At 63.9% G+C, this 46411-nt stretch carries 41 protein-coding genes, 1 tRNA gene and 1 pseudogene; 18 read left to right on the top strand and 25 right to left on the bottom strand.

Annotation, left to right across the window (positions count from 1 at the left end; genetic code table 11):
* The 3 genes from EOA49_RS08380 to EOA49_RS08370 all read right to left on the bottom strand — a co-directional run.
* On the bottom strand, positions 1 to 540 hold a 540-nt coding region (locus tag EOA49_RS08380; protein WP_164749201.1), incomplete at its 3' end, for a DUF1194 domain-containing protein.
* 51 nt (positions 541 to 591) lie between these two features.
* A complete protein-coding gene (locus EOA49_RS08375) occupies positions 592 to 2403 on the bottom strand; it encodes an ABC transporter ATP-binding protein/permease (protein WP_095823993.1) in 1812 nt (603 codons plus the stop codon).
* A 118-nt stretch (positions 2404 to 2521) separates the two neighbouring features.
* Entirely contained in the window at positions 2522 to 3292 is a 771-nt protein-coding gene (locus EOA49_RS08370) for a methyltransferase domain-containing protein (RefSeq protein WP_095824183.1), read from the bottom strand.
* 99 nt (positions 3293 to 3391) lie between these two features.
* Between EOA49_RS08370 and gloB the strand changes: the two genes are divergently transcribed.
* A complete protein-coding gene (gene gloB / locus EOA49_RS08365) occupies positions 3392 to 4159 on the top strand; it encodes a hydroxyacylglutathione hydrolase (RefSeq protein ID WP_095799983.1) in 768 nt (255 codons plus the stop codon).
* A 10-nt stretch (positions 4160 to 4169) separates the two neighbouring features.
* The gene (locus tag EOA49_RS08360) at positions 4170 to 4601 is read left to right on the top strand and encodes a cupin domain-containing protein (RefSeq protein WP_067319166.1); all 432 of its coding nucleotides are present in this window, start codon (positions 4170 to 4172) and stop codon (positions 4599 to 4601) included.
* Here EOA49_RS08360 and EOA49_RS08355 read toward each other — a convergent pair.
* Together EOA49_RS08355 and EOA49_RS08350 are read right to left on the bottom strand one after the other, a co-directional pair.
* Positions 4598 to 5269 carry a lysoplasmalogenase gene (locus EOA49_RS08355; protein WP_127241287.1) on the bottom strand — a complete coding sequence of 224 codons (672 nt, stop codon included), beginning with the start codon at positions 5267 to 5269 and terminating at the stop codon, positions 4598 to 4600. The genes EOA49_RS08360 and EOA49_RS08355 overlap by 4 nt on opposite strands.
* A 143-nt stretch (positions 5270 to 5412) precedes the next feature.
* A complete protein-coding gene (locus EOA49_RS08350; protein ID WP_067319170.1) occupies positions 5413 to 6204 on the bottom strand; it encodes a DUF3108 domain-containing protein in 792 nt (263 codons plus the stop codon).
* 253 nt (positions 6205 to 6457) lie between these two features.
* Between EOA49_RS08350 and rpmB the strand changes: the two genes are divergently transcribed.
* From rpmB to EOA49_RS08335, 3 genes are all read left to right on the top strand, one after another.
* Entirely contained in the window at positions 6458 to 6754 is a 297-nt protein-coding gene (gene rpmB / locus EOA49_RS08345) for a 50S ribosomal protein L28 (protein WP_066990317.1), read from the top strand.
* 112 nt (positions 6755 to 6866) lie between these two features.
* Complete coding sequence (locus EOA49_RS08340) at positions 6867 to 7544, top strand: queuosine precursor transporter (RefSeq protein ID WP_095782450.1); 678 nt, start codon at positions 6867 to 6869, stop codon at positions 7542 to 7544.
* 86 nt (positions 7545 to 7630) lie between these two features.
* Positions 7631 to 9409, top strand: coding sequence for a GtrA family protein (locus EOA49_RS08335; RefSeq protein ID WP_127241288.1), 1779 nt, complete (start codon positions 7631 to 7633; stop codon positions 9407 to 9409).
* A 67-nt stretch (positions 9410 to 9476) separates the two neighbouring features.
* Here EOA49_RS08335 and EOA49_RS08330 read toward each other — a convergent pair whose 3' ends face one another.
* From EOA49_RS08330 to EOA49_RS08315, 4 genes are all read right to left on the bottom strand, one after another.
* Positions 9477 to 10499 (bottom strand): esterase-like activity of phytase family protein, encoded by a 1023-nt coding sequence (locus tag EOA49_RS08330; RefSeq protein ID WP_127241289.1) that lies wholly within the window; start codon positions 10497 to 10499, stop codon positions 9477 to 9479.
* Positions 10496 to 12394, bottom strand: a complete 1899-nt coding sequence (gene cobT / locus EOA49_RS08325) for a cobaltochelatase subunit CobT (RefSeq protein WP_127241290.1) — start codon at positions 12392 to 12394, stop codon at positions 10496 to 10498. The genes EOA49_RS08330 and cobT overlap by 4 nt, the downstream gene beginning before the upstream one ends.
* A gap of 53 nt (positions 12395 to 12447) precedes the next feature.
* Entirely contained in the window at positions 12448 to 13434 is a 987-nt protein-coding gene (gene cobS, locus EOA49_RS08320; protein WP_066990333.1) for a cobaltochelatase subunit CobS, read from the bottom strand.
* Between the two features lie 123 nt (positions 13435 to 13557).
* Positions 13558 to 14172, bottom strand: coding sequence for a J domain-containing protein (locus EOA49_RS08315; RefSeq protein ID WP_066990335.1), 615 nt, complete (start codon positions 14170 to 14172; stop codon positions 13558 to 13560).
* A 145-nt stretch (positions 14173 to 14317) separates the two neighbouring features.
* On the opposite strand from EOA49_RS08315, the gene EOA49_RS08310 reads away from it, so the two are divergent.
* The gene (locus tag EOA49_RS08310) at positions 14318 to 14620 is read left to right on the top strand and encodes a BolA family protein (protein WP_127240906.1); all 303 of its coding nucleotides are present in this window, start codon (positions 14318 to 14320) and stop codon (positions 14618 to 14620) included.
* A 21-nt stretch (positions 14621 to 14641) separates the two neighbouring features.
* On the opposite strand, the pseudogene EOA49_RS08305 reads toward EOA49_RS08310, so the two are convergent.
* Positions 14642 to 16194: pseudogene (locus EOA49_RS08305) on the bottom strand (acetolactate synthase large subunit).
* Positions 16195 to 17214: 1020 nt separating this feature from the next.
* Here EOA49_RS08305 and EOA49_RS08300 point away from each other — a divergent pair.
* From EOA49_RS08300 to EOA49_RS08290, 3 genes are read left to right on the top strand one after another with little or no spacing between them, the layout of a single operon-like run.
* On the top strand, positions 17215 to 19164 hold the full coding sequence (locus EOA49_RS08300; protein WP_066990342.1) for a PrkA family serine protein kinase: 1950 nt from the start codon (positions 17215 to 17217) through the stop codon (positions 19162 to 19164).
* Positions 19165 to 19184: 20 nt separating this feature from the next.
* Positions 19185 to 20495 carry a YeaH/YhbH family protein gene (locus EOA49_RS08295; protein ID WP_066990345.1) on the top strand — a complete coding sequence of 437 codons (1311 nt, stop codon included), beginning with the start codon at positions 19185 to 19187 and terminating at the stop codon, positions 20493 to 20495.
* Positions 20496 to 20522: 27 nt separating this feature from the next.
* The gene (locus EOA49_RS08290; RefSeq protein WP_095824001.1) at positions 20523 to 22067 is read left to right on the top strand and encodes a SpoVR family protein; all 1545 of its coding nucleotides are present in this window, start codon (positions 20523 to 20525) and stop codon (positions 22065 to 22067) included.
* Positions 22068 to 22123: 56 nt separating this feature from the next.
* Here the strand turns inward: EOA49_RS08290 and EOA49_RS08285 are convergent, their stop codons facing one another.
* The 3 genes from EOA49_RS08285 to EOA49_RS08275 are packed head-to-tail and all read right to left on the bottom strand — an operon-like array spanning position 22124 to position 24743.
* Positions 22124 to 23014 carry a transporter associated domain-containing protein gene (locus tag EOA49_RS08285; protein WP_067319184.1) on the bottom strand — a complete coding sequence of 297 codons (891 nt, stop codon included), beginning with the start codon at positions 23012 to 23014 and terminating at the stop codon, positions 22124 to 22126.
* A complete protein-coding gene (gene aroB, locus EOA49_RS08280; RefSeq protein ID WP_067319186.1) occupies positions 23011 to 24132 on the bottom strand; it encodes a 3-dehydroquinate synthase in 1122 nt (373 codons plus the stop codon). Before aroB ends, EOA49_RS08285 begins: the two co-directional genes overlap by 4 nt.
* Positions 24129 to 24743: a shikimate kinase gene (locus EOA49_RS08275; RefSeq protein WP_127217381.1), complete on the bottom strand. Its 615-nt coding sequence runs from the start codon at positions 24741 to 24743 to the stop codon at positions 24129 to 24131. The genes aroB and EOA49_RS08275 overlap by 4 nt, the downstream gene beginning before the upstream one ends.
* 206 nt (positions 24744 to 24949) lie before the next feature.
* On the opposite strand from EOA49_RS08275, the gene EOA49_RS08270 reads away from it, so the two are divergent.
* The 5 genes from EOA49_RS08270 to EOA49_RS08250 all read left to right on the top strand — a co-directional run bounded on the left by EOA49_RS08270 (position 24950) and on the right by EOA49_RS08250 (position 28948).
* Positions 24950 to 25102 carry a histidine kinase gene (locus EOA49_RS08270; protein WP_066990358.1) on the top strand — a complete coding sequence of 51 codons (153 nt, stop codon included), beginning with the start codon at positions 24950 to 24952 and terminating at the stop codon, positions 25100 to 25102.
* Positions 25103 to 25111: 9 nt separating this feature from the next.
* Positions 25112 to 26026, top strand: coding sequence for a site-specific tyrosine recombinase XerD (locus EOA49_RS08265; protein WP_127240907.1), 915 nt, complete (start codon positions 25112 to 25114; stop codon positions 26024 to 26026).
* A 99-nt stretch (positions 26027 to 26125) separates the two neighbouring features.
* Entirely contained in the window at positions 26126 to 27076 is a 951-nt protein-coding gene (locus EOA49_RS08260) for an acetyl-CoA carboxylase carboxyltransferase subunit alpha (protein ID WP_067319192.1), read from the top strand.
* 300 nt (positions 27077 to 27376) lie between these two features.
* Positions 27377 to 28696, top strand: a complete 1320-nt coding sequence (locus EOA49_RS08255) for a murein L,D-transpeptidase family protein (RefSeq protein WP_127215955.1) — start codon at positions 27377 to 27379, stop codon at positions 28694 to 28696.
* Positions 28697 to 28708: 12 nt separating this feature from the next.
* Positions 28709 to 28948 (top strand): sulfurtransferase TusA family protein, encoded by a 240-nt coding sequence (locus tag EOA49_RS08250; RefSeq protein WP_067319197.1) that lies wholly within the window; start codon positions 28709 to 28711, stop codon positions 28946 to 28948.
* A gap of 19 nt (positions 28949 to 28967) precedes the next feature.
* On the opposite strand, the gene EOA49_RS08245 is transcribed toward EOA49_RS08250, so the two are convergent.
* Together EOA49_RS08245 and EOA49_RS08240 are read right to left on the bottom strand one after the other, a co-directional pair.
* On the bottom strand, positions 28968 to 30086 hold the full coding sequence (locus EOA49_RS08245; RefSeq protein WP_127241632.1) for a GTP-binding protein: 1119 nt from the start codon (positions 30084 to 30086) through the stop codon (positions 28968 to 28970).
* Positions 30083 to 31255, bottom strand: a complete 1173-nt coding sequence (locus tag EOA49_RS08240; RefSeq protein ID WP_127241631.1) for a D-alanyl-D-alanine carboxypeptidase family protein — start codon at positions 31253 to 31255, stop codon at positions 30083 to 30085. The genes EOA49_RS08245 and EOA49_RS08240 overlap by 4 nt, the downstream gene beginning before the upstream one ends.
* Before the next feature lie 215 nt (positions 31256 to 31470).
* On the opposite strand from EOA49_RS08240, the gene EOA49_RS08235 reads away from it, so the two are divergent.
* Together EOA49_RS08235 and EOA49_RS08230 are read left to right on the top strand one after the other, a co-directional pair.
* A complete protein-coding gene (locus EOA49_RS08235) occupies positions 31471 to 32634 on the top strand; it encodes a M20 aminoacylase family protein (RefSeq protein ID WP_127241630.1) in 1164 nt (387 codons plus the stop codon).
* Between the two features lie 99 nt (positions 32635 to 32733).
* Positions 32734 to 32810 (top strand) — tRNA-Arg (locus EOA49_RS08230).
* A gap of 134 nt (positions 32811 to 32944) precedes the next feature.
* Here the strand turns inward: EOA49_RS08230 and ugpC are convergent.
* The 10 genes from ugpC to EOA49_RS08180 form a co-directional block, all read right to left on the bottom strand.
* Complete coding sequence (ugpC, locus tag EOA49_RS08225) at positions 32945 to 34003, bottom strand: sn-glycerol-3-phosphate ABC transporter ATP-binding protein UgpC (protein ID WP_095799870.1); 1059 nt, start codon at positions 34001 to 34003, stop codon at positions 32945 to 32947.
* Positions 34004 to 34039: 36 nt separating this feature from the next.
* On the bottom strand, positions 34040 to 34861 hold the full coding sequence (locus tag EOA49_RS08220) for a carbohydrate ABC transporter permease (RefSeq protein WP_082953638.1): 822 nt from the start codon (positions 34859 to 34861) through the stop codon (positions 34040 to 34042).
* On the bottom strand, positions 34862 to 35800 hold the full coding sequence (locus EOA49_RS08215; RefSeq protein ID WP_095799868.1) for a sugar ABC transporter permease: 939 nt from the start codon (positions 35798 to 35800) through the stop codon (positions 34862 to 34864).
* Positions 35800 to 37137, bottom strand: a complete 1338-nt coding sequence (locus EOA49_RS08210; RefSeq protein ID WP_095799981.1) for a sugar ABC transporter substrate-binding protein — start codon at positions 37135 to 37137, stop codon at positions 35800 to 35802. Before EOA49_RS08210 ends, EOA49_RS08215 begins: the two co-directional genes overlap by 1 nt.
* Positions 37138 to 37198: 61 nt before the next feature.
* Positions 37199 to 37858, bottom strand: coding sequence for a GntR family transcriptional regulator (locus EOA49_RS08205; RefSeq protein WP_095831065.1), 660 nt, complete (start codon positions 37856 to 37858; stop codon positions 37199 to 37201).
* 22 nt (positions 37859 to 37880) lie between these two features.
* Positions 37881 to 38765, bottom strand: a complete 885-nt coding sequence (locus EOA49_RS08200; RefSeq protein ID WP_127241065.1) for a dihydrodipicolinate synthase family protein — start codon at positions 38763 to 38765, stop codon at positions 37881 to 37883.
* Between the two features lie 100 nt (positions 38766 to 38865).
* Complete coding sequence (gene chrA / locus EOA49_RS08195; protein WP_127241066.1) at positions 38866 to 40254, bottom strand: chromate efflux transporter; 1389 nt, start codon at positions 40252 to 40254, stop codon at positions 38866 to 38868.
* Complete coding sequence (locus tag EOA49_RS08190; protein ID WP_127241067.1) at positions 40251 to 41069, bottom strand: sulfurtransferase/chromate resistance protein; 819 nt, start codon at positions 41067 to 41069, stop codon at positions 40251 to 40253. Before EOA49_RS08190 ends, chrA begins: the two co-directional genes overlap by 4 nt.
* Before the next feature lie 165 nt (positions 41070 to 41234).
* Positions 41235 to 42023 carry a 3-hydroxybutyrate dehydrogenase gene (locus EOA49_RS08185; RefSeq protein WP_095799863.1) on the bottom strand — a complete coding sequence of 263 codons (789 nt, stop codon included), beginning with the start codon at positions 42021 to 42023 and terminating at the stop codon, positions 41235 to 41237.
* A gap of 173 nt (positions 42024 to 42196) precedes the next feature.
* Positions 42197 to 42730 carry a TetR/AcrR family transcriptional regulator gene (locus EOA49_RS08180; RefSeq protein ID WP_067319219.1) on the bottom strand — a complete coding sequence of 178 codons (534 nt, stop codon included), beginning with the start codon at positions 42728 to 42730 and terminating at the stop codon, positions 42197 to 42199.
* A gap of 147 nt (positions 42731 to 42877) precedes the next feature.
* Between EOA49_RS08180 and EOA49_RS08175 the strand changes: the two genes are divergently transcribed.
* Entirely contained in the window at positions 42878 to 44179 is a 1302-nt protein-coding gene (locus EOA49_RS08175) for an efflux RND transporter periplasmic adaptor subunit (RefSeq protein WP_127241068.1), read from the top strand.
* Positions 44176 to 46411: efflux RND transporter permease subunit (locus tag EOA49_RS08170; protein WP_164749200.1), on the top strand; the 2236-nt coding region annotated here is incomplete at its 3' end. The genes EOA49_RS08175 and EOA49_RS08170, both read left to right, overlap by 4 nt.

Raw genomic sequence — 46411 nt, 5'->3', positions numbered from 1 at the left:
GATCAGGATCGGCAGGCCGTTGACCACGATGCCTTTGGCCAAAGCCGCATCACGGATCATCGCGACGGGCAGCCCGGCATTGTTGGGCCCGTCCCCCGATATGTCGATGACCCGGCGCGGCGCCGAGTAGCTGTTTTTCTCCAGAAGTCCGGCGCCGAATCCGAGAGCGCCTGAAATCGACGTGCCGCGAAAGCTCCGGAACGGACGACCCGCGATGGTGTCGGCGAAGGCGTTGGCGCTGTCCGCGCCGTCGATCACTTGCCAGCCGATCACGCCGTCGTCGCGCACGACGCCCGCCCATTCGAAATAGGCGAGCGCGATGCGGCCCCTCGGGCCCGAGCGCGCGGCGCTGATGAAGTCGGGATGGCGCAGCGCCTCGACATAGCCGGCGCGCTGCAGGGCGAACTCTTCTTCGTCCATCGATTGCGAGATGTCGACGGCCAGCACGAGTTCCACATCGACGGCAGTGCCTCCGATGGCAGGCATTGGCGCTGCCTCGGCGCAGGCAAGGCATGCAAGCAGGCTGAACAGCTTGAGCATGGCAGGCTCCACCACGCCGGGATTCTTCCCGGCGATCGCGGCGAAATAAAGCTATTTCTTGGCGCGCGCGGCAACAGGCGGGGGTTCGATCGCCCCGGCGCGGAGACGGGCCGGCTTCAGCGCCGATCCGCTGCTGTCCTTGACGATGGTGAGCGCGCGCGGGAAGAACTGGTTGTTGTGCAGACCGCGCCCGATATTGAGGATAGCGGCGTGCGGCAGTCTGGCCTGCAGCATCGCCAGCACGCGCCGAAGCGTGGCGCCGTCGAACGTATCCAGCGCTTCGTCGATGATCACCCATTTCGGCTTCCTCAGCGCCAGCCGGGCGAAGGCGAGTAGCCGCTGCTCATCGTCGGCCAGCTCATGCTCCCAGCGCGCCGAGCGGTCGAGCTGGAACGAGAGGCGCTCGAGGCCGACTTCACCGAGCACGGCGGAAATCTCGTCGTCGTCGATCTTGGTGCCTTCGGCATGGTTGAGCACGTCGCGCAGCGTGCCGAGCGGGAAATAGGGGGTGCGCGGCACGAAGAACGGTGTCTCTCCGGCCGGCATGCCAATGCGGCCGCCGCCCCATGGCCAGAGGCCGGCGATCGCGCGGAAGAACAGCGTCTTGCCGGCGCGCGGATCGCCGGTGATCATGACGCGCTCGCCGGCCTTTATCTCGACCTCCGTCTCCGCAAGCCTGGTGCAGCCGTCGGGCGAGGCGACTTCGAGCTTGTCGAATGTCAGTGTGCCATTTGCGTTTTCGCCGAACGCGATGCGCTTTTCCTTGGCATGCAGGATGTCCGTTTCGCCGAGCGCGATGCGAAAGTCGGCAACGCGCATCAGCGTTGCCCGCCAATCGGCGATGGCGCCGATGTTGTTGATGAACCAGCGCAGCGAGGAATTCACCTGGTTGAAGGCGCCGACGGCCATCATCAAACCACCGAAGCTGATGTCGCCCGCGAAATAGACCGGTGCGGCGACCAGAATCGGCGCCACCACGGTGATCCAGCCATAGGCGTCGGTAACCCAGGACAGGTTGATCTGGGCGCTGTAGATGCGCCGCATGGCGTCGAGCACGCCGCCGAGGTCGAGCTCGAGCTGCCGCCTGGCGTCCGCCTCGCCATGGGCGAGCGCGATGGCGTCGACATTCTCGTTGACGCGGACCACGGAGGAGCGCAGCACGGCCTCGCGCGTGTAGCGATCGCTGTTAAAGCGGATCAGCGGCCGGCCTACCAGCCAGCTCAGCCAGGAGGCGATGCCGGCATAAAGGATCGCCGCCCAGACCATGTAGCCCGGTATTTCCAGCGAATGGCCGCCGACATGGAAGACGAAGCCGGAAGAGAGCTCCCACAGCACGCCGATGAAGGATACAAGCAGGATGAAGGATTGCAGCAGGCCGACGCCGAGATCGGTCGACAGGTCGGAGAGATGCCCCGCGTCCTGCTGCATGCGCTGATCGGGATTGACGCCGATCGCACCCGCATGGGTGAGCCGGAACGCACGCGCCGGCCGCATCCATTCATCGATCAGGTCGAGCGTCAGCGCCTCGCGCAACTTCAGCCGGATCGTCTGGTTGAGCCAGGTCTGGCCGACATTGAGCACCAGGAGGCTGCCGGCAATTGCGGCAAATACCATCAGCTGATGCAGGAAGCCCGGCAGGTCGCGCCGCGCCAGGGCATCATAGAAAGGCTGGTTCCAGCGATTGAGCAGCACTTGCCCGATCGAGGTCGCGACGATGACGCCGACAATGCCGATCGAGGCCCACAGGAGCCGCCTGCGGACCGGCGATGCCTTCAGCGCCAGCCTGATCGCCGCCAGCTGGTCTGAGAGGCGGCTCGTCTCGACTGAGAACGCGGCCTGTTCGATACTGGGCGTGTGGTCCATATGCGAGATCCCTGCTGCCAGGAACGGTCATTGGCGGCGATGCCGCACCCCGAACCCGGCTCTGAGATAGGGTGACGATTGCCGTATGACGCAAGGCTTGGCCCCGATCACGAACGCGTCATCCGCCCGCCCGCGGCACCGGGTCGTCGGCCCGACGTCCGAGCGTCGTTGCGCCCTGCGGCGAGAACACCGGCACGAAGACGCGGCGCGACGCGCGCTGCGCGACAGGCACGCCCTGGTAGAGCCGCTTCTGCGCCTCGACGACGATGACCCCGGAAAAGATCGGCCAGAGCCGCCGGCCGGCTCGCTCCAGCACGTTGTGGAACTGCATCATGGAGCGCCGCGGCGACGGCGGGAAGAACAGCGCGTCTGACCATGCGGCCGGCGTGAAATTGGCCTCGCGTAGCAATTCGGTGAGCTGGCCGCGCGAGAACGGCCGGCCGTTGCCGAAGGGCGTGTGCTCGAAACGCGCCCAGACGCCGCGCCGGTTGGGCACGACGATGACGACCCTGCCCGCCGGCGACAGCACGCGCCAGATCTCGTTCAGCGTCTCGCGCGGATTTTCGACATGTTCGAGCGAGTGGACGAGCAGCATGCGGTCGATGCAGGAATCGACCAGCGGCAGCTCCTCGTCGAAGACCAGCGCCGTCGCCGTCGGCCCCGTCGCCGGCCAGACCACCGCCCCTTGCGTCGCCGGCATGAAGGCAAAGACGCGCTCGGCATCGGCGCCGAACCGCTCCAGCCACGGCAGCGTGTAGCCGAGACCGACCAGGCGCTCGTTCGGAACGGGCGCCCATATCGACGACAGCGACATGGTGATCGCGCGCTCGGCGAGGCGCCCGAGCGTGGTCGAATAGAAGGACCGGAGATCGACGATATCGGAATGCATGCGCCGGACGGTAGCCGCGATATCCGGCGAGTTCAACAAAGGCGGATGACATCCGCGGCCGGGCGCCCTATGTCTGCGGCCATAACGGAGAGCGACGAGATGCCGGTCGAAATCGAACAGTTCATGTGCCGTACCGACAATTTCGGCGTTCTGGTGCATGACGCCAGAAGCGGGCAGACGGCGATCATCGACGCCCCGGAAGAAGCGCCGATCCTGGCTGCGATCAAGCGCACCGGCTGGACCCCGACGATGATCCTGACCACGCATCATCATGGCGACCATGTCGAGGCCAATCTGGCCCTGAAGGAGCGCTTCAAGCTCACCATCGTCGGACCGGAAGCGGAACAGGCGAAGATCCCCGGCATCGACGAGACGGTCAGCCAGGGTTCCGTCATCCGCCTCGGCGAGGAAAAGATCGAGGTCATCGAGACGCCCGGCCATACCGCCGGCCATGTCTCTTACCATTTGCCGGCCTCGAAAGTGGCCTTCACCGCCGACACGCTGTTTGCGCTGGGCTGCGGTCGGCTCTTCGAATGCAAGCCGCCGGTTATGCACGATTCGCTGAAGAAACTTGCCGCCCTTCCGGCCGAGACCGTCATCTATTGCGGCCACGAATACACATTGGCCAACGCGCGCTTCGCCCTGACCGTCGACCCCAGCAATTCAGCATTGAAAGAGCGCGCCGCCAGGATCGAGAAGCTGCGCGCCGACAATAAGCCGACCCTGCCGACGACGATCGGCGAGGAACTGTCGACCAATCCGTTCCTGCGCTGGCACGACCCGGCGATCCGCAGACATCTCGGCATGGAGAGGGCGAGCGATACGGACGTGTTCGCCGAGATCCGCAAGCGCAAGGATAACTTCTGAGCGCTCCTGCATGACCAGCGCCGCCGAAATCATCGCCGCGCTCGGCCTCGAGCCGCACCCCGAGGGCGGCTGGTATGCCGAGACGTTTCGCGACGCGGAGGGTGGCACGCGCGGCCATTCGACCGCGATCTATTTCCTTTTGGAGCAAGGCCAGCGTTCGGCCTGGCACCGGGTCAAGGACGCGGCCGAGGTCTGGCATTTCTATGCCGGCGCGCCGCTGGCTCTCGCCACGCACGAAGAAGGCTCCGGCACCGTCGTCGAACATCTATTGGGCGCGGCACTTTCCGCCGGCGAGCGGCCGCAGATCGTGGTCCCGGCCGGCTGTTGGCAGTCGGCGCGCAGCCTCGGCGGATGGACGCTGGTCGGCTGCACGGTGGCACCGGGCTTCGATTTCGCAGCCTTCGAGCTGGCCGAGCCGGACTGGCAGCCGAAAACAGCCTAGGCCAGCAGGAAACCAAGCGTGATCGCCAACTGGGCCGCATAATAGAGCACCCAGACCGCGTAGCGCATCCAGACGCGATGCGGCGAGCTCGCGGCCAGCAGGAAGCGCTCTGCCGCCAGCAGCCCGTCCGATATGATGAACAGCACGGCTCCGGCGATGACCCAGGGATGAAAGGTCGTGAGCGCCGAAACACCCATGGCGAGGATCGCCCCGGCATAGACGGCGACCGGAACGCGCAGGGCAGCTCCGACGCGCCGCCAAAGCGCGGCGAGCATCGTGATAACGAAAACCGCCAGCGCCAGCGCAATGGCGCCGCGCCAGGACTCGGCGGTGAGCAGGCCGATTCCGCCACCGGCGTTCAGGAACAAGGCGACATAGGCGACATGTGCGGCAAGAAAGCTCGCCAGCCCTGCAAGAAAGGCTTTTTCACCGTCTTGGGAGAGGAACGCGTAGCCGGCGGCGCTGAGCGCCAGCGCTGCGACGAGCAGCGGCGGACTGCCCTGCATGACGGCGAGCGCCGCCAACAAGGCCACGGCCAGCGTCTTGGCGGCGGAACGGGCGAGGCGTGGCGGCAGCTCGAGCGCAAGGACGTAAATCGCGGCGGCGGCGATCGAGAACAAAAGCGTCGCATTGGGATTGGCGTCGATGCCGCCCGGAAACGGCATCATGCGCGCGCTCCGCCGGTCGCCGGCCTGCGCAGCCCCGAGGCTTTGGTGAGCAGTGCAAACAGCGCCCACAGGGCGTCCGCCGAGAAACCGATCAGTGTTGCGCGCCCCATGCCCCATCCCCGGCGGCGCGCCGTGGCGCCTAACTATTCGGCTGCTTCGAACCGTCTTGCGCTGATGGTCAGCGGGCCGATCTGGGTCCCGACCGTGGCGCGGATCGGCGCATATACGCCGGATTGGCCGACGGGTGCAAATGTCACCATCATGCGGCTTTTGTTCTTCAGGAAGTCCAGCGCCTTGCGGCCCTTGCGATAGCCCGCCACCGGCTCGAAGCCCATCTTGCAGGTCACGGTGTCGCCTTTGTAGCCCGGCACCGAGATCGAGCCTTTCGAGGCATAGGTCAGCGACAGGTTGGCGCGCATCTCGCCATCGTAGAATTTGACGGTCCGCCCGCAGACCTTGTCCAGGCTGTCGGCATGGACGACGGTCGCGGCCATCGGATCGACCACCGATTTCAGGTCGCCGGAGCCGACCGGCACCCAATTCTTGGGATCGCGTTTGCCGGGCTCCGGAACGACCTTCGTCGAGGAGACGTCGCCATCGGCGAAGCGTATGTCGACCACCGATGCCTTCTTGCCGGAAGTATAGTCGGCCCGGAAGGCCCGCGGCCGCATCTGCTGGCCCGAAATCGTACCCTTCGACGAGATCGTGCCTTTCGTATCGTCGAACAGCTTGGCGATGCCGGCGGCCGAGACGGTGCCATTGATGGCATAGGTGTCGCCGTCGTAACGGCTGGAAAACGTTGCCCTGGCGACCGAAAGGCCCAGGAACGACACGGTGTATTCGCCCTTGAAGGACTGCGGCGAGGCAGCAGCGAAGGCGGTTGTAGGCACAGCGACGGCGAGCAGCGCGGCAAGGGCTTGGGAGGGGCGAAGCATGGCGGCGGCAGGTCCTTGATACTGGCGGAAACGCAACGGTTCCAGCCTGGCAATCCCTTCGCGCAGGGCTTATACGACGAATTTCGGCCTTTATATGGAGCGAGCTTGGCCGCCGCGTAGGTGCCGGAGCTTGACGTAGTGGCGAAATGCAACTATGGAACGCCAACTTTTCCAAAGGCCGCCTGACCGAGACCGCGCGCCGCCTGGCGCGGGCAGAATGGTTTGGCAGGTTTAGAACTGAAGGTTAGACAAGATGTCCCGCACCTGCGAGCTCACTGCCAAGGCAGTCCAGACCGGCCACAATGTGAGCCATGCCAACAACAAGACCAAGCGTCGCTTCCTGCCCAACCTGGTCAATGTGACGCTGATTTCCGAAGTGCTGAACCAGAACGTTCGCCTGCGCATTTCGGCCAACGCGCTGCGTTCGGTCGAGCATCGCGGCGGCCTCGACGCGTTCCTGGCCAAGGCCGACGCCAAGGAGCTGTCGCAGCGCGCTCGCCTGCTGAAGAAGCAGATCGCGAAGAAGCTCGCCGAGCAGTCGGCCGCCTAAAGCTCTCTTTTCAGGCGGGGGACGACCGCCTCGAGCACCGGCTCCAAACTGGTGCTCGGACAGTGAGCGCCGGTCATGACGCTCGGCTGGTTCCATTACCCAGGATAAAAAAATGAACTTCCTTTCACGATACCTGCCTTTCGTGGCCGCCATGGCGCTTGTCGTCGTGGCGTCCAACATCCTTGTCCAGTTCCCGATGCAGGGCCAGATCGGCGGCCTGTCGCTGGCCGACCTGCTCACCTGGGGCGCCTTCACCTATCCTTTCTCCTTCCTGGTCACCGATCTTGCCAATCGTCGCTACGGCCCGGCGGTGGCGCGCAAAGTGGTCTTCGTCGGCTTCATGACGGCGGTCGTCTGCTCGATCCTCGTTCCGCCCTTCCTGTTCCGCCACGGTCTGATCGCGTTCGAGACCGCCGCTGACCGGCTGGTGCGAATCGCGGCCGCGTCCGGCGCCGCCTTCCTCGCCGCACAACTGCTCGACGTGACCGTGTTCAATCGTCTGCGCCGGCAAAGCTGGTGGCGCGCGCCGATCGTCGGCACGCTGGTCGGCTCTGTCTTCGACACGGTGGTGTTCTTCGGCGTCGGCTTCTCCGCCGCCTTCGCCTTTGTCGGGCCGAACGACGGCTTCGCGCTGGAGACGGCACCGCTGATGGGCGTGATGCCTGTCGAAACCATGCGCTGGGTGTCCTGGGCGCTTGGCGATCTCTCGGTCAAACTGATCATCGCGGTGGTGGCACTGATCCCCTACCGGCTGCTTGCCGCCCGCTGGAGCCAGCCGGCCATCGCCTGACCCTTGAAGCGGCCCTTCGCGGCTTTACGCTTTGTTACGGCCATTGGTGCAGGATCGCCAAAACGATCCAGGACATTGCCATCAGCATGACCATCCAGGGCACCGGTTGGAAACATGACCTTCTGCTTGCGCTCTGCGCGACGCTGCTCGTGCTGGGGATCAATGCGATCTCCGGCTTCCCAACGATCGCGGACCTTGGCGCCGACAATGACAGCATGCTGAGGCTGGTCGAAGTTCGCGACCTCTTGGCTGGACAGGGCTGGTTCGATCTTCATCAATACAGGATGGGCCTGACCGGCGGCTTCGTCATGCACTGGTCGCGGCTGGTCGACACCCCGATCGCGCTGATCATCTTCACCTTCCAGGCCCTAGGCGCCAGCACGGCTGCCGCTGAAAAGGCAGCGCAGATCATCTGGCCGCTTTCCCTATATGGGCTCACCATATTCGTCATCCTGCGCGCTTCCCGGCGTTTCGCCGGTACGGACGTGGCGATGCCTGCGCTGGTGCTGTCCACTGCGGCGCTGTTCTTTATCGGCATTTTCCACCCTGGCACCCTTGACCACCACAACGTCCAGCTCCTGCTCACGGCAGCCAGTCTCTGGCTTATGACGGAGGCTCCCTTCCGGCGGTCAGCCGCTCTTCTGTCCGGCCTGTGTGCAGGCCTCACCCTTGCCGTCGGCATGGAGACGGCGCCTTATGTGGCCACACTTGGCGCCTGCGCCGCCGTGCTCTTCATCTTCGATGAAAGCGAGCGCCAGACCGTGCGCGGCTTCGGCATCGGATTTGCCGCGATAGCTTTGGTGGTTCTCGTTGCCACCATACCGCCGTCGGCCTGGGGCGTGGCCGAGTGCGACGCCTTCTCGGCTTTCCAATTCGTCATCGCGGCGCTGTCGGGCTTTGGACTCGCGGCGATTGCGGGTCTACCCGGACAGTCGACGGCTAAGAGGCGGTTCCTCTCAATGTCCGCGTTGGCCGTTGCAATTGCGGCCGTTGCGCTCCTGTTCTTCCCGCAATGCCTGGCATCGCCCTATGCCGGCATGGATGAGCGCATTCGCACCTATTGGCTGAACGACGTCGTTGAGGCGCAGCCCTTCCTCAGCGTAGCCGTCAACGAGCCGAAGCTGATGGCGGCGCGTTATGTGACGCCCTTCATCGCAATCCTGTTGATTGGCCTTCAGCTGCGCAGCCGCCGCCTGCGCCGCGAGGAAGCCCTTACCGCCGCGCTGCTGATCGTCGCTTTCGCCGTCAGCCTATGGCAGGTGCGCGGCTCGACCTTCTCGGTTGCCTTCGCGGTGCTGCCGCTCTCGACCTGGATCGCCGGGGTTCGCCTGCAGGCAAGCGCCGCGCAGCCGTGGCGCGTCTCCACCCGCATCGCGGCGGCATGGCTGGTGTCGCTCAATGCGACCTGGGCCGGCGTCGCCGTCGCCGCGCAGTCCGTGGTCCAAAAGGCACCCGCAAAGATCAATTCCGATGCCGATCATGCGCTGACCTGCGGCAAGGCCTCGGACTTCAGCGACCTGGCCGGCATGCCGGCAACGACGGTGCTTGCGTCCTCCAATCTCGGCTCCCCCATCTTGATGTTTACCGGCCATAGGGCGTTGGCCGGCCCCTATCATCGCAATGTCGGCGGCAATCTCGCCATGCTCGACGCCTTCATGGGAACGCCGGATGCCGCCCGCGCCATCATTGAGCGCGAGCATGTCGGGCTGGTCGCCATATGCCGCGGCAATTCGGAAGAGCTTTCGCTCGCCGCCCAAGCTCCCAAGGGCCTGGCCGCGAGGCTGCTGAAGCGGGACGTTCCCGATTGGCTGGAACTGGACAGGGCGACGGCGAGCAAGCCGGTCGAGATCTATAAAGTCCGCTGAGGGCGGGCAACTTCGGGACAAATGCGCAGCGGTTTTCCGTCCCGAATTGAACGAAACCAAGCACCGCTCAATCCTGGTGCAGGATGAATTCCAGGTAGAGGTTCCGCTGCAGGATCGATTGATTGTTGTCCGACACCAGCGACACCATCAGCGCGCCGTCGTCGCGGGTCCAGACGTCGAGCCCTTCCATATTGTCGATCTGGTAACCCATATCGGCGTCGATCAGCACCGGGCCGTCGGCGACCGCGCCCTTCTCGATGCTCTCGCCATAGATACGCCTCAGCCGCATCTTCACCCCGCGCGCCATCGAGAAGCTGCGTTCGAGCAGAAGCAGGTCGCCATCGGGCAGGAAGGCGCCGTCAGTGATGTCGAAATTGCCGTTGCGCTTGACGGTGAAGACGCCCTTCCTCGGTCCCTCGATGATGGCGGCATAGATGTTGCCGGCCTTGTCGAGGCTCTTTTCCGACACCACGACCAGGCCGCCCTCGTGCTGGCCGTAAGGGTTGGCGTGTGTGACCGTCTCGAAGCCGCGGTTCTGGCGCAGCTCCCGCGCCGGGACCAGATAGTCGAGCGTCTTGAACGGCGCCTTCATATTGTCCGGCTCGACCTTGAACTGGACGACGCGCTGGTCGCGCTCGAAACCGACGGTGGCGTTACCGTCCTTGACCGCGAGGCCTTCGGCGTCGACCTCCCACTTCTTCTCGATCGGCTGGCCCGAGGCGTCGACCATCTGCTGCATGCGGAAATTCGACACGCCCGAGGGGCGCTTGTCGGCATCGTGGGTGATGGTGCCGAAGAACCACAAGCCGGTATCGGTGACGCCGATGAAATCGCTGCCTGATTTGAGGAAGCGGAAAGCCGAAAGTGCGCCGAAATCGCGCGACGGCGAGGTCATCTCCAGCCCGCCGACGAACTCGAGCGACCCGAACTGTTTCCGGTCGCGGCCGATATGGAACTCGGTGATCGGCCGCGCTGAAACTTCGATCGTCTCGACCGCAGCGCCTCCCTCGGCGAAGACCGGAGAGGCGGCCGAACAGACCAGCGCGCAAACAAAAGCCGTCCGCCGGAATCCGCCCCGCGAAAGGATCATCCGGCGCGCCTCAAGCCACCGCGCCGCGTGTCGCGCGCGCTCTCCTCGCCGAACAGCGATGCCAATTGCTCCGTCATGGCGCCGGCCAGCTCTTCGGCATCGACGATGGTGACGGCGCGGCGATAGTAGCGCGTGACATCGTGGCCGATGCCGATGGCTAGAAGCTCCACCTGCGAGCGCGTCTCGATGAGATCGATCACCGCGCGCAAATGGCGCTCCAGATAGTTGCCGGGGTTGACCGAGAGCGTGGAATCGTCGACCGGCGCGCCGTCCGAGATCATCATCAGGATCTTGCGCTGTTCCGGCCGGCCGATCAGCCGGTTGTGCGCCCAAAGCAGCGCCTCGCCGTCGATGTTTTCCTTGAGCAGGCCCTCGCGCATCATCAGGCCGAGATTGCGGCGCGCGCGCCGCCACGGATGGTCGGCGGACTTGTAGATGATGTGGCGCAGATCGTTGAGCCGGCCCGGATTCGGCGGCTTGCCGTCCTTCAGCCACTTCTCGCGTGCCTGCCCACCTTTCCACGCGCGTGTGGTGAAGCCGAGGATTTCCACCGAAACCCCGCAGCGCTCCAGGGTGCGCGCCAGGATGTCGGCGCAAGTCGCGGCAACCGTGATCGGCCGCCCGCGCATCGAGCCCGAATTGTCGAGCACCAGCGACACCACCGTGTCGCGGAACTTGGTGTCGCGCTCCTGCTTGAAGGACAGCGGCTGCATCGGATCGATAACGACGCGCACCAGCCTGGATGGATCGAGATAACCCTCCTCCAGATCGAAATCCCAGGAGCGGTTCTGCTGCGCCATCAGCCGCCGCTGCAGCCGGTTTGCCAGGCGGCCGACGACGCCGGAGAGATTGGCGAGCTGCTTGTCGAGGAAGGCGCGCAGCCGGTCGAGCTCCTCTTCCTCGCAAAGGTCCTCGGCCCCGACCGTCTCGTCGAAGGCGGTGGTGAAGACCTTGTAGTCGATTTCCTTAGGCAGGTTGAGGAAGGGATTGTCGTTGCGGCGCGCCTCGCCTGGCGTCTCGGCGTCGGAATCATCCTCGTCGGAAAGATCATCCGATGTGGCGTCGGTCGCCTCCGTTTCGGCCGACTCTTCCTCGTCGGCGGAAGCCTCCGCGTCCTCGGACTGCGACTGTTCGGAGCCGGAATCGTCCTCGCCGCCTTCCTCGCTCTGCTCCTCGCCCTGCTGCTCGTTTTCCTCGTTGTCCTCCGAGTCTTCCGTCTCCTGGTTGTCGCCGAGTTCCTCGGCCATCTCCATGGAGACGAGCATGTCGCGCACGATGCGGGCGAAGGCTTGCTGGTCATCGAGCCTGGACGACAGGCCGTCGAGGTCGCTGCTGGCCTTTTCCTCGACCCAGGGCCGCCACAGATCGACCAGTCGCTCGCCGCTCTTCGGCACGGTGCGGCCGGTGAGCTTTTCGCGCACCATCAGCGCCACCGCCTCCTCGAGCGGGGCGTCGGCCTTGTCCTTGACGTCGACGAGGTTTGCCCTGGCGTATTTGTCCTCGAGCATCGAGCCGATATTGTCGGCCACGCCCTGCATGGCGCGGCTGCCGATCGCCTCGACGCGGGCCTGCTCGACGGCATCGAAAATGGCCCGCGCGAGCTTGCCTTCCGGCGCCAGCTTGCTGTGGATACGCTGATCGTGGCAGGCGCGCTTCAGCGCCATGGAATCGCCGATGCCGCGGGTTATCGCGATGTCGGTGCGGGAAGGCTTCTTCGGCAGCTCGGGCAGCCTGGCGCGGTTGCCGGCCAGCGCCGGCCGGTCCTTGGCGAAGCCGACCTCGAGATCCTTGTCGCCGGCGACGGCGCGCATGCAGACGGTGACGGCGCGCTTGAAGCTGTCCGCTTCAGACCCGTTCTTCGGCTTGTTGCGCGTGTTGTCGCCCGGACCCGCCATCGATCATTCCCTGCGCGTTGTGGTCCGAAAGGCCAAGCCTTCCGGCACGCGCCTTACCCCAGCACCACGTTGGCGGCGCTCTCCGGCAGATCCTCGCCGAAGGCGCGCTGGTAGAATTCGGCGACCACCGAACGCTCCAGCTCGTCGCATTTGTTGAGGAAGGTGAGCCGGAACGCCATGCCGATGTCGCCGAAGATCTCGGCGTTCTCGGCCCAGGTGATGACCGTGCGCGGGCTCATCACCGTCGACAGGTCGCCATTGATGAAGGCCGAGCGCGTCATGTCGGCGACGCGCACCATCTTGTTGACGATCTCTTTGCCCTTGCTGTCGCGATAGTGCTTGGCCTTGGCCAGCACGATCGACACCTCGTTGTCGTGCGGCAGGTAGTTGAGCGTGGTGACGATCGACCAGCGGTCCATCTGCGCTTGGTTGATCTGCTGCGTGCCGTGATAGAGGCCGGTGGTGTCGCCGAGACCCACCGTGTTGGCGGTGGCGAACAGCCGGAAGGCCGGATGCGGGCGTATGACGCGGCTCTGGTCGAGCAGCGTCAGCCGGCCCGACGATTCCAGCACGCGCTGGATGACGAACATCACGTCCGGGCGGCCGGCATCGTACTCGTCGAAGCAGAGCGCGACGTTGTGCTGATAGGCCCAGGGCAGGATGCCGTCGCGAAATTCCGTGACCTGCAGGCCCTCCTTGACGACGATGGCGTCCTTGCCGACGAGATCGATGCGGCTGACATGGCTGTCGAGATTGACGCGCACGCAGGGCCAGTTGAGGCGCGCGGCGACCTGCTCGATATGGGTGGACTTGCCGGTGCCGTGATAGCCCGACACCATGACGCGGCGGTTGTAGGCGAAGCCGGCGAGGATCGCCAAGGTCGTTGCCTTGTCGAACAGATAGTCGGGGTCGATGTCGGGCACGTGCTCGGTCGCCGCCGAATAGGCCGGAACCACCATCTTGGAGTCGAAGCCGAATTTTTCCTTCACCGGCACCGTCGTATCGGGCAGGTTGGCGATGTCGCGATCGACCTTGTTCATCTCTATCAACGTCTCCACGGGCGAAACGCCGCGTTTCGCCGGCAATCGATTTTGTTCGGGGGCGGTCTTAGAGCCTTTTCCAACCTTATGAAAGTTGGAAAACGACATGGACCGTAGGGTCGCTCAGCACAATCCTGCTTGCTTGAGCACGCGATAGGCCTGCAGCACATCGCGGAACCGGTCTTCCGAACCTCTGTCGCCGCCATTCGCATCCGGATGGTGGCGCTTCACGAGTTCCTTATAGCGCGCCTTGATATCCTTGCCAGTCGCCTTTGTATCAAGGCCAAGCGTTTCCAGCGCCTTGGCCTCAAGCGGCTTTGCCTTGCGCTCGCGCACTTCGCGCGTTCCGCCGCCGAACAAATTGAAGGGATCGCGCATGCGGTTGTAGTAGCCTGCACGCCCGGAGCGCTGCTGCGCGAAGTCGGGTGCCGAACGCATGCCGCCGCCATTGGCGCCCATGCGCCAGGTTGGCCGGTGTCCAGTCAGCGCCTCTTTCTGGAAGCGGGCGATCTCGCTGTCCGACACGCCCGAGAAGTAGTTGAAGCTCTTGTTGTATTCGCGCACATGCTCAAAGCAGAAGCGGAAATACTCGCCCTCCTTCAGGCGCCCGACCGGCGCGCGATGCGTACCGGCCTCGCTGCAACCGTCCCACTGGCAGATCGGCGCGCGCGACTTCAGCTCCGCGTCCTTTTCCGGCCGGATGCGAATTTTCTCGAAATATTTGGGATACGGTTTCATCCTCACCCATTTATGGGCTGTTCGCTACCGCGAAACAAGAATTGACATTTCGCCGATGATCGCCCTAACCGCTGAATCGCGGCCTAAAGCGGTCGAAAGCACAGATTTTGCGGCGGTACCGCAGATGTGGTGAAGGGAAGCCCCGATGTCCATACAGTCGACGATGGAAAACAAGCTGAAGGCGGCATTTTCGCCGGAAAGGCTCACCGTCATCAACGAAAGCCATCTTCACGCCGGCCATCACCACGTCGAGCACGGCCACGAGGCCGTCTTCGACGGCACCGGCGAGACCCATTTCCGCGTCCGTATCGTCTCGCAGAATTTTGCCGGGATGAACCGCATCGAGCGCCACCGCGCCATCAATCGCCTCCTTGCCGACGAATTGAAGGCCGGCGTGCACGCGCTGGCGATTGATCCTGCAGCACCTGGTGAGAAGACACGCTGGTAAGCTCGGCGGGCCGGGGGCCGCTCAGATCACCGCTTCGATGAGGAACGGCCCCGGACGCGACAGCGCGCTGTCGAGCAGCGCGTCGAAGCGCTCGCATGTGTCGGCGCGGGCTGCTTCCACCCCCATGCCGGCTGCCAGCGAAACCCAGTCCAGAGCCGGCTGATCAAGGTCGAGCATTCGCCTGGCATTCTCGCCGATCGCGTTCACCCCGACATTGCGCATCTCGCCGTGCAGGATGGCGTAGGTCCGGTTGGAAAAGACGATCGTCACCACGTCGAGCTTTTCCCGCGACTGGGTCCATAATCCCTGCACCGTGTACATGCCGCTGCCGTCCGCCTCCAGATTCAGCACCTTGCGGCCAGGACAGGCGATGGCCGCGCCAGTCGCCATTGGAATGCCGCCGCCGATCGATCCGCCTGTGCCCATCATGTAATCGTGCGGGGCGGCAAAGGCCGAGAGCGCAAAATAGCGCCGCGCCGAGGTGACGGCCTCGTCGCAGACGATCGCATTCTCCGGCAGCTTCCGGGCTACCGAAGTGCAACCGCGTCGTCCGTCAGCTTGCCGCGCGGGGCCGGCTCATTGGGAAAGGCCGTGGCGACGGGCACCGGCTGCGACGGTTTGATGCCCAGTTCGTCGCGAAGCGCAGCGAGTGCCGCCTTCAAATTCTCGCCATGCTCGGCCAACGACATCACTTCACAGTCTTCGCTCACAAGCCGGCCCGGCTTTCCGGGATAGGCAAAGAACGCCACCGGTTCACTGGCTCCGACGAGGATCAGGAGATCGATGTCGGCAAGGGGGATGCGCGCGGAGTCGATCGGATATGGAACGCGGGTAGGCGCAACGCGGCCCCGGCCGCGCTGCATCCGGGCGATCACAACGTCGCTGAACAGCCGGACATCCGAAACCGCCGATATCTGTCCGGCGATTTCCAAGGCATCCTCACGCGCGGCCGGCCCACGCAGGATCATGCCGACGCGACCGGGCGCGACGCGAATGGCTCCGGCAATCTTGCGCACGATAGCTGCGTCGACCGAAGGCGGCGCCGCAAGCTCCACCTTGGCCGACAGGAGCGGACTGGCCTCTCCCCACGCCGCGTCCGCCGGCAGGATCAGCGTAGCGATGCCGGGAGGCGTCTGCGAAGCGCGAAAAGCCGCCTGCGCGGCCGGCGCGACGTCGGCCGGACCGGCGATGCGGCGGACCCAGTTCGACATCGGCGCGGCGAGACCTTCAATGTCGCTGGTGAGCGGCGCGTCGAGCGGCAGGTGATAGGAGGCATGGTCGCCGACGATGTTGATCATCGGCACGCGGGCGCGCCGGGCATTGTGGATGTTGGCCAGGCCATTGGCCAATCCGGGGCCGGTGTGGAGCAGCGTCGCGGCCGGCCGGTCGGTCATCCTGGCGTAGCCGTCGGCGGCACCCGTCACCACGCCCTCGGCAAGACCGAGCACGCAGCGCATCTCCGGCTTGCGGTCGAGCGCGGCGACGAAGTGCATTTCCGAGGTACCGGGATTGGCAAAGCAGACATTCACGCCGTTCGCCAGCAGCACATCGCAAAGCACATCGGCGCCATTCATCGCGTTCCCTCTCGTCCGATTGCCTCCGGATAATTGAGCCGACAAGTCTTCATGCCGCAATGTCCGGTCAACGACTTTGAGGTGATCCAGTTTCAGGAGTGCTGGCGCGTTCAGGCGACCGTCGCCTTCAGGAAAGCCATGACGGCGGCAGTCAGCGCATCGCCGTCCTCCCCGAAGCGGTGGTTGAATCGCCATATGCCAATAGGCGCCGCCGTCGAATAGGGCGACTTTGGTTCCCCTGCCCGTAGCCGGGCCGCGCGATCGTGGGCCGCGGTTGCATGGGCCGGCGCGCTCCGCCGCCCGGGGAAGCACCATGGAACATTTGCCTGATCTGGCGGTTTGATGCAGGCCCGGCCCTGGCCTCGTCCATGCTGGGCGGATTGCTAGTCGGACCGAAGGACCGATGCCCTCGGCCGACGCTTCCGAACGGTGACCACCAATGAGGAAGACGTATCGACCTCCATCCGCGCCGCCCAATCGGCGCACAAGCCGTTCGGAACCTCTGCGCCTGTTTCCGGCAATTGCGCTGGCGCTATTCCTTTCGGCTCCGGCGGCTGCCCATCAGGCGCCCACGGGCTGGCAGTATGACAGCTCATGCTGCTCGGGAATGGACTGCTACCAAGCACCCGCGGCCGACGTGAAGGAAACGAAATATGGGTACCAGCTCTCCACCGGAGAGCTCATTCCCTACTCCGATCGTCGGATCAGGCGTTCGCGTGACGAGTTCTTTCACGAGTGTAAGCCCGGAGGCGACGCGAATTCTCAGCATTCCTTCTGCCTCTACGTTCCCGACCACGACATGTGAGTGGAAAACCTAAGATTTTCCTTGAAGCTCTCCCGGCCATCACCACCTAATCATCATGGGTGAGCATTCCGTCCGCATCGGGTGCTGTGAGTCGTCAATGCCCGATTGCAGGCGCTCTCTCTCATATGAGGGAACCACAATGCTTTCCGGCAGTTGAATACGAGACGAGCCGACTGGCCGACTGGCAACCAGAGCGGCTCTGAGGGCAGAATATCATGCGAGAGAACCAATCCGACGTCTTCGATCTGTTTTCGGAGATATATTCCAACGCGGCCCAGGAAGAGATGAGCCTCCAGCAGTATCTGCTTGGGTGCCGCGAAGACAAATCCATGTATGCCTCGGCGCCCGAACGAATGGTCGAGGCCATCGGCGAGCCCAATCTGGTCGACACCAGCAAGGATGAGCGGCTCGGGCGCATCTTCTCGAACCGGACCATCAAGGTGTACCCCTCCTTCTCCGATTTCTACGGAATGGAGGATACGATCGAGCGCATCGCCGGATATTTCCGTTATGCCTCGCAGGGTCTCGAGGAGCGCAAGCAGATCCTTTACCTGCTCGGGCCGGTCGGCGGCGGCAAGTCCTCGCTTGCCGAACGGCTGAAGAAGCTTATGGAACAGCGCCCGATCTACACGCTGAAGGTCGGCAACCAGATCAGCCCTATATTCGAATCGCCGCTTGGCCTTTTCCATCCCGATCGGATGGGCGATCTGCTGGAAGACAAATACGGGATAGCCCGCCGCCGCCTGAATGGGCTCATCTCGCCTTGGGCGGCCAAACGGCTTGACGAACTGTCCGGCGACATTTCCAAATTCAGCGTGGTCAAGCTGTCGCCATCGCGTCTGCGTCAGATCGCCATCGCCAAGACTGAGCCCGGCGACGAGAACAACCAGGATGTCTCGGCTCTGGTCGGCAAGGTCGACATCAGGCAGTTGGAACATTTCAGCCAATCCGATCCGGATGCCTACTCCTACAGCGGCGGCTTGAACCGGACGACGCAGGGCCTGCTCGAGTTCGTCGAGATGTTCAAGGCGCCCATCAAGGTCCTGCACCCGTTGCTGACGGCAACCCAGGAAGGCAGCTACAACGGCACCGAGAATTTCGGCTCCTTCCCCTATCAGGGCATCGTCGTTGCCCATTCCAACGAATCGGAATGGCAGCAATTCAAGAACAACAAGAACAATGAGGCCTTCCTCGACCGCATCCTTGTGGTCAAGGTTCCGTATTGCCTTCGTATCACCGAAGAGAGGCAGATTTACGAGAAACTTCTGCGCGAGAGCGATCTGGCGAACAGTCCCTGCGCGCCCGAAGTGCTGGACATCCTCAGCCGTTTCACCGTCTCGACCCGGCTTGCCGAGCACGAGAACTCGCCGCTCTACACCAAGATGCGCGCCTATGACGGCGAGAACCTCAAGGAGATCGACCCGAAGGCGAAGTCGGTCCAGGAATATCGCGATGCCGCCGGCGTCGACGAAGGCATGACCGGGGTCAGCACGCGCTTCGCCTTCAAGATTCTGTCGCAGACTTTCAACTACGACACCAAGGAGGTCGCAGCCGATCCCGTGCACTTGATGTACATCCTCGAGGAGGCGATCAAACGCGAGCAATTTCCGAAGGAAACCGAAGCCGCGTACCTCGAGTTCATCAAATCGGAACTTGCAGCGCGCTACGCCGAGTTCATCGGCCACGAGATCCAGAAGGCTTACCTGGAATCGTATAGCGAGTACGGCCAGAACCTTTTCGACCGCTACATCGCCTATGCCGATGCCTGGATCGAGGATCAGGACTACAAGGATCCCGATACCGGCCAGATCCTCAATCGCGAGGTCCTGGACAAGGAATTGTCGCAGGTTGAAAAGCCGGCCGGCATCGCCAATCCCAAGGACTTCCGCAACGAGGTGGTCAAGTTCACCTTGCGCGCCCGGGCGCGCAACCATGGCCGCAATCCGTCCTGGACGAGCTATGAAAAGCTTCGCGAAGTGATCGAGAAGCGCATGTTCGGTCAGGTCGAGGATTTGTTGCCGGTGATCAGCTTCGGCTCCAAGCAGGACAGCGTCACCGAGAAGCGGCACAACGAATTCGTGCAGCGGATGGTGGAGCGCGGCTACACTCAGCGGCAGGTGCGCCGGCTGGTCGACTGGTACATGCGCGTGAACAAGGCTGGCTGACCAAAGCCCGAAGGGTTCGCATGCCGATCTTCATCGACCGCCGCCTGAATCCGAAGGACAAGAGCCTGAGCAATCGCCAGCGCTTCCTCAAGCGCGCTCGGGAAGAGCTCAAGCGCAGCATCCGCGACCATGTCCGGACAGGCCGTATCGCCGAGGTCGACCGCGAGCATGCCGTGCCGATGCCCCGCAAAGGCACCAGCGAACCGACCTTCAGCGACGCCAGGGACAGTGGGCAGCGCCAGCACATACTGCCCGGCAACAAATCGTTCAGTCCCGGTGATCTGATACCCAAGCCTGGCGGCGGCGGCACCGGCTCTTCGGCGCCGGGAACCAAGCAATCCGAGGATGACTTTCGCTTCGTGCTGTCGCGCGAGGAAGTGCTCGACCTCTTCTTCGAAGATCTCGAACTGCCCGATCTGGTCAAGCTCAATCTCAAGCAGATACTGAGCTTCAAGCCAAGACGGGCGGGCTTCACGGCAAGCGGGGCGCCGACCAACGTCAATGTCGGACGCACCATGCGAAACAGCCACGGCCGCCGCATCGCGCTCAGGCGTCCCAAGCAGGCGGAGCTGGACGCCATCTCAACGCAGATCGCCGAGTTGGAAGCGAAGCCGCCAACCGAGGCAACGCGCGAACGCATCGCTGCTCTGCGCGAGGAAGTTGATCGGCTTGAACGCCGGCGCAGGCGGATCGCCTATGTCGATCCGGTCGACATTCGGTTCAACCGCTTCGACCCCCAGCCGGTGCCGAATGCCAGCGCCGTCATGTTTTGCCTGATGGACGTGTCGGGATCGATGGGAGAGCGCGAGAAGGATCTGGCCAAACGGTTTTTCGTGCTGCTGCATCTGTTCCTGACGCGGCGCTACGAAAGGACGGACATCGTTTTCATCCGCCACACCCATGAGGCCAAGGAGGTGGATGAGCACACCTTCTTCTACCACACCGAGAGCGGCGGTACCGTCGTCTCGACGGCGCTCGAGGAAATGCACCGCATCATAGAGCAGCGCTATCCGGTCGCGGAATGGAATATCTATGCCGCTCAGGCTTCCGACGGCGACAACTTCGCCACCGATTCCGAGCGCTGCATAGAACTCCTCGACCGCAAGCTCATGCGCCTCTGCCAGTATTTCGCCTATGTGGAAATCATCGACGAACGCGAAAGCCACATTTTCGGCTCCACCGAGAACGGAACGTCGCTCTGGCGCGCCTACAACGCGGTCGACGGAAAGTGGCCGAATTTCCAGATGAGGCGCATCGCGGCTCCCGCCGATATCTATCCGGTCTTTCGCGAGCTCTTCGCAAGGCAGCCTAGTCTGCGCAAGAGCGCGTGAGAACGCGGGCGGATGGGACATAGGCCGATGGTCAATCAGGCGCGCAAATCCGAACTGTTATTTTCCGGGTCGGACTGGGATTTTGCGAAACTGTCTCGGGTCTACGACGAGATCGAGGCGATCGGGATCGAAGAGCTTCACCTCGACATCTATCCGGTGCAGATGGAGGTGATTTCCTCCGAGCAGATGCTCGACGCCTATTCCTCGGTCGGCATGCCGCTGATGTATCGGCATTGGTCGTTCGGCAAGCATTTCCTCTACAACGAGCTTCTCTACCGCAAGGGCGCGCGCGGTCTGGCCTATGAACTGGTCATCAACTCCAACCCTTGCATCGTCTACCTCATGGAAGAAAACACCATGGCCTTGCAGGCCCTGGTGACCGCCCATGCCGCGCTTGGCCACAACCATTTCTTCAAAAACAATCATCTCTTCCGGCAATGGACGGACGCCGGAGGCATCCTGAGCTATCTGGACTTCGCCAAGGGCTACATCGCCCGATGCGAGGAACGGCACGGACTGCAGGCCGTCGAGGCGGTGCTCGATGCCGCCCACGCGCTGATGGAGCAAGGCGTGTTCCGCTACCATCGGCCGCCGAAGCTGTCGTCGGAACAGCAGCGCGAAGGCCTTCGCGAGCGCCTCGAATATGAGGAGCGTTCCTACAATGATTTGTGGCGCACGCTGCCGACCGCGCAGGACAAGAACAAGCCGGAGGCAGGGGACGAAAGCTTGGCCGAGCGGAAGAAATCGCTCAATCTACCCGAGGAGAACCTGCTCTACTTCCTCGAGAAGAACAGCCTGGTGCTTGAGCCCTGGCAGCGCGAGATCATCAGGATCGTGCGTGTGATCGCGCAATATTTTTACCCGCAGCGGCAAACCCAGGTGATGAACGAAGGCTGCGCCACTTTCGTCCACTACACCCTGATGAACATGCTTTTCGATCGCGGCCGCATTAGCGAAGGCGCCATGCTCGAGATATTGCGAAACCATTCGAACGTGGTTTTCCAGCCGGCCTATGACGATCCGCGTTATTCCGGGATCAATCCCTATGCGCTGGGCCTCGGCATGATGCAGGACATCCAGCGCATCTCGACCGAGCCGACCGCGGAGGACCGCGACTGGTTTCCGGACATCGCCGGCCGTGGCGACTGGCGCGACACCTTGCTCGATGCCTGGGCCAACCACCGTGACGAATCCTTCATCCGCCAGTATCTGAGCCCCGCTTTGATCCGGAAATGGCGGCTCTTCGTGCTGGCCGACGGCGCCGACGAGCCGCATTACGAGGTCGCCTCGATCCATAATGAGCGCGGCTACAGCAAGATACGGTCCGCGCTGGCCCGAAGCTACGATGTGGGGGCGAGCCGGCCCGACATCCAGGTGGTCGACGTGGATCTTCTGGGAGACCGGCATTTGCGGCTGCAGCACAAGGTCAAGGACGGCATCCAGCTAGAGGACGAAAGCCGCGACGCGACCTTGCGCCACATCCGGAGCCTATGGGGTTATGACGTCAGCCTGGCGGCAATGGATGCCGAAACCGGCGCCGTGCTCAGCGAGCGCTCGACCAAGGAACTTTGAGCACCGGGCAGGAAGCCGCCGTTTGCAGCCCGGTCTCACCTGAAGATCGGCGCACCCTAACCTTCGCCGGCGGGCCGGATCCTCAACCTTGCTATGCGGTTCTTGTCGCGCTTCATCACCACGAAACGCTTGCCGTGGAAGGTGAAGGCCTGCTTCTCGTCTGGGATCGTCTGCGTCTCATGAATGACTAGGCCGGCGATCGTCGTCGCCTCCTCGTCTGGCAGATCCCAGTCAAGCGCCCGATTGAGGTCGCGAATCGCCACCGTGCCGTCGACGACGACCGAGCCGTCGGCCTCCTGCTTGACGCCTTGCATGTCGACATCGTGCTCGTCCGCGATCTCGCCGACGATCTCCTCGATGATATCTTCCAGCGTCACCAGCCCTTCCATCTCGCCATACTCGTCTACGACGATTGCGAAATGCGCCTTGCGCCGCAGGAAGGCGTTGAGCTGATCCTGCAAGGTGGTGGTGTCGGGCACGAACCATGGCTTCGACGCGATCTTTGTCACGTCGATCTTGGAAAAGTCGTTGCCGACCTCGTTGAGCGCCCGCAGCAGATCCTTGGCATGCAGCACGCCGACGATGTTGTCAAGCGAGCCTTTCCAGAGCGGCATGCGGGTATGCGGGCTCTGCAGAATCTCGCGCACCACCATTTCCGGCGGATCGTCGGCGTTGACCGAGCGCATGTTGGTGCGGTGGACCATCACGTCCGAAACCTCGAGCTCCTCGAGTTCGAAAAGCGCGCCCAGCCGGTTGCGATCCTCGCGCGCCTGCCCGCTGCGGCGGGTCTCGTCGCCGTTCTCGTCCGGCTCATCCTGCTCGGGCTCCGTCGGTTCGATCGGCCGCAGACTGTAGCCGAGCGCCGCGAAGAGCCGCGTGCGCAAGAGAAACGCCAGCACGATCACGGCGGCAAGGACGGCTGCGGCGATCCAGCCGAAGTCGATCATCCGGGATGGCTCGCCTTGAGGAAGGACAGCACTTCGGAGGGCGGCACGTCCTTGGCGATAAAGGCCTGGCCGACGCCGCGCGTCAGGATGAAGGTAAGCGCGCCGCGCGACACCTTCTTGTCCTGGGTGATGAAGCCAAGCAGCGTCTCGGCATCCGGCAGTTGGCCCGCTATGTCGGCCATCCGCCAGGGCAGGCCGACGGCGCGAAGGTGCGCCTCGACGCGCTCCGCGTCGTCCGGGCTCGCTAGATTGAGACGCGCCGAGAAGCGGTGCGCCAGCGCCATGCCGATGGCGACCCCCTCCCCATGGACGAGACGGGCACCGTCATAATTCGTGGCGGCTTCGAGCGCATGGCCGAATGTGTGGCCGAGATTGAGCAGCGCGCGGTCGCCGGTCTCGAACTCGTCGCGGGCGACCACATCGGCCTTGGCGCGGCAAGCCTCGGCGATGGCTTCGGTCCGTTCCGGGCCGCCGGCGAACACCTTTTGCCAGTTCTCCTCCAGCCAGGCGAAGAAGCCGGGACGGTCGATCAGCCCATATTTGGCGAGCTCGGCATAGCCAGCGCGGAATTCGCGGATCGGCAAAGTGTCGAGCACGCCGGTATCGGCAAGCACCAGTTTTGGCTGGTTGAAGACCCCGACCAGGTTCTTGCCGCGCGCGCTGTTGATACCGGTCTTGCCGCCGACGGAAGAATCGACCTGCGCCAGCAGCGATGTCGGCACCTGCACGAAGTTCATCCCGCGCCGCACGATGCCGGCGGCGAAGCCGGCAAGGTCGCCGATGACGCCGCCGCCAAGTGCCACGACGACATCGCGCCGTTCGAGCTTGGCGGCGAGCACGCCGTCGACGACCTCTTCGAGGTGGGTGAAGCTCTTGGTCTTTTCACCGGCCGGCAGGGTGATGACGGCGGCCTCGATGCCGCCTTTTTCCAGGCCGGCCTGCAGCGTTTCGAGATGCGCTGCGGCGACGTTCTCGTCGGTGACGATGGCCGCACGCGTGCCGGGAAGGCGGCCTGCGATTTCGGTTCCTGAGCCGGAAAGCAGGCCGGGCCCAATAAGTATGTCATAGGCACGGTCGCCGAGTCCGACCTCGACCTTCACCGGTTCGCTATGGCTCAAGGCTCCACCTCGTCGTCGCTGGTGGCGATTGGCGCGATCCCAAGGTAAGCGCAAAGCGCGCATACCACCTCGCTGGCGATGACTTCCTTGCGGTCGTCGCGGGTCGAAACCGTGAGGTCGGCGGTGGCATAGACCGGGTAGCGCTCGCCCATCAGCTTCTCCAGCACGCCGCGCGGATCCGGATTCTTCAACAGCGGCCGGTTCTGCTTCTTCGAAACCCGCTCCATCAGGAGATCGAGATCGGCCTTCAGCCAGACCGAGACGCCATGCGCATCGATCGCCTCGCGCGTCTGCGCGTTCATGAAGGCGCCGCCGCCGGTCGAAAGCACCTGCGGGCCGTTTTCGAGCAGACGCAAGATGACCCGCTGCTCCAGCGCCCGGAACTCAGGTTCGCCGTAACGCTCGAACAGCTCCGGCACGGTCATGCGCGATACGCTCTCGATCTCCTGGTCGCTGTCGATGAAGGGCAGGGAAAGCATTGTCGCCACCTTGCGGCCGATTGCGGTCTTGCCGGCGCCCATCAGGCCGACGAAGACGATCGAGCGGCTGCCGAGCCGCTCGAGCAGCGCGACACGGCCTTCGTCCGGCGGATTTGCTGGCAGCGCGTTCATGCGGAACCCTCTTTGCGCCGTATCGACATCAAAAGCCCGTTTGCGTCAAGCAGGCCGCCGCAGGCGGGCCAGATCGCCCCTCTTCCGTCGAGAAGCTTCCTCGACAAATCCTCTGCCCCAGCCCTTCGTCCTTGAATTGGCCGGAATGGCGTCCCATAAGGGCACAGGGTTTGGAATCGCAGAACAAGAAGACGGGCGAAGACTGAATGCCGACATTGTTTCGCTTTGTCGTGACGCTGGCGGTTCTTGCAGGCGTCGCTTATGGCGCGATGTTCGCGCTGGCGATGTTCGTGGAGCCGAAGAAGGCCGAAATGAGCGTGCGCATTCCCGCGGAAAAGCTCAATCCGAAGAAGAACTGACCCGGCCAAATGAACAGCGCGGCCCGCATCGAAGCCTTTCTGGAGATGATGAGCGCCGAGCGGGGTGCGGCCGAGAACACGCTTTCCTCCTACCGACGCGACCTCGAAGACGCCTCCGAAGCTATCGGTGGCGGCCTGGCCGGAGCGGCAGCCGCCGACATCCGCGCCTATCTGGACGACATCGCGGCGCGTGGCTTCGCGCCGACCTCGCAGGCGCGCAAATTGTCGGCGATCCGCCAATTCTTCAAATTCCTCTATGCCGAAGGCCTCCGCGGCGACGACCCGACCGGCACGCTGGACAGCCCGAAGAAGGGCCGGCCGCTGCCGAAGACCATGACCGAGGCTGAGACGGGCCGCCTGGTCGACCGCGCGGCCGAGGAGGCGGGCGGGGCCGCGCCCGACGGCGACCGGTTGGCGACGCTGCGCCTGCACGCGCTGGTCGAGGTGCTCTATGCCACGGGCCTGCGCGTTTCCGAGCTTGTCGGTCTGCCGGTGACGGTGGCGCTGCGCGACGACCGTTTCTTCATGGTGCGCGGCAAGGGCGACAAGGAGCGCATGGTGCCGCTGTCGGCCAAGGCGCGCGCCGCGATGCGGGCGTGGCTTGCCGCCAGGGCGGAGGTGCCGGCCTACGCCGATAGCCCGTTCCTGTTCCCAGCCTCTTCCGACAGCGGTCATCTCTCCCGGCAGGTTTTCGCACGCGATCTCAAAGGCTTGGCGGTGCGGGCCGGCATCGCCTCGACCAAGATCTCGCCGCATGTCCTGCGCCACGCCTTCGCCAGCCATCTCCTGCAGAACGGTGCGGATCTCAGGGCCGTGCAGCAACTGCTTGGCCACGCCGATATCTCCACCACGCAGATCTACACTCATGTGCTGGAGGAGCGGCTGGTGCGGCTGGTCAACGATCATCATCCGCTTGCCGACTAGGCTTCATATCGCTATGTGAGGGCGACGTTCCACCGCCCGGAGCCAGCATTTCCAGGGTTCCGCCAGCCATTGCCTTCCGACGGATCGGTCCGCCCCAGCATGTATAATTACCTCGATTTCGAAAAGCCGGTGCAGGATCTGGAGCTCAAGATCCTTGAGCTGAAGAAGCTCGCGGAGAACGGCGAGGCGGTCGATGTCGCCGACGAGATCGGCAGGCTGGAGAAGCGTTCGCGCGATGCGCTGCGCGATCTCTACAAGGCGCTCACCCCTTGGCAGAAGGTCCAGGTGGCCCGCCATCCGGACCGGCCGCACTGCCTAGACTACATCAAGGGCTTGTTCAGCGATTTCACGCCGTTGGCCGGTGACCGCAATTTCGGCGACGACCAGGCGATCGTCGGCGGTTTTGCCCGTTTCCGCGGCGAGCCAGTGGCGGTGATCGGCCAGGAGAAGGGCTCCGACACGGCAAGCCGCATCAAGCACAATTTCGGTTCGGTACGGCCCGAGGGGTACCGCAAGGCGGTTCGGCTGATGGAGCTTGCCGACCGCTTCAAGATCCCGCTTTTGACGCTAGTCGACACCGCCGGCGCCTATCCCGGCGTCGGCGCCGAGGAACGCGGTCAGGCCGAGGCCATTGCGCGCTCGACCTCAGCCTGCCTAGCGCTCAAAGTGCCGTCGATCTCGGTGGTCATCGGCGAAGGCGGCTCCGGCGGCGCCATCGCGATCGCCACCGCCAACCGCGTCTACATGCTTGAGCATGCCATCTATTCGGTGATCTCGCCCGAGGGCGCGGCCTCTATTCTTTGGCGCGACACCACCCGTTCCAAGGACGCGGCGACCAACATGAAGATCACCGCCCAGGATCTTCTCGAAATGAAGATCATAGATGCCATCGTTCCCGAGCCGATGGGCGGCGCCCAGCGTGCGCCGGAAACGGTGATTGCCGCCACCGGCGATCTGATCGCCAAGACGATGAAGGACTTTGCCGGCGCCAACACCGATTTCCGCGAGCAGCGCCGCGAGAAATATTTAGCGATGGGCCGCAGCCTTTAATGCATGTCGCGCAAAACTGTGCAGTGGTTTTGCGAAAACGACATGCATGAAAACAAAGCACGTGAGTCTGCCCCAGCGCCACCCGTTTAATTCGGCCCTTCGCCGCAACTATGGCGGCGATTAACAATTTCGCCACAAAAATGCCGCCGCATTCGGCTCAATGAAAATATCCGCGAGGGGTTGGCTATTGCTTGCGGTAAGGAATTTTCAAGGTTAACGGGCTTACGGTCCATTGGTGTTGAGCCTGCGGGCCGGCCATGCCGAGGCCGTTGGCCTGAGAGAAAAGACAAAGCCGTATCGATGTTTGCCAAGCTTGCCCGCACCGGAGTCCTTGTCGCCGCGATAGGCATCGCCGGCTGCAATGATTCGTCGATGAAGGATTTTGCGCCGGAGGCCAACAAGCCCCTGCCGGATAAGATCCTCGCCGACATGAAGGCCAAGGGTATGGTGCGCACCTCCTCGGTGATGGCGCGCATCTTCAAGGAAGAAGGCAAGCTGGAGATCTGGAAGGCCAAGACTAACGGCCGCTACGATCTCGTCGCCAGCTACGACATCTGCAAATGGTCGGGCAAGCTCGGCCCCAAATACACCGAGGGCGACCGCCAGGCGCCGGAAGGCTTCTACACGGTGCGTCCGTCGCAGATGAACCCGCGCTCGAACTACCATCTGTCCTTCAACATCGGCTATCCCAACGCCTATGACAGGGCCAACGGCCGCACCGGCTCCAATCTGATGGTGCACGGCGCCTGCTCCTCGTCCGGCTGCTATTCGATGACCGATGCCCAGATCGAGCAGATCTATGCTTTCGGCCGCGATGCCTTCCAGGGCGGCCAGACCGAGTTCCAGATCCAGGCCTTCCCGTTCCGCATGACCGCCGCCAACATGGCGCGCTACCGCAACGACCCGAACTACGAGTTCTGGAAGATGCTGAAGGTCGGCTACGACAATTTCGAAATCACCAAGGTGCCGCCGAAAGTCGACGTCTGCGAGAAGCGCTACGTCTTCAATCAGGCAGCGCCCGAAGGCGCCACTTTCGACCCGACAGGCCCCTGCCCGGCAATGACGCAGCCTGATTCGTTGAAAACGGCCTACGCCGACTACGAAAAGCGCTACGACGCCGCGTTCAACGCCGCGGTCAAGGGAAGCATACTACCGCCTAAGCCGGCCATCGCCGGCATCAAGGAAGCCAGCATCGTTTCCGACTGGTCCAAGCGCCGCGCCCGCGGCGAGCGCGTGCCGATCGACCCGCCGTCGATGAATGCGGACGGCTCGGTAACCGAGACGACGCGCATGGGCCGCATCGATTCCCCGCTCGGCCGCAAGATGGCCGCGCTCGACGCGGAGAAGGAGGCCAAGCGCAAGGCCGAGGAGCAGCGGCTTGCGGCGATCGAGGCGGCCAAGGCCGCGAAGGCGCAAGCGCAGGCTGAAAAGGCGGCCGCCAAGGCGCAGGCTCTGGCCGAAAAGGAAGCCGCCAAGCAGGCGGCTCAGCAGCCGGTGGTCACCGCGGGCGTCGAGGCGGCTTCCGCGCAACCGGCGCCGGAAACGCAGCAGGCGGCAAGTGCCGACGAAGGCACGGTCTCGAAGCTGAAGAAGAAACTGCTCGGCATGTTCGGCGGCTGAGATTTCTCGATCTTGGCCTGGTCCGCCGCTACCTACGATCTGAAGGGGCTGAACTGCCCGCTGCCGGTGCTGAAGGCGCGCAAGCGTCTGGCCGCGATGCGGCCTGGCAGCCGTCTGTGGCTGGAAACCACCGACCCGCTGGCCGTGATCGACATTCCGGCCTTCTGCGCCGATGCCGGCCATCAGCTGATCGAGACGGCGGCGGTCGACGGCGGCCATCGCTTCCTGGTCGAGCGCGGCGGCGCGGCATAGGCCAATCGGACCTCTGCAGCTACAGCCCGGCGATCGCCAGCGGATTGGCCTCGAGCGCCGCCCGGTCGGGCGTGTCGATCGACGGCTTGTTGGTGAAGGCGGAAAACAGCCGCTGGACATAATCTTCCGGCATGTCGAGCGTGATCAGCACCAGCCGCGTGCCGCGCCGTCCGTCCGGCCATGACGGCAGCCTGGCCGGCGGATGCAGGATCTTCTGCACGCCGTGGATCACCAGCGGCCGTGACGGATCCTCCTGAAGTTCGATGACGCCCTTCATGCGCAGCAGTTTCTCTCCATGCGTCGAGCGCAACAAATCGAGGAACATCTCGATCGCCGAGAACGGCACCGGCCCGTCATGGACGAGCGAGTGGGAGCGCACGCGGCCGTCGTGGCGGTGGTCGTGATGATGGGAGGCGTGATCATGACCATCGTCGTGGTGATGATGATCATGCGCCGCCTCCTCTCCGAGCCAGCGCCGCACGTCGGCGCTCTTGGTTTCGGGATTGTAGAGGCCGCAATCGAAAAGCGACGCTGCCCCGGCAGCGGGGCCATTGACGTCGAGCAGGACCGCGCTCGGATTTATCTGATGAAGTCGCGCCCGCAGGGCCTCGACGTCGCTTGCCTCGGCGAGATCGGTCTTGGTCAGCACGATGCGGTCGGCGACGGCCGCCTGCTTCACCGCTTCCACATGGCCATCGAGCGTGGCCGCCCCGTTGACGCCGTCGACCAGCGCGATGACGCCGTCGAGCCGGAAACCCTGTACCAGCGCCGGATGCGCCATGATCGACTGCAGCACCGGTGCAGGATCGGCAAGGCCGGTGGTTTCGACCACGACGCGCGCCAGCCTGGCGATGCGTCCGGTCTGCAGCCGGTCGACGAGGTCGGCCAGCGTATCGACGAGTTCGCCGCGCACCGTGCAGCAAAGGCAGCCGTCGGAAAGCTGGATGATGCCGTCTGAGGCTTGCTCGACGAGCAGATGGTCGATCGCCACCTCGCCGAACTCGTTGATGATGACGGCCGTGTCGGCAAGCGCCGGATCCTTGAGCAGCCGGTTGAGCAGCGTCGTCTTGCCGGCCCCGAGAAAGCCGGTGAGCACCGAGACAGGTATGGGAAAGCCGCTGCGCGTCTGCCCGGTCATGGCGAGTTTGCCGCCTTGGCCGGCTGATCCCCCTGCGCTGCAGCGGCAGCAGTTGCGGCAGGTGTGGCGCCGGCCGGCAGAGGCTTGTCGGGCCGCCAACTGGGCAGCGGCACATCGGCATAGTTCTGATCGGTCTGGTCGACGAACGCCTTGGGCGCCGGTCCGGTGGCGCCGCCAAGGCCGACCGCGATCAGCGTCGGGTGATCGAGTTTTACCTGATAGGGCGATTTGGCCTTGTCCTTCGCGGCGACGGCAGGTGCCGCCTCGGACTGCTGTTCCTTCGGCTTCTTCTTGCAGATCTCGTCCTGCAGGTCGTTGGGCGACAGCGTGTCGCCATAGGGCTTGAGCGCCGCGAGCGTCGTCGACCCGGCCGTCGGCGCGTCAAAACCCTGGTCGAGCAGCTTCGCCGCCGCTTCGGCGCGGCGGATGGCGGATTTTTCGCCGAGCACCACGGCAACCAGTGTGCGGCCATCGCGCGTCGCCGAGCCGATCATGTTGAAGCCCGAGGAGCAGACGAAGCCGGTTTTCATACCGTCGGCGCCGGGATAGCGCCCGATCAGCAGATTGTAGTTCGGGATCGCCTTCTTTCCGACGGCAAGACCCTCGATGGAGAACCACGGCGCATATTGCGGGAAGTCGTTGCGAAGCGCCGTCACCAGGACGGCGAGGTCGCGCGCGGTCGTGTACTGGTCCGGCGAGAACAGCCCATTCGGGTTGACGAAATGCGTTCCGACCATGCCGAGCCTGGCGGCCTCGGCATTCATGCGGTCGGCGAAGGCGGCCTGCGATCCGCCGATGTTCTCGCCGACGGCCATGGCGATGTCGTTGGCCGACTTGACCAGCATCATCTTCAGCGCATTGTCGAGCCGCATGACCGATCCGGGCTTGAAGCCCATCTTGCTCGGCGGCTCGCCGGCCGAATGTTTCGTCACCTTGATCGGCGAATCGAGCGCCACCTCGCCGGCGGCGATCGCCCGGAACGCCACATAGGCCGTCATCAGCTTGCTCAGCGAGGCCGGGTACCAGCGCTTGAAGGCGTCCTGATGCTCCAGCACCTTGCCGCTATTCAGGTCGAACAGCACCACCGGATTGGCGCGCGCAGTGCCGGAAAGCATCGGCAGCGCCAGCGCCGCCGCAAGCAATAGGTTGAGGAAATGCCTTTGCCGCATGATCAATTCCGAAATCGCCTCTTGCCGTAGTTGCCGCTGGCTCCGTAAGATTTCGCTGCGCGATGGCCAGCATAGTGCGGACCGACCCTCGACTCCGGGCCGCATTATGCGGTGCTATTTACCCTATGTGACGTCAAAATGGCAAAGCGCCAGACGATCACACTTGCCGGGCAGCGGCCCTGAATTGCCTGCCCCAACAAAGAAATGGAACGATTATGCCAATTCTCAACCGTGCCGCGGAAATGCAGGAAGAAGTCGCGGGCTGGCGGCGCCATCTGCACCAGACGCCGGAACTGAACTTCGACGTTTTCCAGACCGCCGCCTTCGTCACCGACAAGCTGCAGGCTTTCGGTTGCGACGAGGTTGTGACCGGCCTCGGCAAAACCGGCGTCGTCGGCATCATCCGCGGCCGTAAGGGCGAGGGTCCGGCCATCGGCTTGCGCGCCGACATGGACGCTTTGCCGATCAACGAGATCACCGGCAAGCCTTACGCGTCGAGCGTTCCCGGCAAAATGCATGCCTGCGGCCATGACGGCCACACCGCCATGCTGCTCGGCGCAGCCAAATACCTCGCCGAAACGCGCAATTTCGTCGGCTCCGTGGCGGTGATCTTCCAGCCCGCCGAGGAAGGCGGCGGCGGCGGCAACGAAATGGTCAAGGACGGCATGATGGAACGCTTCGGCATCTCGAAGGTGTTCGGCATGCATAACATGCCCGGCCTGCCCGTCGGCGAGTTCGCCATCAAGCCCGGCCCGATCATGGCGGCGACCGCCGAATTCACCATCACCGTCAAGGGGCATGGCGGCCATGCGGCGATGCCGCATGCCACGATCGACCCGATCGTCATTACCAGCCACTTGGTGAGCGCTTTGCAAACCATTGCTTCACGCAGCACCGATCCGGTCGAGGCCGTCGTGGTGTCGGTGACCAAATTCCATGCCGGCGATGCCTACAACGTCATACCGGAAAAAGCCGAGATCGCGGGCACGGTGCGCACGCTGAAAAAGGAAGTGGCCAGGAAAGCGGAAGAGAAAATCCGCGCCATTTGCGCTGGCCTGGCATCAGCCTTCGGCGCGACGATCGAGGTCGACTACGACCCCAACTATCCCGTCACCTTCAACCATCCGGAAGAGACGGCCTTCGCCAGCGATATTGCCGCCGGCGTCGCCGGCGACGCGAATGTCCACCGCGCCATCCAGCCGGTGATGGGCGGTGAGGATTTTTCCTACATGCTGGAAGCGCGCCCCGGCGCCTTCATCTTCATCGGCAACGGCGACACCGCCGGCCTTCACCATCCGGCCTATGACTTCAACGACGAGGTCATCCCGCACGGCATGAGCTATTGGGTGAGGCTGGCGGAGACGGCGCTGGCCGCCTGACCGATTTGCACCGAGGCGACCTTCCCGGCCGATTGGCGCCGATCGGCCGGTAACGCCTCTTGGCGAACCGGCCCGAAGCGTTTATGTGTCGGGCCGCGTGGTCCCGTAGCTCAGTAGGATAGAGCGGCAGATTCCTAATCTGTAGGTCACAGGTTCGATTCCTGTCGGGATCACCAACTAAATCAAAGGGTTGGCTGACTTTTGCAATGCTCCCATGTTGCATTTTCTTGCAACTGGGCTCCCGTTGCTTTCCGTTCGCTCGAATCTCAAGCACTCCCTGGCCGCCGCGGTGAGAGCCCGGGCAGGGCAATCAGATGCGCCGGCCGGTCTTGGCGTCGAACAGATGCGCCGAGGCGCGGTCGATCTCGATCCGCACGCTCTCGCCTTGCTTCAGCGCTAGCCGCTCGCGGAAAAGGCAGGAGATCACCTCTCCGCCGCAGTCGACCGTGGCGAAGATTTCCGAGCCGGTCGCCTCCATGAGCGTGACTGTGCCGGAGAGACCCTGGCCGGTCGCCCGGATATGCTCGGGACGAATGCCGTAGACCAGTTCCCTTCCCGCGGCTTCGCTCGGCCGGATGCCTTGCGGTAGCGGCAACGTCAGCCCACCGGCACTGCGGAAGATGCCCTCCTCGATGTGGCCGTGGATGAAGTTCATGGCCGGCGAGCCGATGAAGCCGGCAACGAACAGATTGGCCGGCCGGTCGTAGAGATCGAGCGGCGCGCCGATTTGCTCGACCAGACCGTCGTGCAGCACGACGATCTTGTCGGCCATGGTCATCGCCTCGATCTGGTCGTGCGTGACATAGACGGTGGTGGTGCCGAGCCGCTGATGCAGCGCCTTGATCTCGCCGCGCATCTGCACGCGCAATTTGGCGTCGAGATTGGAGAGCGGCTCGTCGAACAGAAACACCTGCGGGTCGCGCACGATGGCGCGGCCCATGGCGACGCGCTGGCGCTGGCCGCCGGAAAGCTGGCGCGGATAGCGGTCGAGCAGCTTTTCCAGGCCGAGAATGCCGGCTGCCCGCTTCACCCGGCTCGCGGTATCGGCCGGATCGGCTTTCTTGATCTTGAGCGCGAAGCCCATATTGTCCGCCACCGTCATGTGCGGATAGAGCGCGTAGTTCTGGAACACCATCGCGATGTTGCGGTCCCGTGCCCTGAGGTTGTTCACGGTGCGCTCGCCGATTGCGATCTTTCCGGCCGAGATCGTTTCCAGCCCCGCGATCATGCGCAGCAGCGTCGACTTTCCGCAGCCCGACGGTCCGACCAGGATGACGAACTCGCCATCGGCGATATCGACGCTGACATCGTGGATGATCCGAGTGGCTCCGAAAGCCTTCTGCACGTTGTTGATGCTTACCGATGCCATTGCATATCTCCGAAAGAATGAGGGCGGATCAGGCGCTCAGCCACCCTTGACCGCGCCGGCGGTCAGCCCGGCGACGATCTGCCGTTGCGCGAACATGGTCAGCACCAGCACCGGCAGCGTCACCACCAGCGCGGCGGCGGCGAGCGGCCCCCAGCTCACCTGCTCGTAGGACAACATGTTGTAGACCGCGACCGGCAGTGTCCGCGTCTCGCGGCTGGCGAGCACGACGCCGAAGACGAAGTTGTTCCACGAGAAGATGATCGACAGGATGAAGGCGACGACGATGCCGGGCTTGGCGATCGGCAGCGCGACCAGGCGAAACACCTGCCACGAACTGGCGCCGTCGATGTTGGCGGCCTCCTCCAATTCCATCGGCGTCGTCTCGAAATAGCCGATCATCACCCAGACCACGATCGGCACCGTCACCACCAGATGGATGATGATCTGCGGCCAGAGCGTGCCGAGGATGCCCAGCCACTGAAACAGGAGGAACAGCGGGATGAGATAGGAAAGCCCGGGCGTCATGCGGGCGATCATGATGACGATCGCCGAGCGTTCCGCCTTGAGCCTGGCGATGCCATAGCCGGCCGGCACGCCGATCAGCAGCGCCAGCAGCGTCGCCGTGCCGGTCACCAGCACCGAGTTCCACAGATAGAGCAGGAAATTGTTCTCCTCGAACACCTTTGCGTAGTTCGACCAGGCGAAGCGCTCCGGGATCAGGATCGGCGGATAGGCGCCGTTGTCGATCTCGAACTTCAGCGACAGCGAGATCATCCAGAGGAAGAACAGGATCGCCGGCGAGACCAGCACCAGCGCCGCGAAGAACAGGCCTATCTTGTTGAGCAGCCGCGAGCTCACCTATTTGCCCTCCGTGTCGACCCATTGCGAGCGCTGGCGCAGCATCAGGAGGATGAAGGACAGGGCCACGATGACGATGAAGAACACCACCGCCATGGCCGAGCCGTAGCCCATGTCGTAATAGGAGAAGGCGGTGTTGTAGAGATAGATGTTGATTGTTTCCGATGCCGTGCCCGGCCCACCTTGGGTCATCGCGTAGATGATATCGAAGCTCTTGAGCGCATCGATCGTGCGGATGATGACCGCGATCATCAGAAACGGCGCGATCATCGGCAAGGTGAGGTAGCGGAACTGCTGCCAGGCATTGGCGCCGTCGATCTCGGCGCTTTCGAACGGCTCGCGCGGCACTGACGCCAGCCCACCCAGCACGATCAGCATCACCAGCGGCGTCCACTGCCAGGTCTCCACCGCGACCAGCGAAGGAATTACGGTGTTGGCGTTGAATATCCACTCCTGCGCCGGAATGCCGACTAGCGACAAGAGATAGTTGAGCACGCCGAGCTGCGGATGGAACATCATGGTCCAGACCAATGCCACGGCGACGGGCGTGGCCATCATCGGCATCACGAAGACGCCGCGCAGCAGGCCGCGCAAGGCAAACCTGGCGTCGAAGATGAGCGCGGCGACGGTACCGAAAAACATCGGCGCGACCACCGACAGGAAAGTATAGATCAAGGTATGCCAGAGCGATTCCCAAAACCGCGGATCGCTCGCCAAGCGCAGATAATTTTCCATCCCGGCAAAGCTTCGCGACTGGCCGAGCGTCCAGCTGTTGACGCTCATCCACAACGTGAAGGCCCAGGGGAAGACGATCACGGCGCCGACGACGACGAGCGCAGGAATGACGAAAGGCCAGTAGTTTGGAGCCAGCCGGATCGGCTGGCTCTCTTCGACGGCTTGCGTCGTCACCCCTGCGCGTTCCGGGGCGATGGCGGACATCAGCCTTGCTCGCTCCTGTCGAGAACCGGCTGGAACTGATCGGTGGCCTTCTTCAGTTCGTCGGCGGGATCGGCGCCGGCAATCATGTTGGTCAGCGCCACGCCATAGATGTCCCGGAACTCGGTCACCGGGATGATGACCGGCAGCGCCAGCCGGCTGATGTTGCCTGAGCCGACCACGGCATCCAGCCAGCTCGGCGGCATGGTGACGCCTTCGCGCACCTTGGGGTCTTCCAGCACCGACTTGCGGAACGGGACGCCGGCGCCGGCCTGCAGCAGGCGCGCGCCCATGGCCGGAGAGACCGCCCACTGGCAGAACAGATAGGCCGCTTCCTTCTTCGCGCTGGCGGACGTGACACCGATGCCGTCGCCGAACGTGCCTGCGGCATGCGCCTTGGGTCCCTTCGGCATGACGCCATAGCCGACCTTGCCGACCACCCGCGACTTCTCCGGATTTTCCATCGGCGGTGCGAAGCCCACGCCATCGAACCACATGCCGATCTTGCCCTGCAGGAAGGCGGATTGCGCCTCGGCCCAGTTGAAGCCGGTGACGCCGGGAGGCGCGGCCTTGGTCATCAGCCGCTGGTAGAGGGCGGCAGCCTCGATCGCCTCCGGCGAGGTGGTGCGCAGCTTGCCGTCGCTCCCGAGCGGCGTCATGTCGTAGCCGAGCATCAGAGACGTCCACACCGGCGTGTTGGCGTTCTTGAGACCGCGTGCGACGAAACCGAAGGTGTTGCTTGAGGGATCCGTCAGCGCTTCAGCGGCGGCCACCAGCTGCTCGAAGCTCTCGGGATATTTTATACCTTTGGCGTCGAACAGCTCCTTGTTCCAGTAGAGGATCCAGTAGTCGACCGAGAACGGCAGCGAGCGCAGCACGCCCTGGCCGTCCTTGGCGAACTGGATGCCCGCCTCGGCGAAGTCGCTTTCGGTCAGCCCGGGATCGGTGAGGCCCGGATCGGCAACGAAGCCGGAAATGTCGGCCAGCCAGCCGCCCTTCTCGAACTGGCGCTTCTGCACATGGTAGCTCAGATGCACGACGTCGAAGCTCGGCTTGCCGGAGCTGAGCTCGATCACCGTCTTCTGGCGCTGCTGCTGTTCGGGTGTCGCCTCGGCATTGACCTTGATGCCGGTCAGCTCCTCGAACTCCGCGAGATTCTTCAGGATGGTGTCGCTGCGCGGGCTCTTGACCAGGTTGACGTCGAGCGTCGTGCCGGCAAAGCGCTTCCAGTCGACGCCCGCGGCGAAGCTCGGACGAAGACCGACGAGGCCGGTGGCGGCGAGAGCCGCGGTTCCCTGGAGCAGCTGCCTTCTAGTTGGACTGAATGGATTGGACGACATTTCTTCCTCCCGGTTGTCGTTGTCGATTACGCCACGACGATTGCGGCGCGGTTCTGCTTCCTCAAATCTGCAGCGCCAGCCGGCGCGCATTGTCGATGTGCTGGCTGATCGCCTCGACCGCCATCTGCGGATCGCGTTTCTCCAGGGCCTCGATCACCGCAAGATGCTCGCGCATGACCGGCACGACGCGACCGTCGATGCGGAACCGCTCCTGATGGATGAGCCGGATCTTCACCGAATTTACCAGATAGGCCTTGGCGATGATCTCGTTGCCCAACGCGCTGATGAAGGTGTCATGCATAGCCCAGTCGATGTTCTGGGCCTTGGCTTCCATTTCGGGGGTCGGGGTCTGCGCCAGCGCTTGGGCGAGCATGTCCTCGTGCTCGCGCCTCAGACCCGCAATCTCGGCGTCGGACGCGTTGACGGCAAACAGCGCGACAGCCTCGCGCTCCATGAACAGGCGGAACTGGAAAGCCTCGCGGATCAGGCTGATGTCGATATGCGCGATCTGCATGCCGCGTTGCGGTATCGTGGTCAGCAGCCCCTCGGCCTCGAGCCGCGGCACGATCTCGCGGATGGCTCCGAGCGGCAGGCCGGTGAAGGCGACCAGCTCGCGCTGCGAAACGAACTGGCCGGGCCTGAGGTCGCGGGCCAGCAGATGCCGCGTGAAGCTGGCATAGGCCTTCTCCCTGAGGGTTGCCGGTTCGCTCGTGTCGTCCATGCCGATCAGCGCCCTCCCCGGTTCAGGCTGCCTGTGTCGCAAACAGCCTGTCGTAAGCGGCGCCAAGCTGCTGCCGTTCCTGCAAGGCTACCGGCTCGAGCGGCGGCCGAACCGTCAGCCAGCGTTCGTCGCCGGTCTGGCGCGCCACCATGGCCTTCACCGCCGGGATGACCGGATGCCGGAGCAGTTCGAGGACGAAGCTTTCCACGCGGGAGTCGTCGCGTCCGCTCTCGATCATGGCGCGCAGTTCGCCGGCGGCGAAATTGGCCATGCCGGAAATCGCGCCCTGGCCGCCGATCCGCACCGCCGGAGCCAGATGCCGTTCGTCGCCGATGAGGATGATCAGGTCGCCATGCGCCTTGAGCAGCGCTTCGCTGTAGCCCCAGTCTCCACCGGAATCCTTGACCCCGGCGACCACGCCCGGATACGCCTTGCGAAGCCGGCCGATCAGGTCGAGCGACAGCTGCACCGTCGTGACCGAGGGGATGTTGTAGAGCAGCATGCCGCGGGCCAGCGGACCGAGCGCGGCGAACACGGCGCCGAACCAGCCGAACAACCCATCGTCACCGACATTCTTGAAATAGCTCGGCGGCGCCAGAAGGATGTTGCGGGCGCCGCGCTGCAACGCCTGGCGGCACTGCTCGGCAGCGTCCTCCGCCGCATCGACCAGCACGCCTGCAACGAGTTGGTCCGCGGGTATTCCCGCCGCAAGCATGGCATCGATGACCGCCTGCCGCTCCGCCGTACCGACGGAAGCGCCTTCGCCGGTGGTGCCGAACAGCGTTACGCTGCTGCAGCCAGCATCGAGACAGGCCTTAGCATGCTCGGTCATCAGCGGAACGGCGATCCGCCCGGCTGCATCAAAGGGCGTTGTGAGCGCAACCGACAGACCAAAGCGCGAACCCACCTGCAATTCTCCATTCATCAATCCGCGAGCAGGCGTAGCATACTGACATGTTAGTTGTAAACATAGCTCTCGATCACCCTTGGCTGCGGCTGGAAACAATTCACAATGCCTGTAGAGCCAGTCCCGCCAGCGCGGATGCCGCGAGCGTCGGCAGCATGCCGGCCTTCAGCCTGAGCATGGCGACCATCGCCGCCGCCGACAGCAGCGCCGCGCGCCAGTCGAGCGAGGAAACGACCGGAACCTCGACGCCCCAGCCGACGCTCTCGACTTTGCCGAAGACGACATGCAGCGCGAACCACAGCGCAAGGTTCATCACCACGCCGACGACCGCTGCCGTTATCGCACCGAGCGCCGCCGACAACGCCTTGTTCTGCCGCAGCTGCTCGATGTAGGGCGCGCCGAGAAATATCCAGAAGAAGCAAGGCGCAAAGGTAGCCCAGAGCGTCAGCGCCGCCCCAAGCGACCCTGCAAGCAGAGGGGTGAGCGTGCCCGCATGGCGATAGGCGGCGGCGAAGCCGACGAATTGCAGCACCAGGATCAGCGGTCCGGGCGTCGTCTCGGCAAGTCCGAGCCCGTCGACCATTTCTCCGGGCGAAAGCCAGCCGAACGAGGTCACCGCGGCTTGCGCGACATAGGCAAGAACCGCATAGGCGCCACCGAAGGTGACGACCGCCATCAGGCTGAAGAAGCCGCCGATCTGCGCCCATACGCTCCCTGGCCCTGCCAGCACGGCGATCAGCGCCACCGGTCCGAGCCAGATCGGCAGCCAGATGGCGATGGTCCGGGCCGCATGCCATTTGGTCGGCACCGTGTGGCCGAGCTCGCCGCGCTCGAACATCAGGTCGACCACGCCGCCTTTGTCGGCGGCGGCGTTGCCCTTGCCATGCGCCGAACCCGAAAACAGCCCGGGTGCAAAGTGATTGCCGACCCAGCCAATGAGTCCCGCCGCAAGCACGATCAGTGGAAACGGCAGCTTGAGGACATAGATGGCAAGAAAGGCCGCCACCGCGATGGCCACCATGACCCGGTTCTTCAGCGCCCTCTTGCCGATGCGGATCACCGCTTCGACGACGACCGCCAGCACCGCCGCCTTGATGCCGAAGAACAGCGCCTCGATGACCGGCGCGTCGTTGTAGAGCATGTAGAAACTGCTCAGGGCGAGCATGACCAGTGCGCCTGGGAGCACGAACAATGTTCCGGCGACGAGGCCGCCGGCCGTCCTGTGCAGCAGCCAGCCGATATAGACGGCAAGCTGCTGCGCCTCGGGACCCGGAAGAAGCATGCAGTAGTTCAGAGCATGCAGGAATCGCTCCTCGCCGATCCAGCGGCGCTCCTCGACCAGTTCCTTGTGCATCAGGGCGATCTGCCCGGCCGGCCCGCCGAAAGAGAGCAGGCCGATCTTGGCCCATAGCCGCGTCGCTTCACCGAAAGTCGGCACAGCCGGGACATCGGCCGGCTGCGCGGCGCTGTCCTTGGCAAGCACGGTCATTGTTGCTTACCCCCGGCCGGCCAGTTATGCGTCTCGTCCGTGGCGTCACGGCACCAGCGGAAGAAAGCGTCATAGAGCAGCATGCCGGCTTCGAGCTGTTCCAGGTCGTCGCGGAACATGCGTGACAGGCCGAGCGACGCGGCGAGGAACCCGGCAGCCTGCGGCACCAGGTCGAGACGCGCTGTATCCGCGCCGCGCACGATCAGCGCCAGACGATCGAGCGCCTCGGTGCGCAGGCCGAACTCCTCGATCATCGTGTCGAAGGTGCAATGATCGCCGCGATGGCTCCAGAACACGCCTTCGATGTCGAAGGGCACCGCGGCGAAGCGATCCGCCACCAGGGGCACCTCGGCCGGGTCGACGAACAGGAACACGGCGCCAGGATCGACAAATCGTCGGATCAGCCAGGGGCAGGCGATGCGATCGACCTTCGGCCGGGAACGCGTGACCCATACGGTGCGACCCTTCCCATCGCGAGGCGGAATTGCGTCGGCCGCGACTAACGGCGCCTTGACGGCGGCCCAGGCCGCGAAACCGCCTTCCAACGATTCCGCCGGAATGCCCTCGTGGCGCAGCCACGCGGCAACGCCTTGCGAGAGCTTCTCTCCGCGCTGGCAGATGACCACGACCCTGGATCCGGAGAAGTCGGCCGCCCAGGTCGAGACGGTTCTGAAGTCGCGCCGGTAAGAAGCCGGCAGCAGCCGCGGATCGGCTTGAAAGTCGTCGTCGATGCGTACGTCGACGAGACGAGGTGCATCCGGCAGGCCGACCAGTCGGGCAAGCTGCGGCACTGTGATCTGAGTTGTTGACGGCATGGCGTCCACCTCCTGAACGAAGAGAGTTTGGACGCGATCGTTGGGCTGACGCCTCACGGGGTCGTCGCGGGGAACCCCTTAGCCAGGATGCTGGAACGCTCCCCTACGATTGTCAAGAATTCTTGTCGAGGAAGGCGCGGCCCGCACCTTCTTTGGAAGCTGCACTTACTGCGCCGTCCAACCGCCATCCATCGGCAGGGTCGTGCCGGTCATCTGCTTGGCCGCATCCGAGCACAGGAACAGCGCCAGTGCCGCCAATTCCTCAACGCTGACGAACTCCTTGGTCGGCTGCGCGGCAAGCAGCACATCGTGCTTGACCTGTTCCTCGGTCATGCCGCGCGCCTTCATCGTGTCGGGGATCTGCTTCTCGACCAGCGGCGTCCAGACATAACCGGGCGCGATCGCATTGACGGTGATGCCATCCTGCGCGACTTCCAGCGCCACCGTCTTGGTCAGACCTGCAATCCCGTGCTTGGCAGAGACATAGGCCGACTTGAACGGCGAGGCGACCAACGCATGGGCCGAAGCCGTGTTGATGATGCGGCCCCATTTGCGGCTCTTCATGCCCGGCAGCGCCGCCTTGATGGCATAGAAGGCGGCAAGCAGGTTGATGCGGATGATCGCCTCCCACTTGTCGTCGGGGAACTCGTCGATCGGCGCGACATGCTGGATACCGGCATTGTTGACCAGGATGTCGAGGCTGCCGAACGCCTCCTCGGCCTCGCGGATCATGGCGGTGACCGCCCCGCCGTCCATCATGTTGGCGCCGGAATAGCGGCACTTGACGCCGAAATCCCTCTCGATGCCGGCGCGCTCCTTTTCGATCGCCGCGGCATCGCCCAGGCCGTTGATGGTGACGTTGGCGCCCTCGGCGGCAAAGGCGCGGGCGATTGCAAGGCCGATGCCGCTGGTCGAGCCAGTGACGAGCGCATTCTTGGAAGACAGGGAACCCATGGCAGATCTCGCACGTGGAGGGAGGGACTGTTGAAGCAGATAGTTTGTGCGTCGCAACATAACAATGCCATGCCCGTATTTCGGTGCGATTACAATGTTGTGATGCAGTTCGAGCGACAGGAAGCGGGCGGTCCTAGGGCGGTCTTTGCCGCCGCTGATGTGAGGCCTGCGACCTATCCGGCTATCTTGAGCAGCGAGGAAACCAGGAGCCTGTGCTCCTGCTGCGACAGCACGTCTGAATCGAAAAGATTCATGCTGCGCAGCCCCTCGATGGCGAGGAAACAAACCAGCAGCGAGCCGAGGTCGTCCGTTTCCTCCTTCAGCCGTTCGAACAGCTGCCGCTTGAAGGCTTTGATCGGCGTCAGGAATTCCGGATCCTCGGCGATCGCGGAGAACATCCAGGAGGCCGAAGGTTTCGGCTTCTCGCAATCATCGGCCGAGAGCCGTATGTAGGCCGCGAGCGCGCTTTCATCGCTTGCCTCGGCCGTGCGTTCTTCGAGCGCCTGCTCGAAAGCATTGAGGTAATTCTCGACCAGCCCCTGCATCAGCTTGGCCTTGGTCGGGAAATTGTAGAGCAGACCGCCCTTCGACACGCCGGCGCGATTGGCGATGGCGTCGAGCGACAGGCTTCCCGGGCCCGCCTCGCGCGCCACGTCGGCTGCCGCTGCAAGTATCCTGTCGCGCGAGTTTGCCCTGCGAGCTTTCATCACGCCTTCCCTTACATTAGGCCTTGTGGAATTGACAAGACCGTCCAGACGGTACAGTAAGGCGCCCGCAATTTGAAATCGGGATTTATCGTCGATATGTGTCCCGGCAATTGACGTTGCCGGTTGCCGGCTCGAGGGGAACTATCCGTGAAGCGCTTCTTCATCATCACCGGAATTCTGCTGCTGCTCGCCGTGGTGTGCGCCGGCATCGTCGGCTTCAACCTGTTTCGCGACAATGCGATCAAGCAGTTTTTCGCCACCATGAAACCGCCGGCGGCGACAGTGTCGACCATCGTGGCGAAGCCTTCGAACTGGACGCCCGGCGTCGAGGCGATCGGCACCGTCAACGCCGTGCGCGGCGTCGACCTGACCGTCGAGACGGCCGGCATCGTCAAGGACATCCTCTTCCACGCCAACCAGAAGGTCGCGGCCGACGCTGTGCTTCTGCAGCTCGACGATGCCGTCGAGAAGGCCGATCTGGTGGCGCAGAAGGCTCAGGCAGCATCCGACCAGGCGGCGCTGACCCGCGCGCTGGAATTGCAGCGGCGTGGCGTCGGCACCGACGCTACGCTTGATGCCGCGCGCGCGGCGGCGACCGCATCGGCCGCGCAAGTGAACAAGCTGCAAGCCGTGCTCGACCAAAAGCAACTCGCAGCTCCCTTCACCGGGACGGTCGGCATTCCGAAGATCGACATTGGCCAGTATCTGGCGCCCGGCAACTCAGTCGTCACGATCCAGGATCTGGACACGATGCGGGTCGACTTCACCGTGCCCGAACAGCAGCTGCCGCTGCTGAAGATCGGCCAGACGGTGCGGATCGGCAGCAATGCTGCCGACATGTCCTTTGCCGGCTCCATCCGCGGCATCGATCCCAAGATCGACCCGGCAAGCCGGCTGGTGTCGATCCGCGGCGAGGTCGCCAACCCGGAGGGCAAGCTGACCCCGGGCCAGTTCGTGCAAATCCGCGTTGAGTTGCCGGAGGAAAGCAACGTCATCTCGGTGCCGCAGACGGCGGTGACCTCAAGCCTGTACGGCGACTATGTCTTCGTGGTGGTGCCGCCCAAGCCCGCTGAGGCCGGCGCTGCCGCGCCAGCAAAACCGGAAGACCAGAAGTCCGGCGCAGAGAAGCCTGCCGGCGATGCAGCCAAGCCGCAAGCCGATGCCTCGAAGCCGGCCTCCGATACGGCAAACGCCGCCGACAGCGCTGCGAAGCCGGCTGAGAACGCTCAAAAGCCGGCCGAAACCGGGCAACAGCCGGCACTCGTTCTGTCGCAGGTCTTCGTCAAGCTCGGCCGCCGCAACAATGGCATGGTCGAGATCGTCGAAGGCCTGAAGGCCGGTGACCAGGTCGTGACCGCCGGTCAGAACCGGCTCTTCAACGGCATGTCCGTTGCGGTCGACAACACCGTTGATCCCAGCAAATCGGCAAACAAGCAGGTTCAGCAATGAGCTTTTCCGATATCTTCATTCGCCGCCCCGTCCTCTCGACGGTGCTGGCCTGCATGATCTTGCTCCTGGGTTTCCAGGCCATCTTCAACCTGTCGATCCGCCAGTATCCGAAGGTTGACGAGACGGCGATCACCATCACCACGGCCTATCCCGGAGCCAGCGCCGACCTGATTCAGGGCTTCATCTCAGCGCCGATCGCGCGCGCCGTCGCCTCGACGGAAAACATCGACTACGTCACCTCGTCGAGCCGCCCGTCTTCGAGCACGGTGACCGTCCAGATGAAGCTCGGCTCCAATCCCGATGTTGCGTTGACCGAGGTGCTGTCCAAGGTTCAGGGCGTGCGCGGCACCTTGCCGGATGCCGCCAAGGATCCGGTGATCGTCAAGGGCACCGGCCAGCAGTTCGCGATGATGTATATCTCGATGCAGAATCCGAACATGACGAAGGAGCAGTTGACCGAGTACATCGAGCGCGTCGTGCGGCCGCGCATCTCGACGGTGGAAGGCGTCGCCGACGTCCAGATCTTCGGCGCCGAGGAATATTCGATGCGGGTCTGGATCGACCCGGTCAGGCTCGCCGCCCGCGGCGCCACGGCCGCCGACGTGCTGACTGCGATCAACAATTCCAATTTCCTGTCCGCGCCCGGCAACACACAGAACGAGTATGTGGTTTCCTCGATCGCGGTTCACTCGACCCTGCAGACGCCGGAAGCCTTCGCGCAGCTCCCTATCCGCTCGACCGACGGCCAGGTGGTGCGGCTGCGCGATGTGGCTCGGGTCGAGCTTGGCGCCGCCAGCACCGACACGAGGGTGAGCTTCAACGGCAAGCCGGGCACCTTCCTGGCCATCTTCCCGACGCCTGCCGCCAATCCGCTGACGACTGCCGAGGCGATCCACAAGATCGTGCCGGTGATCCAGGATACGTTGCCGAAGGGCATGACGATCGAGATCGTCTACGATTCCACCGAGCAGATCAGCGCCTCGATCGAGGAGGTGTTCAAGACCATCGGTGAGGCTGTCGCCATCGTCATTCTCGTCATCCTGCTCTTCCTCGGATCCTTCCGCTCGGTGATGATGCCGATCGTGACCATCCCTCTGTCGCTGATCGGCGTCTGTTTCATTCTGTTTGCGGTAGGCTATTCGATCAACCTTCTGTCGCTGCTTGCCATGGTGCTGGCGATCGGCCTTGTCGTCGACGACGCCATTGTCGTGGTGGAGAACATCCACCGCCATATGGAGGAAGACGGCATGTCGCCGATGCAGGCGGCCTTCAACGGCATGCGCGAGATCTTCTCGGCAATCGTCGCCATGACCATTACGCTGGCCGCCGTGTTTGCGCCGCTTGCCTTCACCGGCGGTCTGACCGGCGCGCTGTTCCGCGAGTTCGCGGTCACGTTGGCCGGCTCCGTGGTCCTGTCCGGCCTGATTGCGGTGACCATCACGCCGATGATGTCGGCTCGCCTCTTGAAGGCCGGCGCGCACGGCCGCTTCCAGCGCATCGTCGACGGCACCTTCAGCCGTGTCGAGCGCGTCTACGAGCGGGCGGTGACCGCTTCGCTCAGAAACAGGCCGGTTACCTTTATCATCGTCGTCGCGCTGGTTGCGCTCACCGGCTTCATGTTCACCAAGACCTCGACCGAACTAGCGCCGGAAGAAGACCAGGGCTTCCTGCTTTCGATCGTAACCGCCCCGCGCTACGCTACCTCGGACTACACCGAGACCTACGTCAACCAGATCCTCGGTCTTGTTAAGGACATTCCGGAAACGCGGGCGCAGTTCTCGGCGGTCGCCTTCGGCGGCGCCACCAACGGCGCTTTTGTCGGCTTTGCCTTCAAGGATTGGGCCGAACGGCAGCGCAGTTCGAAGGAGATCCAGACCGACATCACCGGTCGCTTGGCCAAGGTCGCCGGCGTCGAGGCTTTCGTCTTCGCGCCGCCGACGCTGCCCGGCTCGGGCGGCGGCCTGCCGATCTCGATGGTGGTTCGCTCGACCGGCGATCCCTCGGAAGTCTTCGACCAGGCCGAGAAGATCAAGAACAAGGCGCAGGCTTCCGGCCGCTTCATCGTCGTGCAGAACTCGATGTCCTATGACGCCCCGCAGGTGACCGTCACCATCGACCGCGAGCGCGCGGCGGCACTGAACCTGCCCATCGCCGACATCGGCAACACGCTGACGCTGCTGGTCGGCGGCGCCGAAGTGGCGCAGTTCGATCGCGACTCCAACAGCTATGACA

The organism is Mesorhizobium sp. M1A.F.Ca.IN.020.04.1.1 (genome assembly GCF_003997315.1).
GTDB lineage: Bacteria > Pseudomonadota > Alphaproteobacteria > Rhizobiales > Rhizobiaceae > Mesorhizobium.
The sequence above is the reverse complement of the archived record's forward strand: the minus strand, read 5'-3'. Positions and strand labels throughout refer to the sequence as shown.

Excerpts from the sequence above, each read along its gene's own strand:
- EOA49_RS08355 (WP_127241287.1), bottom strand. The coding sequence starts at position 5,269 with ATGATGCCGTTTCCGGGCGGCATCGACGCCAATCCCAATGCGACGCTT.
- EOA49_RS08275 (WP_127217381.1), bottom strand. The coding sequence starts at position 24,743 with ATGAACGCGCTGCCAGCAAATCCGCCGGACGAAGGCCGTGTCGCGCTG.
- ugpC (WP_095799870.1), bottom strand. The coding sequence starts at position 34,003 with ATGGCATCGGTAAGCATCAACAACGTGCAGAAGGCTTTCGGAGCCACT.
- rpmB (WP_066990317.1), top strand. The coding sequence starts at position 6,458 with ATGTCCCGCACCTGCGAGCTCACTGCCAAGGCAGTCCAGACCGGCCAC.
- cobT (WP_127241290.1), bottom strand. The coding sequence starts at position 12,394 with ATGGCGGGTCCGGGCGACAACACGCGCAACAAGCCGAAGAACGGGTCT.
- EOA49_RS08235 (WP_127241630.1), top strand. The coding sequence starts at position 31,471 with ATGCCAATTCTCAACCGTGCCGCGGAAATGCAGGAAGAAGTCGCGGGC.
- EOA49_RS08315 (WP_066990335.1), bottom strand. The coding sequence starts at position 14,172 with ATGAAACCGTATCCCAAATATTTCGAGAAAATTCGCATCCGGCCGGAA.
- EOA49_RS08310 (WP_127240906.1), top strand. The coding sequence starts at position 14,318 with ATGTCCATACAGTCGACGATGGAAAACAAGCTGAAGGCGGCATTTTCG.
- EOA49_RS08330 (WP_127241289.1), bottom strand. The coding sequence starts at position 10,499 with ATGATCCTTTCGCGGGGCGGATTCCGGCGGACGGCTTTTGTTTGCGCG.
- EOA49_RS08255 (WP_127215955.1), top strand. The coding sequence starts at position 27,377 with ATGTTTGCCAAGCTTGCCCGCACCGGAGTCCTTGTCGCCGCGATAGGC.
- EOA49_RS08350 (WP_067319170.1), bottom strand. The coding sequence starts at position 6,204 with ATGCTTCGCCCCTCCCAAGCCCTTGCCGCGCTGCTCGCCGTCGCTGTG.
- EOA49_RS08340 (WP_095782450.1), top strand. The coding sequence starts at position 6,867 with ATGAACTTCCTTTCACGATACCTGCCTTTCGTGGCCGCCATGGCGCTT.
- cobS (WP_066990333.1), bottom strand. The coding sequence starts at position 13,434 with ATGAACAAGGTCGATCGCGACATCGCCAACCTGCCCGATACGACGGTG.
- EOA49_RS08270 (WP_066990358.1), top strand. The coding sequence starts at position 24,950 with ATGCCGACATTGTTTCGCTTTGTCGTGACGCTGGCGGTTCTTGCAGGC.
- EOA49_RS08300 (WP_066990342.1), top strand. The coding sequence starts at position 17,215 with ATGCGAGAGAACCAATCCGACGTCTTCGATCTGTTTTCGGAGATATAT.
- EOA49_RS08210 (WP_095799981.1), bottom strand. The coding sequence starts at position 37,137 with ATGTCGTCCAATCCATTCAGTCCAACTAGAAGGCAGCTGCTCCAGGGA.
- chrA (WP_127241066.1), bottom strand. The coding sequence starts at position 40,254 with ATGACCGTGCTTGCCAAGGACAGCGCCGCGCAGCCGGCCGATGTCCCG.
- EOA49_RS08290 (WP_095824001.1), top strand. The coding sequence starts at position 20,523 with ATGGTCAATCAGGCGCGCAAATCCGAACTGTTATTTTCCGGGTCGGAC.
- EOA49_RS08285 (WP_067319184.1), bottom strand. The coding sequence starts at position 23,014 with ATGATCGACTTCGGCTGGATCGCCGCAGCCGTCCTTGCCGCCGTGATC.
- EOA49_RS08370 (WP_095824183.1), bottom strand. The coding sequence starts at position 3,292 with ATGCATTCCGATATCGTCGATCTCCGGTCCTTCTATTCGACCACGCTC.
- EOA49_RS08260 (WP_067319192.1), top strand. The coding sequence starts at position 26,126 with ATGTATAATTACCTCGATTTCGAAAAGCCGGTGCAGGATCTGGAGCTC.
- EOA49_RS08360 (WP_067319166.1), top strand. The coding sequence starts at position 4,170 with ATGACCAGCGCCGCCGAAATCATCGCCGCGCTCGGCCTCGAGCCGCAC.
- EOA49_RS08245 (WP_127241632.1), bottom strand. The coding sequence starts at position 30,086 with ATGACCGGGCAGACGCGCAGCGGCTTTCCCATACCTGTCTCGGTGCTC.
- EOA49_RS08295 (WP_066990345.1), top strand. The coding sequence starts at position 19,185 with ATGCCGATCTTCATCGACCGCCGCCTGAATCCGAAGGACAAGAGCCTG.
- EOA49_RS08180 (WP_067319219.1), bottom strand. The coding sequence starts at position 42,730 with ATGAAAGCTCGCAGGGCAAACTCGCGCGACAGGATACTTGCAGCGGCA.
- EOA49_RS08265 (WP_127240907.1), top strand. The coding sequence starts at position 25,112 with ATGAACAGCGCGGCCCGCATCGAAGCCTTTCTGGAGATGATGAGCGCC.
- EOA49_RS08205 (WP_095831065.1), bottom strand. The coding sequence starts at position 37,858 with ATGGACGACACGAGCGAACCGGCAACCCTCAGGGAGAAGGCCTATGCC.
- EOA49_RS08240 (WP_127241631.1), bottom strand. The coding sequence starts at position 31,255 with ATGCGGCAAAGGCATTTCCTCAACCTATTGCTTGCGGCGGCGCTGGCG.
- EOA49_RS08215 (WP_095799868.1), bottom strand. The coding sequence starts at position 35,800 with ATGTCCGCCATCGCCCCGGAACGCGCAGGGGTGACGACGCAAGCCGTC.
- EOA49_RS08335 (WP_127241288.1), top strand. The coding sequence starts at position 7,631 with ATGACCATCCAGGGCACCGGTTGGAAACATGACCTTCTGCTTGCGCTC.
- EOA49_RS08185 (WP_095799863.1), bottom strand. The coding sequence starts at position 42,023 with ATGGGTTCCCTGTCTTCCAAGAATGCGCTCGTCACTGGCTCGACCAGC.
- gloB (WP_095799983.1), top strand. The coding sequence starts at position 3,392 with ATGCCGGTCGAAATCGAACAGTTCATGTGCCGTACCGACAATTTCGGC.
- EOA49_RS08375 (WP_095823993.1), bottom strand. The coding sequence starts at position 2,403 with ATGGACCACACGCCCAGTATCGAACAGGCCGCGTTCTCAGTCGAGACG.
- EOA49_RS08190 (WP_127241067.1), bottom strand. The coding sequence starts at position 41,069 with ATGCCGTCAACAACTCAGATCACAGTGCCGCAGCTTGCCCGACTGGTC.